Raw genomic sequence first — 55,688 nt, forward strand, 5'->3', positions numbered from 1 at the left:
GGGTCACCCTGTCGGAGGAGTTCCAGCTGCATCCCGAACAGGCCACCTCCGCCCTGATCGTCCACCACCCCGAAGCCAAATACTTCAACGTCTGACCGCCCCGAGGGCACGGAAGGGCCTCAGGTACGGTCGTCGTGTACGTGAGGGTCATCGGTGCGGGGGTAACAGTGGACGCGGTCTTCTTCGACATGGACGGGACGCTCGTCGACACCGAGAAGCTCTGGTTCCAGGCCGAGCGGTCGGTGATGCGGCGTCTCGGCGCGGGGTGGAGCGCCGCCGACCAGGAGAACCTGGTCGGCGGTTCCATGTCGGCGACCGTCGCCTACATGCTCGCCAGGAGCGGCTCCGGCCGCGACCCCGGCGAGGTGGCGGCGTGGATGATCGACACCGTCCTCGGCCTGATCGCCGAGGGCTTCGAGCTGATGCCCGGAGCGGCCGAGCTGCTGGCCGAGGTCCAGGCGGCGGGCCTGCCCACCGGCCTGGTCACCTCCTCCACCCGCCTGATGGCCGACGCGGTCCTCGGCGGCGTCCCCGGCGGCGACGCGTTCGACGTGGTGGTCACCGGCGACGACGTGGAGCGCTTCAAACCCGACCCCGAGCCCTATCTCATGGCCGCCTCCGCCCTCGGCGTGGACCCCGCGCGGTGCGCCGCCCTTGAGGACTCCCCGGCCGGCGTCGCCTCCGCCACGGCCGCCGGATGCGCGGTCGTGGCCGTCCCCAGCCTGCTCCCCATCCCGCCCGCCGCCCGCCGCCTGGTGGCGGAATCCCTCAAGCAGGTGGACCTCCCCACGCTCCGCCACCTCACCGCCTCCTCCTGAGCGCCCCTGCCGCGGACGGCCGCCCGAAGAGGCATCCCCGGCGGCGTCCCTTAGGGGACGGCATCCCCCGTGAGCCGGGGTGGAGCCATCCTCCAGGAGGAGGGGGTGGCGCCCGCTCGCGTGCCAGGATGGAGAGCGAGAGCCGTGACAAGGGGGGCGAGCCGTTATGTCCTATGACCAGATCGCCTGGTTGCCGCTGTGCGCGGGGGTGAGCGCGGCGGGGCTGGTGTTGAGCTTCCTGGCCCTGCGCAGGCGCGGGGCGGCCGCGGGCCTGCGCGGCGCCGCCTGGTCGCTGATCCCGATCGCCGCCTACCTCACCGGCGCGCTGCCCGCCCTGTGGCAGGCGGGCACGGCCGTCGCCGGGTTCCTCACCGGCCTGGTCCTGTCGCCGATGGTGTGGGCCGGGGTGATCGTGGCGGGGCTGTCGGCGCTGCTCTTCCTGGTCTCCGGCGTCATGCGCGGCAGGCGCCGCGCCGCCGCCCCCGCGGGCGAGCGTCCGGCCGGGCGAGCCGCCGCGACGGCGGGCCCGGCGCCCGGTGCCGCGGCACCCACCCAGCCGTTGCGCCGTCCGCTGCCCGGCAAACAGCCCGCCGCGCCGGCCGCCGACGACGACCTGTCCGATATCGAGGAGATCCTCAAGCGCCGCGGCATCAGCTAGCGCTCTTGGGCCGCCTCGATTCGTCCTGGCCCGGCGCGGGTCGCCCTGGGCTCGGGTGGCGCCGCGTCCCTCTGGCCCTGGCGCGGGTCTGTCGTGTCGTGAAGGAACGGCCCGGGCAAGGAGGCCGCCCGGGTGCCGCCGGATGGACGGAAGGTAACGTTCCGGTAACGTCGGTATCGAGCTCAAGATCGGTAAATCGGGGGCCGGGAGGCCCGCGATAAGATCACCAGCAGGGTCTTCCGGCCATGATTTCCGGCCTCGCGGGAGGGGCGCCGGAGGGTCTGTGGCGCCGCAGCCCCTACGCCCGCGAGGCTTCCGGCACAGTGTCACGGTTCCGCGACACAATCCCTACACCCCCAGGACATTCGCTTCAAGATCAACACGAATGAATTTCGCATGAATCACAGTTGAGCCACATAGCGTGCTCAGGTACTGGTCAGTGCAGCTCAGCACGTAGATTCTGCGTCCGGGGGTCGCACACCCGCGGCCTGCCCGAAGATGGGCGAAGCCTGTGGCCACCCGGCGGCGGGCGGCGCATCGGACAGCCACAGTCGTCTGGGATCCAGGGGGCCGACAACTATGACCTCACCGCTCGACGTCTCCGGCGCGGAGCTTCAGGCCATGCCGGAAGCCGTGCTCGAGGGGACGCAGAGCAAGGCGATCGAGGGCCGATCGCTCGGCCAGATCGCGTGGACGCGCCTCAAGCGGGACAAGGTGGCGCTCACCGGGGCCGGCGTGGTGATCTTCCTGATCCTCGTGGCGATCTTCGCCCCGCTGATCGTCTCCTGGCTGGGGCACCCCCCGAACGACTTCAACCAGGACCTCATCAGCTCCGAGACCCTCGCGCCCAAGGACGGCACCGGCATCAGCGGCGACCACCTGTTCGGCGTCGAGCCGGTCAACGGCCGCGACATCTTCAGCCGCGTCGTCTACGGCGCCCGCATCTCGCTGCTGATCGCCTTCCTGGCCACGCTGCTCTCGGTGTGCATCGGCACCGTTCTCGGCATCGTCGCCGGCTACTTCGGCGGCTGGGTCGACTCGGTGATCAGCAAGGCGATGGACATCTTCCTCGCCTTCCCGCTGCTGGTGTTCGCCATCGCGCTCGCCGGCGTCGTGCCCGACTCCGCCTTCGGCCTGTCCGGTGACGCCCTGCGCGTCTCGCTGCTGGTCTTCATCATCGGATTCTTCAACTGGCCCTACATCGGCCGCATCATGCGCGGTCAGACGCTGTCGCTGCGCGAGCGGGAGTTCATCGACGCCGCCCGCAGCCTCGGCGCCCGCGGGCCGTACATCATCTTCCGCGAGATGCTGCCGAACCTGGTGGCGCCCATCCTGATCTACGCCACCCTGCTGATCCCGACCAACATCCTGTTCGAGGCGGCGCTGTCGTTCCTCGGCGTGGGTGTGCGTCCGCCCACCGCCACCTGGGGCGGCATGCTGTCGGACGCGGTGCGGTTCTACACGATCCCGCACTTCATGTTCTTCCCCGGTATGGCGATCTTCATCACGGTGCTCGCCTTCAACCTGTTCGGCGACGGCCTCCGCGACGCCCTGGACCCGCGAGCCCGCTGAGCTCGACCCGATCTCCCCGCAAGTTCTCTGGCTCCCGACAACAAGGGGTTTTGTAGATGAAGAGAAAAACCACACTGGGGGTGACCGCCCTGGGTGCGGTTCTCGCCCTGGGGCTGTCCGCCTGTGGCGGCGGCACGGCGACGTCGCCGAGCCAGTCGGGCGCGGCGCCCGCCGGTGGTGGCGCGAAGGCGGAGTTCAACGCCGCCCTCACGCAGGTGTTCAACCCTTCCGACAAGAAGGGCGGCATCATCAAGCTGGCCAACGCCGGCGACTGGGACTCCCTGGACCCGGGTGACACCTACTACGGCTACTCCTGGGACTTCATCCGCCTGTACGGCCGCGCCCTGGTGATGTTCAAGCCGGCCCCCGGCAAGGAGAGCGCCGAGCTCGTCCCCGACCTCGCCGAGACCCTGGGCGTCCCGAGCGACGACGCCAAGACCTGGACCTACAAGCTCAAGCAGGGCGTGAAGTTCGAGGACGGCACGCCGATCACCTCCAAGGACGTCAAGTACGCCGTCGAGCGGTCTTTCGACAAGGAGGTGTTCCCCGACGGGTACACCTACTTCAACGACACGCTGAACTGGCCGAAGGGCTACAAGGGCGCCTACAAGTCCAAGGACGCCGACACCAACAGCGCGATCGAGACCCCCGACGACCAGACGGTCGTCTTCCACCTGAAGCAGTCCTACAGCGGCTTCGACTACTTCGCGCAGCTCGCGGCGACGATCCCGGTCCCCAAGGACAAGGACACCGGCGCCAAGTACAAGGAGCACGTGATCTCCTCCGGGCCGTACAAGTTCGACAAGAACGAGATCGGCAAGGGCTTCAACCTGGTCCGCAACGACCAGTGGGACCCCGCCACCGACCCCAACCGCAAGGCGCTGCCGGACGGCTACGAGGTCACCACCAACGTCAACGCCGACGACATCGACAACCGCCTGCTCTCGGGTGACCTGCACGTCGACATCGCCGGCACCGGCGCGCAGCCGGCCACCCTCGGCCGCGTGCTGACCGACCCGGCCCTCAAGGCCACCACCGACAACCCGACGATCACCCGTCTGTGGTACACCTCGGTCAACGGCAACGTGAAGCCGCTGGACAACCTCGACTGCCGCAAGGCCGTGCAGTACGCCGCGGACAAGGTCGCCTACCAGACCGCCTACGGAGGCGAGTTCTCCGGCGGTCAGATCGCCACCAGCCTGCTGCCCCCGGGCATCCCCGGCCACAAGGACATCAACCCCTACCCGGCCGGTGCCGACAACCACGGCGACGCCGCCAAGGCCAAGGAGGCCCTGACGGCCTGCGGCCAGCCGAACGGCTTCGAGACCAACATCGCCTACCGCGCCGAGCGCCCGAAGGAGAAGGCCGCCGCCGAGGCGCTGCAGCAGTCCCTGGGCAAGGTCGGCATCAAGCTCACGCTGAAGCCGTTCCCGCAGGCCGACTACTTCGCGCTGTACGCCGGCAAGCCCGGTTACGCCAAGGACAACAAGCTGGGCCTGGCCATCAACGGCTGGGGTGCCGACTGGCCCGACGGCTACGGCTTCCTGCAGCAGATCGTCGACAGCCGCGTGATCCGCGAGACCGGTGGTTCCTCCAACATCAGCGTCCGCGACCCTGAGGTGGACAAGCTGCTGGACCAGGCGAGCCTGGAGACCGACGTCGCCAAGCGTGAGCCGATCTGGGGCCAGATCGACCAGAAGGTCATGGACGACGCGTTCGTCCTTCCGGGCATCTGGGCCAAGAGCCTGCTGATCCGCGGCAAGGGCCTGACCAACGTGTACTACAGCGAGGCGTTCGGCATGTACGACTACCTCAACATGGGCCTGCAGTAGAAAGCCCGCATCATCCGTTAGATCCGACAGACACGTGAACGCGGCAGGGGGCCGGCCGACCGGCCGGCCCCCGGAGCCGGGGGGACTGTGGTCACATACATCATCCGGCGCCTGATCTGGGGTGTCGTCATGCTCGCCATCGTGAGCATGATCACATTCGCCATCTTCTTCCTGGTGCCGCGCCTGGCGGGCGCCACCTCCGAGAGCCTCGCCACCCGGTACGTCGGCCGTACCGCCACCGCGGAGCAGGTCAAGATCGCCGCTGAGAGGCTCGGCTTCAACGATCCGCTGATCGTCCAGTACGGCAGGTTCGCCAAGGGCATCGTCGCCGGCGCCGACTACAGCTACGGTCCCACCACCGAGCACTGCCCCGCGCCCTGCCTGGGTTACTCCTTCCTCAGCCGCCTGCCCGTGTGGCCCGACCTGCTCAGCCGGCTGCCGGTCACCATCTCGCTGGCCCTCGGCGCGGCCGTTTTGTGGCTGATCGCCGGCGTGGCGACCGGCGTGGTGTCGGCGCTGAGGCGCGGCAGCGTGTTCGACCGGGCCGCGATGGGCATCGCCCTGGCCGGGGTGTCGCTGCCCATCTTCTTCACCGGCATCGTCTCCCTCGTGCTTTTCAGCTACGGCCGTCCGCTCGCGATCACGGCGCCCGGCGGCAGTTTCACCCCGTTCTTCGTCAACCCCGCCCAGTGGGCCTACAGTCTGATCCTGCCGTGGATCACCCTGGCCTTCCTGTACGCCGCCGGATACGCGCGCCTCACGCGGTCGGGCATGCTGGAGACGATGAACGAGGACTACATCCGCACGGCCAGGGCCAAGGGGCTCACCGAGCGCGTGGTCGTCTTCAAGCACGGCCTGCGCGGGGCGCTCACCCCCATCCTGACCATCTTCGGCCTCGACCTCGGCCTGCTGATGGGCGGCGCGGTGCTCACCGAGAGCACCTTCTCCCTGCCCGGCATCGGCAAGTACGCCATCGACGCGATCACCAACCAGGACCTGCCGAAGGTCATGGGCGTGGTGCTGGTCGCCGCGTTCTTCGTCGTCCTGGCGAACCTGGTGGTCGACCTGCTCTACGCGGTGGTCGACCCGAGAGTGAGGCTCGCATGAGTTTTCTGGAGCTGAAGGACCTGCGGGTCCACTTCCCGACCGATGACGGCCTGGTGAAGTCGGTGGACGGGCTGTCGTTCTCCCTTGAGCGCGGCAGGACCCTCGGCATCGTGGGCGAGTCCGGTTCCGGCAAGAGCGTGACCAGCCTCGGCATTCTCGGCCTGCACAAGGGCGGCCGGGCCAAGATCTCCGGCGAGATCTGGCTGGACGGGGAGGAACTGGTCGCGAGCAGCGCCGAGCACGTCCGCACGCTGCGGGGCAAGAAGATGGCGATGATCTTCCAGGATCCGCTGTCGGCCATGCACCCCTACTACACCGTGGGCGCCCAGATCATCGAGGCGTACCGCATCCACAACCAGGTGAGCAAGGCGGTCGCCCGCAAGCACGCGATCGACATGCTCGGCCGGGTCGGCATCCCGCAGCCGGACCGCCGCGTCGACAGCTACCCGCACGAGTTCTCCGGCGGCATGCGTCAGCGCGCCATGATCGCCATGGCGCTGTCGTGCGACCCCGAGCTGCTGATCGCCGACGAGCCGACGACCGCGCTGGACGTGACCGTCCAGGCGCAGATCCTGGACCTGATGCGCGACCTGCAGCAGGAGTTCAACTCCGCGCTGATCATCATCACGCACGACCTCGGCGTGGTCGCCGAGCTGTCGGACGACATCCTGGTGATGTACGGCGGCAAGTGCATCGAGTACGGCTCGGCCGAGGGCATCTTCGAGCGCCCCGAGCACCCCTACACCTGGGGCCTGCTCGGCTCGATGCCTAGGCTCGACCGCGACCGCACCGAGCGTCTCATGCCCATCAAGGGCACCCCGCCGTCGCTGATCAACGTCCCGCCCGGCTGCGCGTTCCACCCGCGCTGCGCCTTCGAGGGGCGCACGGACGGCAGGGCGAAGACCGTGGTGCCCGAGCTCCTGGAGAGCGAGGGCGGGCACCTGGTGCGTTGCCACATGGTGCCCGAGGAACGGCGCGCCATCTGGGAGAACGAGATCAAGCCCAACCTGGAGTCGGTGTGAGCGAGACGCCCGAGGCCCTGCTGTCCGTCGACGGGCTGGAGAAGCACTTCCCGATCACCAAGGGCCTGATCAAGCGCCAGGTGGGGGCGGTCAAGGCCGTCGACGGCCTGTCGTTCGACGTGCGTAAGGGCGAGACCCTCGGCCTGGTGGGCGAGTCCGGCTGTGGCAAGACCACGACCGGGCGGCTGATCACCCGGCTGCTCGAGCCCACCGGCGGGAAGATCGTCTTCGAGGGCAAGGACATCAGCCACATGTCGCAGGGCGCGCTCCGGCCGCTCCGCCGCGACATGCAGATGATCTTCCAGGATCCCTACAGCTCGCTCAACCCGCGCCACACGGTCGGCGCGATCGTGGGCGCGCCGTTCCGCATCCAGGGCGTCAAGACCGAGCACGGCACACGGAAGGCCGTCCAGGAGATCCTGGAGCTGGTCGGGCTCAACCCCGAGCACTACAACCGCTACCCGCACGAGTTCTCCGGCGGCCAGCGGCAGCGCATCGGCATCGCCCGGACGCTCGCGCTCAAGCCCAAGCTCATCATCGCCGACGAGCCGGTGTCCGCTCTGGACGTGTCCATCCAGGCCCAGGTGGTCAACCTGCTGGAGGACCTGCAGAACGAGCTGGACCTCACCTACGTGGTCATCGCCCACGACCTGTCGGTGGTCCGGCACATCAGCGACCGGGTGGCGGTCATGTACCTCGGCAAGATCGTCGAGATCGCCGACCGCAAGGGCCTGTACGAGACGCCCATGCACCCCTACACCACGGCGCTGCTGTCGGCCGTGCCGGTGCCGGACGTCAAGGGGCGCGGCGGGCGCGACCGCATCCGCCTGCAGGGCGACGTGCCGAGCCCGATCAACCCGCCGCCGGCCTGCCGGTTCCACACGCGCTGCTGGAAGGCCCAGGAGATCTGCAAGACCGTGGAGCCGCCCCTCACGCTGCTGGCCCCCGGCCACCAGGCCGCCTGCCACTTCCCGGAGAACGTCCCCTCCCCGAACGACGCGCCCCCCGCGGACGCCGTCCCCGCCGCGCCCGGCCCGGCCGCGGAGTAACCCTGCCCGATCGCCGCGGCGGCGGGGGCTCATCTCCCAGATGAGATCCCCCGTTCGGCCGCACGCACCCTTGGCGACTTCTTAGAGTGTCCATGTCATCACGTGGAGTGGATGTGGACGTGGAGGGGCGAAGGGTGGTCGTTAAGGTATGGCCATGACGAGTCGCGTGCCCGGTGACTGGTACCGCTGGATTCCCGACCAGATCACGGCGGAGGACTACAAGGCGTTGCCTGAGGACTTCTGCCGCACGATCGAGGTGATCGACGGTCATATCGTCAAGTGCGAGAGTCCTTCACGCATGCACAACCGGGTGGGAAGACGGCTGGCCGCGACGCTGGAGCAGGCTCGCAAGCCGGAGCCCTGCCTGATGGTGGAGACCGACGTCGACGTCCGCATCAGCGACCTTCCCCTCAATCTCCGGCGCCCCGATGTCACGGTGTTCCGTTGCCTGCCGGGCGACCGGCGCCTGTACGCGACGGACGCCCTGCTCGTGGTGGAGATCGTCTCGCCGGAGAGTTCGTATCGCACCGACACCGTCGACAAGAAGGCCGCCTATGCCGCGGCCGGGATTCCGGTCTATCTCCTGGTCTTCCTCGACCAGGCGGGCGAGGAGGTGGAACTCATCGAGGAGCATCGGCTGTCCGAAGGGAGATACGAGCTGAGGTGCGGGCACACCCGGCGTCTGTCCTTCGACGATCCGGTCTCGGTGGAGGTGTCGTTCGAGGCGCTGACGTCACTATGACGCGGGGCAGGACCGGGTGAGGCGGAAGCCGGCGGTCACGTCGGTGATCAGGGGATGGCGCCGGGGGTGATCAGGCCGGTCTCGTAGGCCAGGACCACGGCCTGCACCCGGTCGCGGAGCGCCAGCTTGGTCAGCACGTTGCCCACATGGGTCTTGACGGTGGTCTCGCTGACCACGAGCTCGGCGGCGATCTCGGCGTTGGACATGCCCCGGGCGATCAGGCGCAGCACCTCCAGCTCGCGCTCGGTCAGCCGGTGCACGCGGGCGGGGGTGGCCTGCTGGTGGGCCGAGGGCAGCCGGGTGGCGAACTTGTCCAGCAGCCGCCGGGTCACGCTCGGCGCGACGATGGCGTCCCCGGCCGCCACCACCCGGATCGCCTGCACCAGCTCCTCGGGCGGCACGTCCTTCAGCAGGAAGCCGCTGGCGCCGGCGCGCAGGGCCTCGACGATGTACTCGTCCAGGTCGAAGGTCGTCAGCACCAGCACGCGGGGCACGTGGGCGCCCGGCGCGGCGTCCCGCACGATGCGCCGGGTGGCGTCGATGCCGTCGACTCCCGGCATGCGGATGTCCATGAGGACCACGTCGGGCAGCAGCGCCCGCGACTGGTCCTGGGCCGTCGACCCGTTGCCCGCCTCGCCGACGACCGTGATGTCGGGCTCGGCCTCGAGGATCAGCCGGAAGCCGGTGCGCAGCAGCGGTTGGTCGTCGACCAGCAGCACCCTGATTGTCATGTGTGTGAGTCCTTGAGGGGGAAACGGGCCCGTACCTCGAATCCGCCCCCCTGGCGCGGGCCGATTCGCAGGATTCCACCATAGAGTGAGACTCGTTCGCGTATGCCCACCAGACCGTGTCCCTGCCGGTCGTCCGGCCCCCGCGGGCTCGCCCCGTTGACGCCCGTCCCGTCGTCCTCCACCCGTACCAGCAGCTCGCCCGGGTCGTGGCGGACGGTCACCCATGCCCGCGCCGCCGGCCCGGCATGCCGCAGGCTGTTGGTGAGGGCCTCCTGGACCAGGCGGTAGGCGGCCAGGTCGATGCCCGGCGGCAGCGCTCGCCGCTCGCCCTCGACCCACAGCTGCGCCCGCAGCCCCGCCTCGCGCATCTGGTCGACCAGCCCGGGCAGGTCGCCCATGCCGGGCTGGGGCGCGCGCTCCCCGGCCTCGCCGTCGGTGCGCAGCACGCCCACGATGCCCCGCATCTCGCGCATGGCGGTCCTGCCCATCTCCTCGATGGCGACCAGGGCGTCCTTGGCGGCCTCCGGACGGGTGTCCAGCACCTTGCGGGCCGCCGCGGCCTGGACGGTCATCACGCTCACGTGGTGGGCCACCACGTCGTGCAGTTCGCGGGCGATGCGCGAGCGCTCCTCGGCGCGGGCGGCGCGGGTGTCGGCCTCCCGGGCCCGCTCCAGCCGCTCGGCCCGGTCGACGAGCTCGGCGAGGTAGGCCCGGCGCAGCCGGATCGAGCGGCCCACCACCCACACCGTCAGCGCCACGACCACGACGAACGTCTGCTGCCCCCAGCCGCCGGTGTCCGCGCCGAGGAGCATCGAGGTGAGATGGGAGAGGGAGACGACCGCGGCGGCCACCAGGCTCAGCGCCAGCCCCCGATAGGCGGCCACGGTGTAGAGCAGGATGAGCGACACCAGCCCGGTGAGCCCTGCGTCGTAGTCCAGCGCGGCCAGTGCCACCTGCGGCAGCTCGGCCAGGCACAGCAGCACGAGCGGCCAGCGCCTGCGCGGCGCCACGGCCGCGCAGGTGAGCGTGATCAGGACGAGGCTGAGCGCGTCCGGGGACCTGGTGGGGCCGACCCCGGCGGTGGGGGCGCCGGCGGCGTTGACCACGACCGTGGCGGCCGACAGCGCGGTGATGAGAAGAGCGAGGGCCGAGTCGCCGATCAGAGGATGGGCTCTGAGCCAGGCTCGCGGGCTGCCGGGGGTCGTGCGCACCCTCTCAATTTAGGACTTCCGTGCTGTTCGCCACCCTGCTGAGGATGGATATCGTCCTCATCCCGGGGAAGGACCACCGGCCGGGCGGCGGGCGGCGGCTCGGGTCCGGTGGGTCCGGGCAGGCCGCCGGCCGCCGATCGCGACGCCGGCGCGGGGGCCGGCCGGCCGGTCGGTTCAGGCGGCGCGAAAGGGGCGGGGGGCGCGCGCGACCCGCTCCAGGTCGGCGGTGTCCCCGTCGCCGGACGCGGCCACGGGCAGGCGCAGCACGAAGCTCCTCGCGCCCGACGGCCGCAGGTAGGCCCACAGCGTGCCGTGGTGGGCGTGGGCGATGCCCCGCGCGACCGCCAGGCTCAGGCAGGCCTGGTCGCCCCGGGGGAAGGTGTCCAGCCGCGTGAGGCGCTCCATCCGCTCGTGTTCCGCGGCCGCCCCGTCGCTGGTCACCGTGAGTTCGGCGCAGTCGCCGTCGCGGCGCACCCGCACGCGTACCACCGTGCCGTCGCCCTCGCCGCGCCGCGCCCGGCCGAGCAGGATGGCCAGAGCCTGCGCCAGGTCCGGCCGCACCGCCTCGACGGTGACCCCGTGGCCCGGGATGCAGACCACGTCGGCGCCTTCCGGCGCCGCCTCGGCGGCCAGTTCGCCGAGGTCGACCCGCTCGGACTCGCGCGGCTCCCCCTGCTCGGTGGTGGCGAGCAGGAGCAGGTCGCCGATGGCGGCCTGCAGGCGGCCGACGCCGGCCAGCGTCCGCTCCAGCAGCTCGCCCAGGTCGGTCTGGTCGGGGTGCATGCGCGCCTCCTCCAGTTCGGCGCGCAGGCCGGCCAGGCAGGTGCGGAGCTCGTGCGAGGCGTCGATGGCGAAGCGGCGCTGTTCCTCAAGCACGGCCGCGGTCTGGCGCATGGCCTGCTCGGCGCGGGCCGTGGCCCGATCGGCCTGCCTGCCTGCCCGGTCGAGCCGGTCGAGCGTCGCCTTGAGTATCGAATCGGTCATGTCGTCCTCCTTCCGGCCGTCTGGAGGTGAACGTCCGGCGTCACTGGTGGGCCTGTCAGGTGATGCTCTTCCAGCAAAGCACGTGGGAGGGCGGAGAACAGGGGTCTGAACTGGCACCCTTTAGACCGGGACCACCAGTACCAGGCTAGGCGCGACCCGGCATGGCGACATTCAACAAACCCGACATACTGGACATATGGCCCATGCTACGGAACTGGGGGAGTTCCTCCGATCACGCCGTGACCGGCTGAGTCCCGAGCAGCCGCAGGACGACCGTTCCGCCGGACGGCGGCGGGTCCCGGGGCTGCGGCGCGAAGAGCTGGCCCGCATGGCCGGGGTCAGCGTCGACTACTACACCCGCCTGGAACAGGGCCGCAGCCGCAACGCCTCGCGCGAGGTCCTCGCGGCCATCGCCCGCGCTCTGCGGCTGGACGAGACCGAGCGGACCCATCTGCTCGACCTGGCGGGGGCGGGCCCCGCGCGCGGACATCCTCCGCGCCGGCCCCAGCGGGTCGCCCGGGAGACCTACCAACTTCTGGAGAGCCTGGAACTGGGCGGCATCCCGGCGTTCGTGATCGGCCGCTGCTGCGACGTGCTGGCCGCCAACCGGCTGCTCAGGGCGCTGTGCTGCGACTTCTACGCCATGCCGGCCGCCGAGCGCAACATGGCGCGGTACATCTTCTGCGATCCGCGCGCCCGCAGGCTGCACGACGACTGGGAGGGGGTGGCCGCCAACGTCGCCGCCATGCTGAAGTTCGAGTTCGGCCGCCGCCCCGACGACCCCCGGCTGGCCGAGGTGATCCACGGCCTGACGAAGGACAGCGCCGACTTCCGGCGGCTGTGGGCGCGCTACGACGTCCACGAGAGGGTCAGGGGGATCAAGCGCTACGACAATCCCATCGTCGGGGATATCGTCATGACCTACCACACGCTGTCGCTGCCTGGAGACCCCGACCAGACGCTGTTCATCTACACCGTCGAGCCCGGCACGCCGTCGGCCGAGGCGATGCGACTGCTGGTCAAGTACGTCGAAGAGGGCAACATCCCGGCCGGTTCCGAAACCCGGAAGGATCGCCGGTCTCCTGGTGGCGCCGCCTGAGCGGCGGTGGACGGACGCGGGCGCCCGCCTTCCGGGCGGGCCGTCGTGAGGACGGGCCGCTTTCGGGGATCCGCACGGTCTCGCCGGCGACCGTACGGACCACGGGAGGGCTCAGGCGCCGAAGTGCCCCGCCTTCACGCCGTGACTGAACAAGGTCCACTCGCTGGCCGCGAAGACCAGCGGGGGACCGGCGGGGCGCTTGCTGTCGCGCACGCCGACGCGGCCGCCGGGCAGGCGGGCCACCTCGACGCAGTTGCCGCCGCTGCTGCCGGAGTAGGGGGATCTCGACCATGCCGCTTCGCGCAGCTCGTCCTTCAGGTGGTCCATCGCTGAATCGTCTCCCTGATCAACTCGAGTGACGCGCGCTGGGGAAGCGCCTCAGCGCGGATCACTTCGTACCGAACGGTGAGCTCTTCGACCTCCGCCGCCCGCTCGACGACCTGGCCGTGACCTGCGGACTCCAGGTAAACGGTATCGGGCAGGCCGCGCGTCTGGGCGATAATGAACCCCCCTTCAAGCCCTGTGGTGGAGTACGCGCTGAGGGGGACGACCTGGATCGTCACGCACGGCAGCGCTCCGGCCTCCAGCAGGCGGTGCAGCTGCGCGGTCATGACCTGCGCGCTGCCGATCGGCCGGTGCAGCACCGCCTCGTCGAGCACCGCCCACAGCATGGGCGGCTCGGGACGCTCGAAGATGCGCTGGCGCTCCATGCGGGCCGCCACCTGCTCCTCGACGTCCTCCGGAGTCACGCGGGGCTCACCCAGCAAGATCGCCCGCGCGTACTCCTCGGTCTGCAGCAGCCCCGGGACCACCAGCGGCTCCCAGGTGCGAAGGGTGGCCGCCTCGCGCTCGACCTCCAGCCACGGACGGAACCAGGACGGGGTCGAGGCGCGGTTGATGAACGGCCACAGCCGCAGCAGGGCGCCGTCCAGTTGCAACGCCTTGTCGCAGCGCTCGGCGAAGTCGCGTGATGGGGAGCGCCGGGCGTTCTCCACCATGCCCACCAGCGCGACGGAGAAGCAGATCTTCTGTGCGAGCTGCTCCATCGTCCAACCGGCCGCGGTGCGATGACGCCGCAGCTCGTAGCCGAACAGGGCCTGGGCGGAGGCGGCCGGGTCGAGCTCTCGGGGGGCGGGCATCTCGCTCCGTTCGTCGGTTCTTACTGGTCTCCTGACGCCTTCCACAAGTCTTTACACACAAAGTGTCGAATACGCAATGGATCTCAATGAGTACCGTACGTAGTCGACCGGCGGCATTCTGGGAACGGTGAGCGGTCGGTGGCGGCGTGAACGGCGGAGGCGATGACGAACATGCCACAGCTTCATCGTGAGCGTGCGGGGAGACCTCGTCCAGAGCGACGGCGGACGGAGGGGGTCCGGTGATGCACTTCGGCTACGGACGGCGCGACATCCCCGAGGCCCAGCGGCACGCCAACCTCGACACCGTCAGGCGCGTGCGCGAGACCGTCAGCGAGATGGTGGGCGCCGAGCGCCGCCGTCAGGCCGAGGGGTCGGACGTCTCCTGGCGCCCGGAACACCGCGGGCCGGACGAGGCCGCCCTGGGCATCCCGCCCCACCTCGACGAGGAGGGGGGCGCCGACGGCGCCTGAGCTTCAGAGTTCGTCGGTGGCCGCGCGGCGGGCGCCCCTGATGGTGTCGCCGGGGCGCCGGTCGGGCACCGGCGGGGGAGTGCCGCCGAACTCCGGGCACAGGGCCTGGTAGTCGCACCAGTCGCACAACCGCGAGCGGCGGGCCCGCCACTCGCGCGTGGTCAGCGAGCGCTCGATGGCCTCCCACAGCGCCTGCACCTTGCGCTCGGTCGCCAGCAGGTCGGCCTCGTCGGGGGCGTAGCGCACGATCTCGCCGTTGCCGAGGTACATCAGCTGCAGCAGCCGGGGCACCTCGCCGCGCAGCCGCCACAGCACCAGCGCGTAGAACTTCATCTGGAACAGCGCCTTGGCCTCGAAGTCGCGGCCCGGCGCGCTGCCGGTCTTGTAGTCGACCACCCGCACCTCGCCGGTGGGCGCCACGTCGACGCGGTCGATGTAGCCGCGCAGCATCAGCCCGCTGTCGAGCACCGCCTCGACGTACAGCTCGCGCTCGGCCGGCTCCAGGCGGCGCGGGTCCTCCAGGGCGAAATAGCGCTCGAGCATCTGGCGCGCCTGGCCGATCCAGCGCTCGTGCTCGGAGTCGTCCTCGAACAAGGCGGAGTACTCGGGCGACTGCTCCAGCAGGCGGGTCCACTGCGGGTCGAGCAGTGCCTGCGCCGCCGCGACGTCGCGTTCGGCGGCCGGCAGGTCGTACAGCCGCTCGAGCACCGCGTGGACCAGCGTGCCGCGCACGGCGGCCGGGGAGGGGCGCTCGGGAAGCCGGTCGATCACCCGGAAGCGGTAGAGCAGCGGACATGTCATGAAGTCACCCGCGCGGGAGGGGGAGAGACTGCCGATGATCGCGGGCGGCTCCGAAATGCTCATGCCGGAACTGTAGGTCAGCCGGGCGACACTTCAGGCCGGGGGCGCCCTTCGGGCAGGTCTTTCCGCGCCGCGAGGCGCGTAGCATCGAGGCACGAGGAGGGACGACGACAATCATGAGCACCCAGACCCCGCAACGGCCTGCGTCTCCGGGGCTGCGCATGGGAAGCCCGTTCGGCATTCCCATCTACGTGTCGCCGACGTGGCTGATCGTCGCGGCGTTCATCACCTACACCTTCCAGCCCGTGGTGGCCGACCACCTGCCGGGCAGGACCACCTTCACCACCTACCTGGTCGCCTTCGTCTTCGCCGTCTTCCTCTACATCTCGGTGCTGCTGCACGAGCTGGCCCACTGCGTGATGGCCCGCCATTTCGGGCTGCCGGTGCGGCGCATCACGCTCTACATGCTCGGCGGGGTCTCCGAGATCGAGCGCGAGCCCGAGACGCCGTCGCGGGAGTTCCTCGTCGCCTTCGTCGGCCCGCTGGTGTCGCTGGGCCTGGCCGCCGCCGGGTTCGCCGTCAGCCTGGTCGTGCCCGCCGAGACCATCCCGTACGTGCTGATCCTGCAGCTCTGGGTCTCCAACCTCATCGTCGGGGTGTTCAACCTGCTGCCCGGCCTGCCGCTCGACGGCGGCCGCATGCTGCGGGCCGGTGTGTGGAAGCTCACCCGCAACTCCGTCACCGGCACCAAGGCCGCCGCCTGGTTCGGGCGCGGGCTCGCCGTCGCCCTGGTGGTGCTGACCCTGGGCTCCTCCTGGGTGACCGAGCAGGAGCCCGACTGGGGCCAGGTGCTGTGGTCGGTGCTGCTGGCCTCCTTCATCTGGATGGGCGCGAGCCAGTCGCTGCAGGTGGCCAAGGTGCGCGCCCGCATGCCCCACCTCCAGGCCCGCACGCTGGCCAGGCGCGCCATCGCGGTCACCGCCGAGGTGCCGCTGGCCGAGGCCATGCGCCGCGCCCGCGAGGCGCAGGCGGGCGCCATGGTCGTCGTCGACCACGATGGGCACCCCACGGCCATCGTCAACGAGGCCGCCGTCGCCGCCACGCCCGAGCAGCGGCGGCCCTGGGTGAGCGTCGGCGCGCTGTCGCGCAGCCTGGAACCCTCGCTGGTCCTGCCGGCCGACCTGGCGGGCGAGTCGCTGATCGACGCCATGCGCGAGACCCCCTCGGGGGAGTACCTCCTGGTCGAGCGGGGCGGGGACGTCTACGGCGTGCTGGTCACCGCCGACGTCAACCGGGTCTTCAGCGGGGTCTGACCCGCCCGCCCGTCCGCGACCGGGACCGCGCCGCGACCGGGCCCGTCCCGGCACGGCGCTCCTCGGCCTTCTCCTCCGCCCGGTTCCGGCGTGGCATGAGGAGCCGATCCGCGGGGAGAAAGGCGGAGCTTGTTCGGTCTGCTCACCTTGGTCGCGGAGGGACTTCTGCTGTGGTTTTTGCTACGGTCCGGTGCCATCGGCAGCCTCATCGACCCGGTCCCGCCCGCCACCCTCCGGACACGGTTCGCCGTCGTCCGGATTAGTGTTTGGCTGGTGGTGGGCGACCCGATGCGGGTGCCGTCCATCCGGTGGCGTTTTCGGAGAGGGAGAGTTCTGTGACGGAGCAAGGCGTGGGGGTGGTGCGTCCGCTTCCCGGCGACGGGTTGATCGCCCATGTGGGCGGCCTGCTGCTGGTGTGCGACGCGGCCGACGCCGTCGCCGAGGAGCTGCTGTCCGCGGTGCGCGAGACCGCGGCCTCCGGCGGCGACGGCAGGGCCCTGGCCCGGCGCGCCGCCCAGGTCCTCGCGCGGTCGATGACGGCCGAGCCGATCGCCTGCGCCCTCGCCGGCCCGGTGGGCGGCGGCATCGCGGTGCTGGTCAGCGGGGACGCCCAGGCGTCCATCACCGGGCCGGGCACCGAGGTCCGCCTCGACGGCAAGGACGCCCTGACCTGGACCGACCGGCTGGTCGCCGGGCCGGTGTCGGCCGTCGAGCTGCGCCTGCCGGACGCCGGGCCGCCGATCAGGCGGGCCCGGCTGGACGCGGGCGTGATCCCCGGTGGCGGCGTCATCTGCTCCTTCACCGAGGGGCAGGACGCCGGCGGCCCGGCCGCCGAGGGGTCCGGGAATGTGCGCCAGGCGATGGCCGCCGATCCCTTCCCCGGGCCCGACCCGGTGACGGCGTCCGGCCCCTCCGGGCTGTCCGGTCCCTCCGGGGCGTCCGCGTCGCCCGGCCGGCCAGGGCCGTCCGGCGGGGCGAGCCTGGCCGAGCCCGAGCCGTCCCGTCCCGAGCCCGGCGCGGGCGCGCCGTACGGCATGGGCGCGGCGCCGATGTCCGTGCCCTCCGTGCCCTCCCTGCCCGAGCCGGCCCCTCTCGCCTCCGCGCCGCCCCCCGAGCGCGAGCACGAGGCGTCGCCGTCCCTGCTGACCGACCCCGAGATGGCCGCCGTGGACCCCGGCGCGGCGCCCGGCGGCCCCGGCGAGGGCGAGGCGTCCGGCTTCGAGTCCTACCTGCTGGAGGGCGGTGAGGACCGGCCTGACACCCCCGGCGCCCTCCTGGAGCCCACCGAGGCCGGCCCGGCGCCCGAGCCGCTCAGCCGGCCCATGGTCTACGGGGTCGACTGCAAGAACGACCACTTCAACGACCCGCGCGTGCCCTACTGCGCGGTCTGCGGCATCGCCCTGGTGCAGCGCACGCTGGTGCCCTACAAGGGGGAGCGCCCGCCTCTCGGGGTGTTGCTGCTGGACGACGGCCTGGCGCTGACCTTGGACGGCGACTACCTGCTCGGACGCGACCCCGAGCGGGCGCCGGAGGTCACCTCGGGCGAGGCGCGCCCGGCCAGGGTCACCAGCCCCGACGGCTCGGTCTCCCGCCGCCACCTGCGGGTGCGGCTGGACGGCTGGGACGTCAACCTGATCGACCTCGGCTCGGTCAACGGCACCCAGGTGCAGCCGCCCGGCGACCCGAACTTCTACGACATCCCGCCGAACGAGCCGGTGCCCATCCTGCCGGGCACCACCGTCCGCGTCGGCGTGTCGCGCACCATGCGCTACGAGTCCCACCGCACGGACTGACGCCCGCCCCGCTCCAGTCCGGGCGGCCGTCCCACCGGGACGGCCGCCCGGAGTCGTCGCCGGGGGGTCAGCCGCGGACGGCGCGCTCGACGACGGCGGCCAGTTCGGCCTCGGACAGGATGCGCGGCTCGCCGATCGTCCGGGCCTGGACGTAGACGGCGCACAGCCACTCCAGAAGGCGCGCGGCCTCAAGGGCCTGCTCCAGGTCGGCGCCGACGGCGACGGCCCCGTGGTTGGCCATCAGGGCCGCCAGGCGGCCCTCCAGGGCCGCGCGGACGTTGCCGGCGAGCTCGGGGGTGCCGTAGGTCGCGTACGGCGCCACGCGGACCGGGCCGCCGAGCAGCATCACGTTGTAGTGGATCGCCGGCAGCTCGCTCATCGTGGCCGACACCACGACGGCGTTCTGTGAGTGGGTGTGCACGATCGCCGCGGCGCCGGTGCTCTCGTAGAGCGCCAGATGCATCGGCACCTCCGAGGAGGGCTTGCGGCCGCCCTCCAGCACCTGGCCCGACATGTCCAGGACGGGGCAGCTTTCGGGGGTGAGCCGGTCCAGGGCGACCCCGCCGGGCGAGACCGCCACCAGGTCGCCGTCGCGGACGCTGATGTTGCCCGAGGTGCCGAGCACGAGCCCGGTCTCCACCATGCGGCGGCCGATGTCGCACAGCCGTTCCCGCTCGCGCGCAAGCCTCATCTCGCTCCGTTCTCCTCGTGGTCCCCGCCGCGTGCCGGCGTGCGGTCAAGATGCCGTGGCGCGGTCCCGCCCGCGCTCACGGGGTCAGGCGGTCCAGCTCGGCGCCCATGAGCCGGGTGAGGGAACCGGGCGGCAGGCGGTCGGGGTAGAGCAGCCGGTGCAGGCTCAGCCCGTCCACCAGGGCGAGCAGCCGCGCGGCGACGTCGTCGAGGTCCTCACCGGTGGTGATCTCGCCGGCCGCCGCGGCCGCGTCGAGCAGGGTGCGCACCAGATAGCGCAGCTCGCCGGCCTCCTCGCGCTGCACCTCCAGCAGCCGGCCGCCGGCCAGGCTGCGGCCCCAGAACCCGACCTCCAGGGCGGTCTCCTGCTCGCGGTCCTCGTCCAGGGGCAGGTTGTCCAGGAGCACCTCGCGCAGCGCCGCGAGGCCCGAGCGCCCGGTGAGCTTGTCCTTCAGGCGGCTCACGATGCGCCGATGGGAGGCCCTGAGCGCCGACAGCAGGATGTCGTCCTTGTCGGCGAAGTAGTGGGTGAGCACGCCGTTGGAGTAGCCGGCCTCCTTGGCGATGGCCCGGGTGGTCGCCGCGTCGATGCCCTCGCGCAGGATGACCCTGCGGGCGGCGTCCACGACCTCCTCGCGGCGTTCCCGGTGATTGACGATCTTCGGCATGCCCGTCCCTTCACGGCGGGTCCCGATGTGACCCGACCACGCCTTGACATTTTAGTCGGGCGCCCGTCTATTATCCGGCAATCCGCGTAATCCCCGTATCGGACGAAGGAAGCGCCATGACCGTCCTCACGCTGGGGGTGCACATCGTCGATGTGCTGGCCCGGCCCGTGGAGTCCATCCCCCAGGGCCAGGACACCCACCTGCTGGAGCAGATCAGGGTGACGGCCGCGGGCGCCGCTGCCGGCACCGCCGTCGACCTGGCCAAGCTCGGGGTGCCGGTCGCCTCGGCCGGCGCGGTCGGCCACGACGAGCTGGGCGACCTGCTGCTGATGCTCATGGAACGGCACGGCGTGGACGTGCGGGGCGTCGTGCGCAAGACCGGCGAGCAGACCGCCGCCTCCATCCTGCCCATCCGCCCCGACGGCGGGCGGCCCTCCTTCCACGTCCCCGGCGCCAACCTGACCCTGTCCGCCGCCGACCTCGACCCCGCCCAGGTGACCGGGGCGCGCGTGGTCCACCTCGGCGGCATGGACGTCACCTGGGGCCTGCACGACCCGGCCTTCTTCGAACTGCTCACCGCCGCCAGGCAGGGCGGGACGCTGGTCACGATGGACCTGCTGTCCAACATGCCCGACCTGATGCAGGGCGCCCGCGCCTTCCTGCCGCACGTCGACCACTTCCTGCCCAACGAGGAGCAGGCACTCATGATCACTGGCGCGTCGTCGGTGGAGGAGGCGGCGGCCATGCTGCTCGCAGAGGGCCCCGCGGGCGTGCTGATCACCCTCGGCGCCGAGGGCAGCCTGGTCGCCACGGCCGACGGGACGGTCCGCGTGCCCGCCCTGCGCACGCCCGTCGTGGACACCACCGGATGCGGCGACGCTTACTGCGCCGGGTTCATCGCCGGCCTGCTCGCCGGGCACGAGGTCACCGGCGCCGCCCGCCTGGGCACCGCCCTGGCCGCCCGGGTCGCCGGGGGCCTCGGCTCCGACGCCGGACTCGACGGCCTGACCGTCGACCACCTCCAGCGCCTCGCCGACGAGGGCGCCGGGGCGCTGCCCGCCACCGAAGGGATCTGAGCACATGTCCGACAGAGTGTCCGACGCCGAACTGCGCGACCGGGCCGCCAAGGTCGTCCCCGGCGGCATGTACGGCCACCTCAACGCCGCGATCTTCGCCCCCGGCTACCCCCAGTTCTTCGTCCGGGGCGAGGGCTGCCGCCAGTGGGACGCCGACGGGCGCGAGTACCTCGACCTGATGTGCAGCTGGGGGCCGGTCATCCTCGGCCACCGGCACCCGCGCGTCGAGCAGGCGGCGGCCGCCCAGCAGGCCGCGGGGGACTGCCTGAACGGGCCGGGCCCGGTCATGGTGGAGCTCGCCGAGCTGATGGTCGACCTGATCCCCTCGGCCGACTGGGTGATGTTCTCCAAGAACGGCACCGACGCCACCACCCAGGCGCTTATGGTGGCCCGCGCCGCGACCGGGCGCTCCAAGGTGCTGGTGGCCCACGGGGCCTACCACGGGGCCGACCCGTGGTGCACTCCCAGCCTGGCCGGCACGACCCCGAGCGAGCGCGCAGACCTGATCGAGTACCCCTACAACGACCTGGCCGGCGCCGAGGCCGCCGCCGCCCAGGCTGAGGGGGACGTGGCCGCGATCATCGTCACGCCGTTCAAGCACGACTCCTTCGAGGACCAGGAGCCGGTCGACCCCGCGTTCGCGCGGGGGGTGCGCGCCCTGGCCGACCGCATCGGCGCCGCCCTGGTGATCGACGACGTGCGCGCCGGCTTCCGGCTCGACCTGCGCGGCTCGTGGGAGCCGCTCGGCGTGCGCCCCGACCTGACCGCATGGAGCAAGGCGATGGCCAACGGCTACGCCATCGCGGCGGTCACCGGCACCGACGCGCTGCGCGGCCCGGCGCAGACGTTGTACTCCACCGGGTCGTTCTGGTTCTCCGCCGTCGCCATGGCCGCGGCCAAGGCCACCATCGAGACGCTGCGCGACATCGACGGCCCGGCGCTGATGGAGCGGGCCGGGACGCGGCTGCGTGAGGGGCTGGCGGCGCAGGCGGCCTCCCACGGGTTCGTGGTCAGGCAGACCGGCCCGGTGCAGATCCCGTGGCTCTCCTTCGAGGGCGACACGACCCTGGAGAAGGGCATGTACTGGTCCGGCGCGTGCCTGAAGGAGGGGGTCTACCTCCACCCGTGGCACAACTGGTTCCTGTCGGCGGCGCACACCGACGCCGACATCGACCGGGCGCTGGCCGGCACCGACGCCGCCTTCGCCGCGTTGCGCGCGAAGTTCGGCGCCGACTGAGCCGAAGCCCCCGCTCCGGAGCGCGCCTCCTGCCGCGAGGCGCGCTCCGGACCGCGCCTCGCTCTTCCCGGAGGGAGCCGCGCCTCACGGCGGGAGGGCGGCGTGGCCGGGGGAGGGGCGGCTCAGCCGCGCAGGCGCACCCACTGCAGGTCGTCGTGCCGGGTGCCGTCCGCGCCCGGCAGCAGCGCTCTGACCAGGGCCTCCCGCTCGAAGCCCGCGCGCTCCAGCACGCGGTGGGAGGGGGTGTTGTCGGTCGCGGTGCCGGCGACGATGCGGTGCAGGGAGGTCCTGGCGAAGGCCCACTCGCACAGCAGGTCCACGGCCCTGGTCATGAACCCGCGGCCGCGGAAGCGCCCGGCCAGGCTGTAGCCGATCATCGCCTGGTCGAGCGCCTGGTTGACGTTCATGAGCTGGATGTGGCCGGCGAACTCCCCGGTGGCGGCGTCGTGGACGCCGAGCTCGGCCCGCTCGCCCGCCAGCCACCACATGCCGGTGCACCGGGCGCGGTACACGCTCTCCTCGCGTAGCGGGGCGAGCGGCGGGACGCTGCGCACCAGCACGTCCGGCTCGCTCATCATGGCCTGGTAGGCGTCGACGTCGGGCAGGGTGAGCGGCGCGAGCCGCACCACGCCGTCCGAGAGCGACCCCCCGGGCAGGTCGGGCAGGTAGGACCGCTGGGGGGTGCCGGGGTCGGTGGCCAGGCGCCCGTACAGCACCAGGTCGGTGCGGCCGCCGCCGTCCTTGCGGGGGGCGGCCTCCCGCAGGACGCCTTCGCGGCGGTAGCCCGCGGCCATCGCGACGCGCTGGCTCGCGGTGTTCTCCAGATCGGTGAGCAGTTCGACCCGGTGCGTCCCGTGCTGGTAGGCCCATTCGCTGAGGGCCCGGGTCACGATGGTGGCCACTCCACGCCGGCGGGCCCAGGGCGCGACCATATAGCCGATCTCGGCGTTGCCCGCCGCGGACGGCGGCTTGAGCAGCGCGTTGCCGAGCCAGTCGCCGGTGGCCGGGTCGGCGATGGCGAAGTACGCCCCGCCCGCCTCCCACGTCCCGGGGGCGGTCTCGGTGACGAAGACGCGCGCGTCGTCGGCGGTGTAGGGGACCGGGACGCTCGGGACGTAGGCGGCGATCTCGGGATCCGCGCAGGCCCGCGTGATCGCGTCGATGTCGTCCTTGGCGGGCGGGCGCAGCAGGTACGGGCCCGCCTGGACCGTCTCGCGGGGGTACCGGGGAAGCCCGGGAAGCCGGGGAAGCATGGCAAAGAGCTACCAGGATCGGGCGCGGAGGGCCAATCCATTTCTGAGGGGGATGCGCCACCCCAGAGGTCGCGTTCCACCTGATACCGGTCACCCCAGTGGGCTCGCGCGCCCGCGCGAGCGGGCGGCGGGCGGATATAGCCTTGCGCGCATGGGTTTCCGCAGGCACGGGCCGTTCCGGCCCGGTGATCAGGTACAACTAACCGACCCCAAGGACAAGCGTCACACCGTGACGCTCAAAGAGGGCGGTGTCTTCCACACGCACAAAGGCTCCATCCCGCACGACGACCTGATCGGGTCCCCCGAGGGCTCGGTCGTGCGCTCCTCCGGCGGGACGCCGTATCTGGCCTTCCGCCACCTGCTGCAGGACTACGCGGTCTCCATGCCGCGCGGCGCGGCCGTCGTCTATCCCAAGGACGCCGCGCAGATCGTCGCCATGGCCGACGTCTTCCCCGGCGCGCGGGTCGTGGAGGCCGGCGTCGGCTCCGGGGCGCTCACGTGCTTCCTGCTGCGCGCGGTGGGCGAGAGCGGCACGGTCACCTCCTACGAGCGGCGCGAGGACTTCGCCGAGGTGGCGCGCAAGAACGTCGAGAAGTTCTACGGCGGCCCCATGCAGCAGTGGCGGCTGGTCGTGGGCGATCTGGTCGCCTCCCTCGACGAGAGCGACGTCGACCGGGTGATCCTCGACATGCTGGCGCCGTGGGAGTGCGTGGACGCGGCGGCCAAAGCCCTGACGCCTGGTGGTGTTATCTGCTGTTATGTAGCGACAACAACACAGTTGTCGCGTACGGTGGAAAGCCTCCGCGATCACGGAAGTTTCACTGAGCCGCATTCGTGGGAAACCTTGGTCCGCGACTGGCATGTGGAAGGTCTCGCCGTCCGCCCGGGTCACCGGATGGTCGGGCACACGGGCTTCCTCGTCATGGCCCGTCGCATGGCGGACGGCGTCACGCCCCCGCCCAGGCGCCGGCGCCCCGCCAAGGGCGCGTACGGGGAGGAGTCGGGCACATGAGCTCCCGAAGCCGACCATGAGGTTCGGCGGGCAATCATGCCGGCTCGCCAACCATGGGAACAGAAACCCGTGTGACGCTGCTTACTAGCAATAGCCGCCTATAAGGCATTTAACACTGAACACTGGATGTAATGACACGAACACTCCCTGGCCAGGTTACGGATGCCCCCGAGATAGGTAGGGTCTTGAGTAGTCGCCCTCGACTGGGAAGGAGGTGACTGTGGCAGCTCGCGATGACGCTGAGGCTCGAGCCGCCCAGCGCGAACGGGAGGTCGCTGACCTCACAACTCAGGTCTCCTTCCTCCAGGAGGAGATCACCGCGTTGCGCCGGAAGCTCGCCGAGTCTCCACGGCAAGCCAGGGTCCTCGAGGAACGTCTCCATGAGTTGCAGGCCAATCTGGCCGCGGTCACCGGGCAGAACGAACGGCTGGTGGCCACGCTCAAGGAGGCCCGGGACCAGATCGTGGCCCTCAAGGAGGAGGTCGACCGGCTGGCTCAGCCGCCGTCCGGCTTCGGCGTCTTCCTGGAGGCACGTGACGACGGCACCGTCGAGGTCTTCACCGGGGGGCGCAAGCTCCGGGTGAACGTCAGCCCCGCGGTCGACGTCGACACGCTCAAGCGCGGCCAGGAGGTCATGCTCAACGAGGCGCTCAACGTGGTCGAGGCGCTCGGCTACGAGAGCGTCGGCGAGATCGTGATGCTCAAGGAGCTCCTCGAGGACGGCCAGCGCGCGCTGGTCATCTCCCACGCCGACGAGGAGCGCGTGGTCCGCCTCGCCGAGTCGCTGTTCGACCAGCCCATCCGGGCCGGCGACTCGCTGCTGCTGGAACCCCGCTCCGGCTACGTCTACGAGCGCATCCCCAAGTCCGAGGTCGAGGAGCTCGTGCTCGAAGAGGTCCCCGACATCTCCTACGAGGAGATCGGCGGCCTGTCCCGGCAGATCGAGCAGATCAGGGACGCCATCGAACTGCCCTACCTGCACGCCGACCTGTTCCGCGAGCACAAGCTGCGTCCCCCCAAGGGCGTGCTGCTCTACGGTCCCCCCGGGTGCGGCAAGACGCTCATCGCCAAGGCCGTGGCCAACTCCCTGGCCAAGCAGGTCGCGGAGAAGACCGGCCAGTCCGGCAAGAGCTTCTTCCTCAACATCAAGGGCCCCGAGCTGCTGAACAAGTACGTCGGCGAGACCGAGCGGCACATCCGCCTGGTCTTCCAGCGGGCCCGTGAGAAGGCCTCCGAGGGCACCCCGGTGATCGTGTTCTTCGACGAGATGGACTCGATCTTCCGCACCCGCGGCTCGGGCGTCTCCTCCGACGTCGAGAACACCATCGTCCCCCAGCTGCTGTCGGAGATCGACGGCGTCGAGGGCCTGGAGAACGTCATCGTCATCGGCGCCTCCAACCGCGAGGACATGATCGACCCGGCGATCCTGCGGCCCGGCCGCCTGGACGTCAAGATCAAGATCGAGCGGCCGGACGCCGAGGCGGCCAAGGACATCTTCTCGAAGTACATCACCACCGAGCTGCCGCTCCACGAGGAGGATCTCGGCGAGCACACCGGCTCCCGTGAGGCGACCGTCGGCGGGATGATCCAGCGGGTCGTCGAGCGGATGTACACCGAGTCCGAGGAGAACCGCTTCCTCGAGGTGACCTACGCCAACGGCGACAAGGAGGTCCTGTACTTCAAGGACTTCAACTCCGGGGCCATGATCCAGAACATCGTGGACCGCGGCAAGAAGATGGCCATCAAGGCGTTCCTGGAGACCGGGCAGAAGGGCCTTCGCATCGCGCACCTGCTCGCGGCCTGCGTCGACGAGTTCAGCGAGAACGAAGACCTGCCCAACACCACGAACCCCGACGACTGGGCCCGCATCTCCGGCAAGAAGGGCGAGCGGATCGTCTACATCCGCACCCTGGTCTCCGGGAAGCAGGGCACGGAAGCCGGGCGGTCCATCGACACGGTCGCCAACACCGGCCAGTACCTCTGATTGACACCGGCATGCGACGGCGTGGTTCCTCCGGAGCCGCGCCGTCGCTGTTTCCGCCCCGGCGGAGCGGGCAGCCACCAGAGGGTCTGGATGCGCGGGCGACGGTCTAGGCTCGTGGTTACAGGCGGCGTGACGGTGATGGTCCGGGTGCGACAGAGCACAGATGAAGGGCTGAGAGCGTGACGGTACGGCGGGTGATGGGCATCGAGACCGAGTACGGCATTTCCGTACCCGGGCAGCCGGGCGCGAACGCGATGGTGACCTCCTCACAGGTGGTCAACGCCTACCTGGCGGCCTCGGCCGCCCGGGCGCGCAGGGCCCGATGGGACTTCGAGGAGGAGAATCCACTTCGCGACGCCCGCGGTTTCGACCTGGCCCGCGAGATCGCCGACCCCACCCAGCTCACCGACGAGGATCTCGGGCTGGCCAACGTCATCCTGACCAACGGGGCCAGGCTCTACGTCGACCACGCCCACCCCGAGTACTCCACTCCCGAGTGCACCAACCCCCGTGCGGCGGTGATCTGGGACAAGGCCGGCGAGCGGGTCATGCACGACGCCGCCGTCCGCGCCTCGGCCATGCCGGGGAACGCTCCTATCCAGCTGTACAAGAACAACACCGACAACAAGGGCGCCTCCTACGGCTGCCACGAGAACTACCTCATGCGGCGCGCCACGCCCTTCGCCGACATCGTGCGCCACCTCACGCCGTTCTTCGTCTCCCGCCAGGTCGTCTGCGGCGCCGGCCGCGTCGGCATCGGGCAGGACTCGCGCGGCGAGGGCTTCCAGATCAGCCAGCGGGCCGACTTCTTCGAGGTCGAGGTGGGCCTGGAGACCACGCTCAAGCGGCCCATCATCAACACCCGCGACGAGCCGCACGCCGACCCCGAGAAGTACCGCCGCCTGCACGTGATCATCGGCGACGCCAACATGTCCGAGATCTCGACCTACCTCAAGCTGGGGTCCACGGCCCTGGTGCTGGCGATGATCGAAGACGGGTTCCTCACCGGCGACCTGTCGGTCGAGAGCCCGGTGGCGGCGCTGCGGGCCGTCTCGCACGACCCGACCTGCAAGTACGAGATCACCCTGCGCGACGGGCGCAAGATGACCGCCGTCCAGCTCCAGATGGAGTACCTGGAGCAGGCGCGCAAGTACGTCGAGGACCGCTTCGGCGCGGCCGTCGACGATATGACCAAGGACGTGCTCAACCGCTGGGAGTCGGTGCTCACCCGCCTGGCCGAGGACCCGATGCAGCTGTCCAGGGAGCTCGACTGGGTGGCCAAGCTCGAGATCCTCGAGGGCTACCGCTCGCGCGACGGTCTGCCCTGGTCGCACCCTCGCCTGCAGTTGGTCGACCTGCAGTACACCGACATCCGCCCCGAGCGGGGCCTGTACAACCGCCTGGTGGCCCGCGACCGCATGCAGCGGCTGGTCACCGAGGACGACGTCCAGCGGGCCATCGAGCTGCCGCCCAACGACACCCGCGCCTACTTCCGCGGCCGGTGCCTGCGCCAGTACAGCGAGTCGGTGGCGGCGGCCTCGTGGGATTCGGTGATCTTCGACATCCCGGGCCGCGAGTCGCTCCAGCGCGTGCCCACCTTGGAGCCCCTGCGTGGCACCAAGGCCCACGTGGGCGAGCTGCTCGACCGCTGCCGCACCGCCGCCGACCTGGTCAGCGCCCTCACCGGCGAACGCTGACCCCGCCCGGGCCACCACGCCGGCCGCGGGCCCGCGACCCGTCCACCCGGCCCGGCCCCGCGCGCCAGCCCTGCCCGCGCCGGGGCGGCCCATGCCGGGGCGGGTCGTCTCGCGGCTCCGCTTCGCGACGGCCCCCGGCAGGCGGGCCAGATCTGATCTACATCGTAAAGGCGCCGGGCGGGAAGATGCCGCTGCCGGTCAGCCGCATGGGCGGCACCGCGATGCCCTCCTTGCGCAGGATCTCCGACAGCAGCAGGGCGGCCTGGTCGCTGGTGAGCCGCTCCGCCGGGTCGGGCCGCAGCAGCCCCTCCAGCAGCGTCCGGAGCGCGCCGGCCCGCCGGGGCATCCGCGCCTGCTCGGGCGGCGTGGTCGAAAGGACGTCCCCGCCGCCGGTCGCCGGCGGCCTGCCCTCGACCGAGAAGTACAGGGTGGCCCCGAAGGACCACAGGTCGGCCGCCTGCGTCGCCGGGTGGCCGTGCAGCCGCTCCGGCGCGATGTACCCGGGGGAGCCGACGATCGGCATGGTGTTGGTGTGGGAGGTCTCGTCCTGGAGCACCGCGATGCCGAAGTCGCTGAGCACGACCCGCTCGCCGGTGAGCAGCACGTTCCCGGGCTTGATGTCGCGGTGCAGGACGCCGGCCGCGTGGGCGTGCCGCAGGCCGCTGAGCAGGTGGAAGCCGATCCAGGCCGTCCAGTGCACCGGCAGGCGGCCAAGGTGCCAGGCGGTGGCCTGCAGGGTCAGCGCCTCGACCAGTTCCATGACGATCCAGAGCCGGCCGTCCTCCTCCAGCAGGTCGTGGACGGTGACGATGGCCGGATGGCTGAGCCGCGCGGCCGATCGCGCCTCGCGCAGCGCGTGGCGCCTGGCCGTGTGCACGTCGAACCGGTCCCCGTGCTGCGACGGGCGCAGTTCCTTGATCGCCACGTCGCGGGCGAGCCGTCTGTCGTGCGCGCGCCAGACGATGCCCATGCCACCTTGGCCCAGCGGCGAGATCAGCCGGTAGCGATCTCCGAGCAGCTGTGCGTGGTCCGCTTTCATTTCACCCGTTCATATCCGGCATCGTGACCCAGCCCCCACGGCCGCTCCTCGGGAGCGGGATGCCTATGGGCGGATCTTCACAGAATGCCATATGAGAAGGGGTGGCGATCAGATTTGCACCAGTCCGGCATGGGTGTGGCGGTCGTTCGCCCACCGCGGTGCGAACCCGGCAACGGGCCCCTCGAAGCTCCGATGCGGGCGCTATCGGGCGGATAAATGGTGGCAAGTCACCAGATTTGCGGCGGCCTGTTCCGGGGAGGTTGTCTGACGGGACGGTCCTCTTCCAGGCGTCTGGCGTAGATCACAGGACGATCCGCGCGAAATGTCGTCTGGTTCGGGGAAGATATGAATCAGATGCGTCCCCCAAGCGGAGGTACCACATGGCGACGAAGGACACCGGCGGCCAGAAGCAGACCGGCCGGCAGGAGACCGAGGTCGAGGAGACCGAGGCACAGGCGGCTCCGGACGTCCAGGAGCGTCAGGAAAAGCTCACTGACGACGTCGACGCGATCCTCGACGAGATCGACGAGGTCCTCGAGGAGAACGCCGAGGAGTTCGTCCGCAGCTACGTACAGAAGGGCGGCCAGTAGGGCCGGCCGATCTGATCTGATCCGGCCCCACCCGCCCGGCGACGAGCGCGGCGACCTCGCCCACCCCGGGTCGCGGAGACGACCCCCGCCCTCGGGCCGAGGCACGCCGAGCACGTCACCGCCGGCGGAAGGACGACCCCGCCTCACCCAGAGGCGAGGAGGTCGACTCCGCGCCACCCAGACAGGTGTACGCAGCCCCCGGAGGGTGCTCAGGCATCATGAGCCCCGCAGCGCCCCCCGGGGGGCGCCTCGGCCGATCACGGAGGGCCGCCGCGGCGCCGTACCTCCCGCCCAGTCCGCCCCCGGTCGAACGGCCTTGACTCCACCGCCCTCCCGCCCGCAGCGAGGCACGGCCCAGCCCGGCCGTACGTCGCACACCGGAGGCGCCCACTCCACTGTCGAACGGCCCTCTCTCCACCGCCCCGACCGCAGGACGGCCCGCCCCGCTACCAGGCGGTCGCACCGCCGTCGACGGGGATGTTGGCGCCCGTGATGTACGACGCCCGGTCGGAGGCGAGGAAGGCCGCCACCTCGACGACCTCCTCGGGGCGGGCGAAGCGCCTCAGAAGCGTCTTGCCGGTTATCGCGTCCCTGGCGGCCTGGTCGTCGCCGAGGTCGCGCTCGCTGGCCGGGCTCAGGACGGGCCCGGGGCTGATCGCCACCGCACGGATCCCATGGGGCGCGCCTTCGAGCGCGAACTGCCGCGTCATGCCGATGACACCGGCGTTCGCCGCGCCGTGCGCGACCATCGGGGGGACCCGGCCGGCGATCATGCCGGCCATGGACGCGACGTTGATGATGACGCCGCCGCCGCGCCGGACCAGATGGGGCCATGCGAACTTCGACACCAGGAAGGGGATGTCCAGTTCGCCGGCCATCGTCACCTTCCAGTCATCGACCGAGAAATCGGGCATCGGACCGAAGCGCATGTAGGCCGCGTTGTTGTAGACCACGTCGAGCCCGCCGTACGCGGCCGCGGCTTCCTCGACGACCTGCCGCGCCTGCCGCGGATCGCTGAGATCGCTCGGCGCGATGCCCGTCATCTCGCCGCCGGCGCGGCGCACCAGTTCCACCGTCTCCTCGTTGGGCTCGGCCTGGATGTCGCAGCCGACGACCTTGGCGCCCTCTCGCGCGAAGACCAGCGCCGCGACGCGGCCCATGCCTCCCGCGGTGCCGGTGATGAGCACTGTCTTCTCGTCAAGCGTTCCCATGGAGCGCTCCTCCCGCCGGGTGGTTCATGACATTTACTTGCTTCGTCAAGCAAGTAATAGCAGGTAATTCCTTCGCGAAGCAAGTAAAGTCCGGTCCATGACCACAGCCCAGCCGCCTCGGCCGCTCACTCCCGACGAGGAGACCCTGCTCCGGGCGCTGACCCGCGTGATGTACGCGCTGCCGCGCGCCATCGACGCCGACATGATGCGCGAGCAACGGATGCCGCTCGTCGAGTTCGTCACCCTGATGCGGCTGTCGGAGGCGCCGCGGCGGCGGATGCGGATGGGGGACCTCGCGGCCGCCTGCGAGCTCTCGCTGAGCGGGATGACCCGCATCGTCGCCCGCCTCGCGGATCAGGGCCTGGTGGAGCGGGTCAGGTGCGACGACGACGCCCGCGGGTGGAACGCCGTCCTCACCGACGCCGGCCTCACCCGCCTGGAGCAGGCGTGGCCGGCCAACCTGGCCAGCGTGCGCCGGCACTTCTTCGACCACCTCGAAGGCATCGACCTCGCCCGGCTCGCCAGTGCCATCCAGCGGGTCGCGAGCGACGACTGAGCCCGGCGCCTCTCAGACCAGGTGGACCGCGGCGGTCGTGGATCGCGGGCGACGGCCGCCCCTGGGTGTCCCTCAGGTCAGGTGGACCGTCGCGATCTCGAAGGGGCGCAGCGGGAGCCGCAGGAGGCCCTGAACGGGCCGCTGGGGGCCGATCGGGCGGCCGAGGGTGTCCACCAGGCACGCGGTGGTGAACGCGCCCCTGATCACCGCCTCGGTGGGCGCGGGATGCTCGGCGACCAGACGTACCTCCAGTGCGCCGTCCCGCTCGCGCAGCGCGCCCATCATCACGCCATCGCCGCCCACCTCCAGCCGCGACTCCGCCCCCGCACCGCTCGTGTCCGCCCAGGGCTCCGTCCGGGAACCGCGCGCCTCCTGCCACGGCTCCGGCGCGTCGCCGCTCGCCTCGGGCCGGGAGCGCGGTGCCGGGTCGCTCACCTCCGGCCCGGGCGTCCGTGCCTCCGGCGCGGTCTGGGCGGAGCCCGGGACCGCCAGCAGGTCCAGGTGGTACTCCTCGGCGAGGCGGGGCAGGGCGGCCCGGTCCCAGCCGCCCTCGTACAGGTGTACCGCGAACCGGGTCGTGATCGGCCCGGGGCACTGGGCGCCGGGCGTCGCGATCTGCGGCCCGGCGGGCTCGTCCCGGTAGGCGTTGTGGTTGCGCGAGAGGTACCCGACCGCCCGCAGCAACGTCACCGCCAGCTCACCCGCCCCTCCGGCCGGGCCGCCGGGGCCACTGGAAGTCCCAGGGCCAGGGCCGCCGGAGTCGGCGGAGTCACCGGAGTCGGCGGAGTCGCCGGGTGCGGCGGCGCGGGGGGCGTCCGGAGGCGGCGCGGCCTCATGGGGCAGCAGTTCGTACTCGGTGACGTGGCCGGGGAACACGGCCAGGCCGCCGGCGGCGACGAAGCCCGAGGCGGGGAAGGTGGGCAGCGGCTCCTCCCCGCAGCCGCCCTCGGCGCTCAGCCCGCGCCGGACGACCGCGTATTGGCCGCCGGCGAACGACTCGGCGGCCGGGCGGGGCAGGGGAGCGTGCCAGCGGACGCGGTGGTCGCGGCAGGCGTTGTCGAAGGTGACGGCCAGCCGGGCGTACGGCTCGCCCGCGCGCAACTCGACCCGGGTGGTCACGGTGACCTCGGCCTCCTCCGGCGACCGGGCGCCGCCGGTGAGCCGAACCGGCCAGCGGTAGCCGCGCGCCACCTCCATCACCGACACCAGCGGGCCCGAGCACACCGGCGTGACCGTGACCCACGCGGGCGTGCCGGTCAGGCGGTCGCCCGCGGGCGGGGCGTAGTTGTAGGTGTCGCCGGCGTCCCCGCCGTCGACGACGCGGCCGACGCCCCGCACGGTCAGGCCGGACGGCGTGGTGAGGGCGAGCGTGCCGTCGTCCTGCGCGGCCACCCGCAGCAGGCCGTTGTCCAGCACCCCGTGCCCGCCCGGCGCCCCGGGGGAGGAAGGGACGGGGGCGGACGGGGGAGGGGCGTGGCCCGAAGCCGGCTCCCGGGTCCCGGCGCGGGCGGGCAGGGGGTGGCCCGGTACCGGCTCCCGGACCTCGGCGGGCAAGGAGGCGGGCGCGGAGGTCAGCACGGTGCGTCCCAGGGCGGGGACCCGGACCTGGGCCGCGACGGTCACCACGGGCTCGGCGACCGTGCGGACCAGCCACGGGCCCGGGCGGGCGGCGACCGCCGCCTCGATGTCGGCCCTGAGGTCGGCGTGGCGGTAGGCGGTGGAGGCGTGGCGGCCGACGACGACCGTGAACACCCCGTCGCCCGCGGCCCAGGAGACGATCTCGTGGCCGAACAGCTCCCGCTCGTGGATCCGGCCGAGGAGCGCGCCCAGGTCGTCCATGGCCGACTCGTCGAGCAGCGTCGGGGACTGCGCCAGCCGCTGCGCCGGCACCGCCGAGCCGTCCTCGGCGGCCAGCCCGGAGCGCTCCGCCGGCAGGTCGGCCGTCACCAGGGCGGTGCGGGCGAAGGGGGAGGGGTTGACGACCACGACCTGGTCGCGCCGGGCGCCCGCGGCGAGCGAGGCGGAGACCAGGTCGACCACGGCCTGCCCGATCTGCTCGGCCTCGGCGACGCGCGCGCCGACCTGCTGGGCGGTCTCGTCCGCGCCGCACCCGGTGATGGAGTCGTGGCCGCTGCAGGCGACCAGCCCGCGCCAGGCCAGCTCGATCAGCCGCCGCGCCGCCGTCCGCTCGCCCTCGCCGCGCCGTCCGCCGTGGCCGTCCCGTCCGCTCTCGCTCCGTCGTCCACCGTGGCCGTCCCGTCCGCTCTCGCCTCGCTGTCCGCCTTCGCCGTCCCCTTCGTCCCGCGGTTCGCCGGGGCGGTGGCCGAGCCACAGGGCGGACAGGGGTTCGGCGTAGCGGGTGACGACGCGTTCGGCGCGGCCCATGGCCTGCTTGAGGTGGACGCGGGCGGAGATCACGCCGGGCAGGATGTTGGCCCGGGCGTGGGAGCGCAGCTCGCCGCGGACGACCGGCGCCGGCCCGCCGGCACCGTCCAGGGCACCAGGTGAGGACAGGTACTCGCCGAGGGTGGCCAGGCGCAGCCCGGCCGCGGTGATCCCGGCGGCGGGCGCGGAGTGGTCGGCGCCGTACATGGCCAGCAGCGGCCCCTCGGCGCGCCAGGGGCGCATGACGCCGGCGAAGGCCGCCAGCCGGTCGCCCATCCCTTCCTCCGGGCCGGTGAACAGCGCCACCGCGTTGCCGTAACCACCCGGCATGTACTGGGTGGGGATCACCGTGCCGTCGATGCCCTCCCAGGCGAACACGTCGCGCTCGACCGAGGCGGGCACCCCGCGCCACAGGCAGGCGACCGGCAGTCCGGCCAGGGCGAGCATCTGCGGCATCTGCGCGCAGTGCCCGAACTGGTCAGGGAGGTAGCCGACCTCCATGGCCCCGCCGAGCTCCCGGGCGCCGCGCAGCCCGTACTCCAGGTTGCGGATCAGGGTCTCTCCTGAGCACAGAAACTCGTCGGCCAGGATCGTCCATGGCCCGGCGGCGAAGCGGCCCTCCCGGACGAACCCGGCGAGCTCGTCCCTGCGCTCGGGGCGGATCTCCAGGTAGTCCTCGACCGCGGCGAGCTGCCCGTCCATGGTGAACCGGTAGGCGGGGTCGGCGGCCATGGTGTCGAGCACCTCGTCCAGCATCCGCACCAGGCCCATGCGGAAGCGCTGGAACGGCAGGTACCACTCCCGGTCCCAGTGGGTGTGCGGGACGACGACGATCTCGTTCACCAGGTGCCTCCGGCCGGGGGACGTCGGGCTCTCACAGGCGGGCGGGCGGTCAGGTGCACAGGGCCATGACCTCGTTGCGCGTGGTCTCCAGGCGGTGCGGCCCGGGACGGGCGGGCAGCGTGACCCGGTCGCCGCGGATGACCGAACGATGGTCGGGACCCCACAGGACCAGCCCGTCGGCGTCCAGGACCAGAAACTCCCCGCCGTGCCGCAGCAGCAGCGGCCCCTCGGGCCCGGCCGAGACGGCCGTTCGGCCGGCGCGGACGCCCTCCACGATGGCCGCGCCTCCCGCGCCGTCGCCGACCGGCTCGGCCAGCACCCAGGTGGCCGGCGCGCCGGGCGGGTGGTTCTCCTCCGGACGGTGGAAGTCGCCGCCCCCGACGTAGACCAGGTCGTCGTGCCACGCCTGCGCCCAGGACAGCGGAGCGCCCCACGTGCGGTCCCACCACCCCGAGTGCCAGACCTCGGCCGTGCGGGGCCGCTCGGTGAACGGGTGGCGCCACGCGCAGTCGGCGCCCAGCGGGTGGTTGACCGACAGCAGCCCGCCCCGGTCGTGCACCTCCCGCACCCAGGCGTCGGCGGGACGCCGGAAGTCGATCCACCCGATGTCGCCGAAGGCGTTGGCGTGACCGAGGTCGGTGGTGACCTCCTGGCCGGGCACCAGCGTGATCCCCGCGCGCGCCGCCGCGGCGGGCAGCTCGGCGTGGTGGCTGACGGTGTTGTGGTCGGTGACCGCCAGGAAGTCCAGCCCCTGCGACCGGGCGAGCGCGGCCAGCTCGTCGATGGTGAGGACGCCGTCGGAGTGCACGGTGTGGGCGTGCAGCTCGCCGGCGTGCCAGCGCAGCCCGTCCAGCACGGGCAGTCCCCGGCGCGCCGAGGCGGGCGCCACCAGGGCCGGAGGGGGAGCGGCCGGCGGGCCGGGCGGCGCGGGCGGGACGGCGTGCGGGGTCACGGTGACCTGGTAGGCCACGCCGTCCAGCGGGACGCGGTACAGCCCGATCAGCACCTGCCAGGCGCCCGGCTCCGGCTCGCCGGGCAGGTAGCCGGGCGTGGCCCACGAGGGGGCGATCGTGTACCGGGAGCGGGCGCCCCCCGACCAGCCGCGGAAGCGCGCGGGCCCCTCGCAGCCGAGGTCGAGGACGCCGGCCGAGCGGTCGTAGGACAGTTCCACGGTGAACGCGCGGGCCGCCGCGGGCAGCTCGAACGGCACCCCCCACACCTGCTTGACCAGGCGGTCCTCCAGCGTCCAGCGGCCGACCAGCCGGATCGGCGCGAGCCCGGTCACGCGGCCACCAGCCCGCCGTCGCGGTACACCAGGGCGCGCGGATGGCGCGGGACCGCCCACGCGGCGGCGCCCGGGGCGGGTTCGGCGTCCTCGGGGACCACCGCCTGCACCAGGTGCTCGCCAGTGCCGGTGCGGGTGCCGGAGCCCACCTCGAGCGTCACGAGGAAGGACGTGCCCAGATTCTCCACGACCGAGACCCGGCCGGCGAAGGCGTCCTCGCGGGCCGAGCAGGACAGGTCCATGTACTCCGGCCGCAGCCCGTAGACGATCTCCTCGCCTTCGGCGAGCCCTTCAGGCAGGGGCAGGACGGCCCCGGCCACCCGCAGCGCGCCGTCCTCGACCACGCCCGGCAGCAGGTTCATCGGCGTGGAGCCGATGAAGGAGGCCACGAACGTGCTGGAGGGCCGCTGGAACACCTCCGAGGGCGTGCCGACCTGCATGATGCGCCCAGCGGACATGACGGCGATGCGGTCGGCCATGGCCAGCGCCTCACTCTGGTCGTGGGTGACGAACACCGTGGTGACCGCCAGCTCGCGCTGGAGGCGTTTGAGGAACGTCCGGGCCTCCAGGCGCATGCGTGCGTCCAGGTTGGACAGCGGCTCGTCGAACAGGAACACCGTGGGATGGCAGGCGATGGCGCGGGCCAGCGCCACCCGCTGCTGCTGACCGCCCGACAGCTGGCCCGGCCGGCGGGCGAGCAGCTCCGACAGGCTCAGCCGCGCCGCCGTCGCCGCCGCCTTGTCCTCCCGCTCGGCGCGGGGCACCTTCTTGATCCGCAGCGGGTAGGCGATGTTGGCGGTGACATCCATGTGCGGGAACAGGGCGTAGTCCTGGAACACCATGGCCACGTCCCGCCGGCCGGGCGGCAGGGCCGTCACGTCCGCCGAGCCGATCGTGACGCTGCCCGAGGTGGGGGTCTCCAGGCCGGCGATCGTGCGCAGCAGCGTCGTCTTGCCGCACCCGGAGGGGCCGAGCAGCGCGAAGAACTCCCCGTCGGCGATCTCCAGGTCCAGGGCGTCGACCGCCCGGACCCCGCCGGGGAACTCCTTGGTCAGGCCGTGCAGCGAGATCACCGTTTGATCCCTCCGTGGAAGCGGAAGCCGTACTTGCGGCTGACGAACACGTACATGAGGACGACAGGGAGGGAGTAGAGCAGCGAGAACGTCGAGATGAGGTCAAGGCGGGGAGAGCCGCCCTCGGTGTACAGGGTGTAGAGGATCACCGCGCCCGGAGACTTCTCCGGGTCGCGCAACAGGATGAACGGCGTGAGGAAACTGCCCCACACCGAGGCCACCGCCCACACCGCGATCGTCGCCAGCCCCGGCCTGACGACCGGCACCACGATGTGCCACAGGATCTGCAGCGGGCTCGCCCCGAACACCCGGGCCGACTCCTCGTAGGAGGTCGGCGTGGCGTCCATGAAGTCCTTCAGAATGAAGATCGCGGCCGGGAGCAGGCCGCCCGACAGCGTCAGCACGACGCCGAGATGGGTGTCGACCAGGTTGAGCCGGGTGGCCAGCTCGAAGATCGGCACCATGGCCGCGGTGCCGGTGACCACCGACGACAGCAGGAGCAGCACGTACAGCAAGGCGTCCCTGCCGGGGATGCGCACCCGCGACAGCGCGTACGCCGCGAGCGCCGCCAGCACCACCACCAGCACCGCGCTGCCCGCCGCCTGGAGCACCGAGTTGCCGAGCGAGGACAGCACGTACGGGTTGTCGAGCAGCGCCCGGAAGTTGCCGAGCGTGAACTCCGGCACCGAGGCGGTGATCGTCGGATGGGCGTCGAACGGGGCGGTGGCCAGCCACAGCAGCGGCAGCGCGAAGAACCCGGCGACGGCCGCCAGGAACGTCGCCCGCCCGATCGACGCCACCGCGTGGCGCGCCCGGGCGGCGCCCGCTCCCGCCGGGCGGGCGGCGACCGCGTTCTCGGGGCCCTCTCGCACAGTCACGCCGCCACCCCCCTCCGGCCGCGCAGCAGCCGCAGGTACACCAGCGCCAGCACCAGGTTGATGATCAGCACCAGGAACGACACCGCCGCGCCGAACCCGAGCCGCCCGCCGCTGATGGCCACGTTGTAGATGTAGACCGGCAGGATCTCCGACCGGCCCTCGGGGCCGCCCGCCGTGATCTGGAAGCTCGTGAAGTCGTTGAACGTCCACAGGCTGATCAGCAGCAGGTTGGTCAGCATGTGGCCCCTGATGCGGGGGAACACCACGTCGCGCAACTGCTGCGCCGTCGAGGCCCCGGCCAGCCGGGCCGTCTCCAGGTGCGAGGGCGGCACGTTCTCCAGCGCCGCCCCGTACAGCATCATCGAGAACGCCGTGCCCCGCCAGACGTTGAACACGATGATCGACGGCATCGGGTGGTCCAGCAGCCAGGCGAACCCGGGCGTGTGCAGCACCGCGTTCAGCGTGCCCTGGTCCCGGTCGAGCAGGGCGATCCACAGGAACGCCACCACCGAGGAGGGCAGGATCCACGCCAGCAGCACCAGCCCCTCGACCACCCGCTTGACCGGGCCGGTGCGGTTGCGCAGCGCCCAGGCGATCGAGAACCCCAGGCCCGCCTGGCCGATGATCGCCGAGCCGATCACGAACTGCACCGTCAGCCACAGCGAGGTGCCGAACCGCTCGTCCCCGAGCGCCTCGGCGTAGTTGTCCACGCCCACCAGCCGGGGGTCGGCGGCCGCGAGCCCGGTCAGCCGGAAGTCGGTGAGCCCGAGATAGATGGTCCAGAGTGCCGGGAAGATCAGGAACACCCCGATGAGCACCACGGCCGGCAACACGAACCCGACCGCCCTCCCCCTCCCCAACCCCGCCGCATCTGTGCTCATGGCGCTGTTCATGGCGCTCGCTTCGCTCGCGCGGGGTTCGGGCGCGCCGGTGTTCTTCCTCGTCGTTCACGAGCGCTCGTTCCTCGCACTCGCTCTCTCCTCGTCAGAACACCGGCGCGCCCGAACCCGGGGGCGGGCGGGATGGAGATCGTGTTCATGGTGCGCTGTTTCTCGTCGTGCTGATCGGGATGGGGGTCACTGGGAGACGTTGGCGGGGCCGCCGACGAGGGATTCGACTTTTCGCTGGTAGGCGGTGGCGGCCTCGTCGACGGTCTTGCCGGAGACGATGGCGGCGGTGGCCTCCTGGAGGGCGACCGAGACCTCCGGGTAGACGGCGAGGCCCGGGCGGTAGCTCGTGATCGGCAGGACCTTCTGGGCGACGAAGCCGAGCATCGGGTCAGGGGTCAGCACCTCGTCGTTGACGTCGGTGCGCGAGGTGATGCGCGCCTCCCCGGCCAGGCCGGCTTTGGTGGCCTCGGCCGAGTGCATGAACGACAGCAGCTCCCAGGCGAGCTTGATGTTCTTGGACCTGGGGTTGAGCGCCCGCACCGCGCCGCCGGACATGCTGACGAAGTCCTGGCCGCGCACCCCGGCGCCGGGCCGCTCGGCGGGGATCAGCGCGTACCCGACGACCTTGTCGCGGTCCTGCATGGGAGCGACGCCGGCCTTGGGCTCGACGACCGAGCGCCAGAAGTAGTCGCCCTCCGCCAGGACGCCGATCTTGCCCTCGGCGAACATCTGGAAGGACTTGTCGCGGCCCTTGGCCTCCTGCTGCAGGCGGGGGTCGCCGAGACCGGCGGTGTAGACCTGCCGGTAGAAGCCCAGGACGTCCTTGAGACCCTGCGAGGCGCCCGTCCACTTGCCGCCGGAGAAGATCTCGGTGCCGGTGCCCGCCAGCAGCGGCAGCGCGCCCTGCATGCTGGTGGCCTCGCCCATCGCGGTGCCCGCGTTGATCTGCAGGGGCACCGGGACGCCGGCCCTCTTCAGCGCCGTGCCGGCGTCGATGATCTCCTGCCAGCTCTTGGGCTGCCAGTCGGCCGCAAGCCCCGCCTTGGCGAACAGGGTCTTGTTGTAGAACAGGACGCGCCCGTCGGTGCCCTGCGGCAAACCGTACTTCTTGCCGTCGAAGATGCCGAGGTCCTGGACGGCCTTCGGGATCTGGCTCCACCCCTCCCACTGCTCCACCTCGGGCCCGGCGGTCTCGGCCAGCGGCTTGATGTACCCGGCCTGCGCGAACTCGCCCACCCAGATGCCGTCGAGGTCGATCACGTCGGCCCCGGCCCCGGACTTCAGATCCAGGGCGATCTTCGTCTTGTACTGCTCGTCGTCCACGCCGTTCGGCTGGAACAGCACGTGGACGGTCTTGCCCTTGGCCTTCTGGGCCTCCTCGAACTTGGGGATCAGCCAGTTCTTGGTCCAGTCGGCGGTGGCGGCGTTCTTGCCGCCGGAGATGGCGTTGGCCGTGATCGTCACGGTGGCGCCGCCGCCTCCGGAGGATCCTCCGGAGGCGCAGGCGGTGAGGGAGAGCGCGGTGGCGGCCACGAGAACGAGAGGTCGTGCGAGTCTCAACGGAGGGACCTCCCCTTGGGGACGGGGGGCGAGTGGGGGGCTGCCTGTTTTCATGTCACGACAACTCGACAATTTCATGCCCGGTCTCGTCCGTAAAGATTATTTTCGTGGAAGATGAGGCTGGATGGGCGGAAGCGGTTCGCCGTGAGCTGATCGTGGGAAGTGCAACCACCACAGCACCACGAGTAGGGTCGGCGTAGGAGTTGTAAGGCGCTCTGGAGGGAGTCGCGTGGCAGCACAGCGGGGCTGGATGAACAATCCTCTGTTCCTGGACACGGGGTCGACGTCGTTCACCGAGTTCGTCGGGTCCTACGCTCCGGGGCTCCTCCCGGGGAGATTCGAGTCCCTGGCGGCCTCCGTCGGCGACCAGATCCCGCACGCCACGACCATCGTCGCGGCGACGTTCGCGGGAGGCGTCGTCATGGCGGGCGACCGCCGGGCCACCTCCGGCAACTACATCTCCCAGAAGGACATGCAGAAGGTCTTCCGCACCGATGACTACTCGTGCGTGGGCATCGCCGGCACGGCCAGCACGGGCATCGAGCTCGCCCGGCTCTACCTGGTGGAGCTGGAGCACTACGAGAAGCGCGAAGGCCGCATGCTGTCGGTCGACGGCAAGGCCAACCGGCTCGGCGCGATGATCCGCGCCAACCTGCCGATGGCCATGCAGGGCATGGTCGTGGTGCCGCTGTTCGCGGCCTACGACGAGGATTCCGACACCGGCCGCATCTTCTCCTACGACGTGGGCGGCGGCCCGTACGAGCAGACGAACTACGCCTCCATCGGCTCGGGCTCGCTGTTCGCGCGCGGCGCGCTGAAGAAGCTCTACCGCGAGAACGCCGCGGTCGAGGACACCGTCCTGGCCTGCGTCGAGTCGCTCTACGACGCCGCGGACGACGACTCGGCGACCGGTGGTCCCGACGTCACCCGCAGGATCTGGCCGCTGGTCGCGGTGATCACCGAGGACGGCTACCGCCGTCTGTCCGACGAGGAGGTCGAGGGGTATGTCCGGCAGGTGCTGGACCGCCGCATGAGCGACCCCGACGGCCCCACGGCCCCGCTGCGCTAGTCACCACCCACGGCCACGAGAGGATCACCACCGGTGTCCATGCCCTTTGGATATGTGTCCCCCGAACAGGAGATGCGGGACAAGGCCGATTTCGCGCGGAAGGGCATCGCGCGCGGCCGCAGCGTCGTGGTGCTGCAGTACGAGAACGGCATTCTGTTCGTCGCCCCGAACGCCTCCCGGGCACTGCACAAGATCAGTGAGATCTACGACCGCATCGGCTTCGCCGCGGTCGGCAAGTACAACGAGTTCGAGGCCCTGCGCCTGGGCGGCATCCGCTACGCCGACATCAACGGCTACACCTACGACCGCAGCGACGTCACCGCCCGCGGCCTGGCCAACCTCTACGCCCAGTCGCTCGGCATGGTGTTCACCGAGTCGCGCAAGCCGTACGAGGTCGAACTGGTCGTCGCCGAGATCGGCGACGCCCCCGAGGACGACCAGATCTACCGCCTCACCTTCGACGGCTCGGTCACCGACGAGCACGGGTTCGTGGTGATGGGCGGCGTGGCCGACACCGTGGCCGGCCGCCTGAAGGAGCGCTTCCGCCAGGGCATGCCGCTGACGGAGGCCCTGGGCGCCGGTCTGGCCGCACTGACCGAGCCCGGCGGCGAGCGCCCGCCGGTGTCCCAGCTCGAGGTGGCGGTCCTCGACCGCACCCGCGAGCACCGCAAGTTCCAGCGCCTGACCGGCGGCCGCCTCGAACGTCTCCTCGCGGCCACCGCGCCCTCCGCCCCCTCCGCGGCGCCCTCCACCGAGCCCAAGGCGGGAGCCGGCGAGGCCGCCACGCCCGAGGGAGACTCCCCGGCCACCGCCCCCGAGGGCGAGATCGACACCGGCTCCGGCGCCTGACCCGTCCTGCCTGCGGCTTCACGTCCCGGTCCCCGAACGCGGGGGGCCGGGACGTCGTGCTCGCGGGGCTGCGAGATCGTCAAGCTTGCGGAGATCGCCGCGCCGCGGATCCCGCCGGGACGGCCGAACGGGGCCATCCGCCACACCACGACCGGAAACAGGGGAGAAGATCTCTCCCCTCCGGCGGCTCGGGGACATAGTGTGATGTGATGGATCGTCGCATCTTCGGCTTGGAGAACGAGTACGGCGTCACCTGCACGTTCAGGGGCCAGCGCAGGCTGTCCCCGGACGAGGTGGCGCGCTACCTCTTCCGCAGAGTCGTGTCCTGGGGCCGATCGAGCAATGTCTTCCTCCGCAACGGCGCCCGCCTCTACCTCGACGTGGGCAGCCACCCCGAGTACGCAACCCCTGAGTGTGACAACGTCGTGGAGCTGGTCACCCACGACAAGGCGGGCGAGCGCATCCTCGAAGGACTGCTCGTCGACGCCGAGAAGCGGCTGCGCGAGGAGGGCATCGCCGGTGACATCTACCTGTTCAAGAACAACACCGACTCGGCCGGCAACTCCTACGGCTGCCACGAGAACTACCTCGTCGGCAGGCACGGCGAGTTCGGCCGGCTCGCCGACGTCCTGATCCCGTTCCTGGTCACCCGGCAGATCATCTGCGGGGCGGGCAAGGTGCTGCAGACGCCCCGCGGCGCGGTCTACTGCGTCTCCCAGCGCGCCGAGCACATCTGGGAGGGGGTGTCGAGCGCCACCACCCGGTCGCGCCCGATCATCAACACCCGCGACGAGCCGCACGCCGACGCCGAGCGGTTCCGCCGCCTGCACGTCATCGTCGGCGACTCCAACATGAGCGAGGCGACGATGCTGCTCAAGGTCGGGGCGACCGACCTGGTGCTGCGCATGGTGGAGGCCGGCACGGTGATGCGCGACCTCAGCCTGGAGAACCCGATAAGGGCGATCCGCGAGGTGTCGCATGACATGACCGGACGCCGCCGCGTGCGCCTGGCCAACGGCCGCGAGGCGTCCTCGCTGGAGATCCAGCAGGAGTACCTGTCCAAGGCCCGCGACTTCGTCGACCGCCGCGGCGGCGACGCGATCACCCGCAGGGTGCTGGAGCTGTGGGAGCGCACGCTGAGGGCCGTGGAGACCGGCGACCTGGACCTGGTGTCGCGCGAGATCGACTGGGTGACCAAGTACCAGCTCATCGAGCGCTACCGCACCAAGTACGACCTGCCGCTGTCCTCGCCGAGGGTGGCCCAGCTCGACCTGGCCTACCACGACGTCCACCGCAAGCGGGGGCTGTTCTACCTGCTGCAGCGGCGCGGCGCCGTCGAACGCGTGGCGTCCGACCTGAAGATCTTCGAGGCCAAGTCGGTGCCGCCGCAGACCACGCGCGCCCGGTTGCGCGGCGAGTTCATCCGCAAGGCGCAGGAGAAGCGCCGCGACTTCACCGTCGACTGGGTGCACCTGAAGCTCAACGACCAGGCCCAGCGCACGGTCCTGTGCAAGGACCCGTTCCGCAGCGTGGACGAGCGGGTGGACAAGCTGATCGCGGGCATGTGACCCGGCGGGCTCCGGCGGTCCGGTTTCCGCCGGCGGTCCCCTCCGGCGGTCCTGGACGGTCGGCAGCTCCTCCGTCCGGCGGTCCTGGACGGCCGGTGGCCCTTTCGGTCGGCGGTCTGGTCGGTGGGCGGTTCTGACCGGCCCGCGCCGCCGGCCGGACGCGTCGGCCGCGCCGCGACGGCGCGGCCGGTGAAAGTTTCGGGCCCGTGCGCCGGGCACGGCTCCGGCGTCGTCCGAACGCGGCCCGCGCGAGGTTCGCGCGGGGGGCGGAGACCGGCGCCGGGCGAGCGTCGTGCCAGGTGAGCGGCGCACCGACGGAATGGCGAATCCGAACGCGCGGTCATGCTTCGGCAAGATCGAGCGGTGCCGACTCGGGCGGTCATGGGGGTCGGGTAGTGTTACGCGAACGTGACGTCTCTCCGAGGGATACCCATGCGCCGACTGGCCCTTCTCGCCGCCGTGCCGTTGCTGTTCGCCGCCGCCTGCGGCAGTGGTGGCGGCGAGGTCACCGCCAAGACCGGCACCTCCACCGGCGGCGTACAGGTGGCGGGTGACTTCGGCAAGAAGCCGCAGGTCACCTTCCCCAAGGGCAAGCCGCCCACGACGTCGTCCTCCCAGACGATCAAGCCAGGCCAGGGCACGCAGGTCAAGGACGGCGACTCGGTGGTCGCCAACCTCACCGCCTACAGCTGGGACGGCAAGGCCAACGCCGCGTCGGGCTCCACCTACGACGACGGCGCGCCCCAGCTCATCAAGGTCGATCCCAAACTCCCCTCGGTGGTCTACAAGGCGTTCCAGGACGCCAAGCCCGGCGGGCGGTTCCTCGCCGTCGTCGCCAAGGACAGCCTGACCCCCGACCAGGTCGAGCAGGCCAAGTCGCAGGGTGCCGACACCTCCATCGCCAGCGTCTACGTCGTGGACGTGATGGGCGTGCCCACCGTCAAGGCCGCCCACGGCACCGCCACGGACCCGGGGATGTCGGGCGTCAAGCTGGAGAACCCGGGCGGCGACCAGGCGCCCAAGCTGACCACCAAGACCGACGCCGCCGCGCCGAAGGGCCTGGTCGCCAAGACCGTCATCAAGGGCGCCGGCCCGGTGGTCAAGTCCGGTCAGACGATCCTGGTCCACTACACCGGCAAGATCTGGGGCAGCGACACCGAGTTCGACAGCAGCTGGGGCCGCGGCGAGCCGGTGATGTTCCCGATCGGCGTCGGCAAGGTCATCAAGGGCTGGGACCAGAGCCTGGTCGGCGTCCCGGTGGGCAGCCGCGTGCTGGTCTCCATCCCGCCGGCCCTGGGCTACGGCAAGGCCGGCTCCGGCGACAAGATCAAGGGCACCGACACCCTGGTCTTCGTCGTCGACGTCCTCGGCGCCTACTGACCCAGGCCGCCTCACCGGCCGAGCCGGGCCACGCACCGCCTCACCTCGGCGCGCCCGCTTCGTATCGGCTTCCGCATCGCCGCATCGCCGCATCGCCGCCACGGCCGCACCTGTGCCCTCTCTCGGGCGCGACGGTGCGGCCGTACGGTGTTTCCGGAGCCGGGCCGTGCAGTGTTTCCGACGCCGGGCTGTGCGGCGTTTCCGGCGCCAGGGGATACGGCGCATCTGCAGCGAATCTACATTGTAAAGGCACGGGCGTGGTCCAGCCCGGACCAGCGCTCGCTCACGGTGTGCCCGACCGCGATCCGGTGTGCCCGACCGCGATCCGGTGGACCCGCCGGTGCGGGCCCTGTCCCGCTAGGAGTGGAGTGCGTCGGCCGCCGGTCCGGGTGCCCGGCCATGCCGTCCTAAACTCGGCCTGTGAGCGGTGACGATCCAGGTCTTCCCGATGCCCTCGGCGTGCTCGGCGCCCTTCGCGACCCCGTGCGGCGGGCGCTGTACGACTACGTGTCCGCGCAGGGGCACGAGGTGGGCAGGGACGAGGCCGCGCGGGCGGCGGAGGTGGGCCGCACCCTGGCCGCCTTCCACCTGGACAAGCTCGTCGAGGCCGGCCTGCTGGAGTCGGGTTTCCGCCGGCTGAGCGGACGTGCCGGCCCCGGCGGAGGGCGTCCCGCCAAGGTCTACCGTCGTTCCCCGGTGGAGCACCAGGTCAGCCTCCCCCCGCGCGACTACCGGACGCTGGCGCTCGTGCTCGCCGAGGCCGTGGACGCGCTCGGCGGGGAGGGGGCCGCCGAGGCGGCCGCCCGCCGGGTGGGGGAGCGGGCCGAGGCGTCCGGGCTGCGGGCGGCCCTCACGGAGCGCGGCTACGAGCCCTACCATGACGGCGAGGTCATCCGCCTGCGCAACTGCCCCTTCCACGTGATCGCGGAGGAGCGTCCGGTCCTGGTCTGCTCGCTCAACCTGGCCCTGTGCGAAGGTCTGCTGTCGGCTCTGGGCGACGACCACGTGACAGCGCGGCTGGACCCCCGGGAGGGGGAGTGCTGCGTCGCGTTCTCTAAAAACAATGGAGATTGACTTAGAAGGATCCGGCGTGGTGTCCTAGGCGCATGCATCTGGCCCAGCTGAACGTCGCGCACATGCTCGCTCCCAAGGACTCCCCCGAACTCGCCGACTTCATCGCCGCCCTGGAACCCATCAACGCCATCTCCGACACCGCGCCCGGCTTCGTCTGGCGGCTCAAGGGCGGCGAGGACCCCACCGACACCGTGCAGCACGACTTCGGTGACATGCTGCTGGTGAACTTCTCGGTCTGGGAGTCGCGCGAGACGCTGTGGAACTTCGTCTACCGCACCGCCCACCTCGAGTACCTGCGCCGCCGCCGCGAATGGTTCGCCCGCCTGGCCGAGCCGTACAGCGTGATGTGGTGGATCCCCGAGGGGTACACCCCGACCTTGGAGGAGGGCATGACGAAGCTGCACCTGCTGCGCGCCCAAGGCCCCGGCCCCGAGGCGTTCACCTTCACCGACTTCCACGAGCCGCCGCCGCCGGCCGGCGGCGGTCAGGACGTCCGCCTCGACGAGCACGGTCTGATCCGGTAGGCCGGCGAGGACGGTCGTATGACGCGATGGGTGGTGCGATGGGCATCGACGAGGAGAAGGTCCGCGCGCTGCGCGACGAGCCCCTCGACTGGCGGTACAAGGCGCTGCCCGCCGGCGCCGGCGGCACGGTGGCGCAGTTCCTGGCCGGTGGGCCGTCCCTCCAGGACTTCGGGACGCCGCTGCTGACGCTCGACGCCGCCGCGCTGGAGCACAACATCGCGGTCATGGCCTGCTGGGCGGCCGGGGCGGGGGTCACCCTGATGCCGCACGGCAAGAGCACGATGGCCCCCGAGCTGTGGCGGCGGCAGCTCGCGGCGGGCGCCTGGGGCCTCACCCTGGCCAACTTCCCGCAAATGCGCGTCGCCCGCGCCTTCGGGGTGGCACGGCTCATGCTCGCCGCCGCCCCGGTGGACCCGGCCGGGCTCGCCTGGATCGGGCGCGAACTCGACCGCGACCCGGCCTTCCGCTTCATCTGCTGGGCCGACTCCGTCGAGGCGGTCCAGATCATGGACGCGGCCCTGCGCGGGACGAGGCGGCCGGTGGAGGTGTGCGTGGAGCTGGGCGGCCCGGGCGGGCGCACCGGCGCCCGCGGCCTCGGCGCCGCCCGGCGGGTCGCCGAGGCCGTGCGCGCCGCCCCGGCGCTGCGCCTGGCCGGCGTCGCCGGCTACGAGGGCTCCTTCGCCCACGACGCCTCCCCCGAGGGCCTCGCGGCCGTGCGGGGCTACCTACAGGGCCTGGCCGAGCTGTTCGGCGGCCTGGCCTTCGAGACCGGCGAGCCCATCGTCACCGCGGGCGGCAGCGCGTACTTCGACCAGGTGGCCGACGTGCTCGGCGGGCTGGAGGCGCGCCTGGTGCTGCGCTCGGGCGCCTACGTGATCCACGACGACGGCTTCTACCGGGCGATCTCCCCCTTCCGGCTCCGTGACGCCTCCACGACGAGTGGTCCCGCCGGGAACGGCGATCATCCCGGTGCGGGGCCGGGACGTACCTGCGCGGCGGAACCCCCCGGATCAGGACCGGGACGTGCCTGCGCGGCAGAACCTTCCGAAGCAGGGCCGGGACGTGCCTGTGGGGCGGATCCTCCCGGAACCGGGGAGCAGGCCCCGGCCGGCGAGCCGTTCCGCGCCGCCATGCACGGGTGGGCGCGGGTCATCTCCCGGCCCGAGCCCGGCCTGGCCCTGCTCGACGCCGGCAAGCGCGACCTGCCCTTCGACGAAGGACTGCCCGAGCCGCAGCACGTGCGCGGCAAGGGCCCGCTCCACGGGGCCCGTGTCACCGCGCTCAACGACCAGCACACCCATCTCGCCGTCGATCCCGCCTGCGACCTGGCCTGCGGCGACGTCGTCCGGTTCGGCCTGTCGCATCCCTGCACGGCGATGGACAAGTGGACGCTCATCCCCGTCATCGACGGCGAGGCCGTCGTCGGCCTGCTGAGGACCTTCTTCTGATGCTCTTCAAGAACGTCACCGTCGTCGACGGCACCGGCGACGACCCCTACGTCGCCCACGTGGCCGTCCGCGACGGCATGATCGCCGCCATCGGCCCCGACGCCTCCGGCGGGCCGGCGATCGACGGCGCCGGGCTGGTGCTCGCTCCCGGCTTCATCGACATGCACGCCCACTCCGACCTGCGGCTGCTGGCCGAGCCCGGCCACCTGGCCAAGGTGAGCCAAGGAGTGACCTGCGAGGTGCTCGGCCAGGACGGCCTGTCCTACGCCCCGGTCGACGACGCCACGCTGGAGCAGGTGCGACGGCAGATCGCCGGATGGAACGGCGACCCCGAGGGCTTCGACTGGAACTGGCGGACGGTGGGGGAGTACCTCGACCGCCTCGACCAGGGCATCGCGGTCAACGCCTGCTACCTGGTCCCGCAGGGGTCGGTGCGGATGCTCGTCACCGGCTGGGAGGACCGCCCCGCCACCGAGGCCGAGACCGCCGAGCAGCGGCGCCTGGTCGCCGAGGCCATGGAGCAGGGCGCGGTCGGCATGTCCTCCGGACTCACCTACGCCCCCGGCATGTACGCGGGCACCGGCGAACTGGTCGCGCTGTGCGAGGTCGTCGCCGCGCTCGGCGGGTTCTACGCCCCGCACCACCGCTCCTACGGCGCGGGCGCCCTGGCCGCCTACGCCGAGATGGTCGAGGTCTCCCGCCGTTCGGGCTGCCCGCTGCACCTGGCACACGCGACCATGAACTTCGCGGTCAACAAGGGCCGGGCAGGGGAGCTGCTCGCCCTGCTGGACGAGGCGATCGCCGGCGGCTGCGACCTCACCTTGGACACCTATCCTTACCTGCCGGGCTCCACCACGCTGGTCTCCCTGCTGCCGGGCTGGGCCTCCGAGGGCGGGCCGGTCCGGGCGCTCGCCCGCCTGCGCGACCCCGCGACCGCTGCGCGGATCAGGCACGCCATGGAGGTCGAGGGCTGCGACGGCTGCCACGGGGTGCCGATCGACTGGGACGTCATCCAGATCTCCGGCACCGGGACGGCCGCGCTCGCCGGCCGGGCCGGCACCCGGGTGCGCGACTTCGAGGACTTCCGCCGGCTGCTCATCGACGACGACCTCGCCACCACGATCCTGCTCCACGCGGGCGACGAGGCCAACGTCCAGGCGATCATGCGGCACCCGGCGCACACCGGGGGCAGCGACGGCCTGCTCGCCGGCGCCCGCCCGCACCCCCGCGCGTGGGGCACCTTCCCCCGTTACCTCGCCCGCTACGTCCGCGAACTGGGCGTGCTGTCGCTGCAGGAGTGCGTCGCCCACCTCACCGGCCGCCCGGCCCGGCGGCTCAAGCTGGACCGCCGCGGACTGGTCCGCCCCGGCTACCACGCCGACCTGGTGCTGTTCGACCCCGAGGCCGTCCACGACACCGCGACCTTCGACGACCCTCGCCGCCCGGCGGAGGGCATCTCCCACGTGCTGGTCTCCGGCACCCCCGTCATCGAGCACGGCCACCCCACCGGCGCCCTCCCCGGCAGGGCTCTCCGCCGCACCCCCCAGGGGACCACCGGCCGCGGACGATGATGGCCGCGGCGTTCGCACGGCAACTTAATCGGATGTCGAAGACCGGGAAGAAGGAGCAGCGCGATATTAGGCTCGATCGGGATCCCAATGACAAAGGAGACCGAGCATGGCATTGCCGGATTCAGACGGCTCGACCGGTCACTCCTTCGGCCTGGAGGTGGACGGCATCGTCGTCAAGCGCATCGACGAGATCTCCGGGCTCAAGATGGAGCAGGACGTCATCGAGGTGAAGGAGAACACCCCCGACGGCAAGGTGGTCGTCAGGAAGCTCCCCGGACGCCCGAAGCCCGGCGAGATGACGCTCACCCGAGCCCTCACCTCGGACGACGGCTTCGACACCTGGATGAAGGAGGCCCGCTCCGTCCGGGCCGGCGACGCCCGGAAGAACGGGGCGATCATCGTCTTCGATGTCGAGGGCGCGCCGATCAAGCGGTACAACCTGGCCGGTGTCTGGCCGAAGAGCCTGGAGATCACCTCCTTGAGGTCCGGTGACACGAGCGTGCTCACCGAGAAGCTCGTCGTCACCTACGAGCAGATGGAAGTGGAGTGAACCGCGGCCAGACCCTGGTCAGCCGGCGGCGGCCGGAGTGACTCGCCGGGTGCGCCGGTAGTAGGACCAACCGGCCACCGGTAACGCGATCATCCATGCGAGGAAGAGGGGCAGGCCGATGAAGGCGCCGGTCAGGGTGAACGGATCGTCCGTACTCGCCTCGGCGATGGCACGAGGGATTCGCACGGGCAGGGTGAGCGAGTAGCCCACCAGCAGGACGGAGCCCAGAATGGTCGGGGTGAGCGGAAACCACTGCCAAATTCACCCTTAAGGACGCGGGGGATTACATCCAACGTGATCAGTCGTCACTCAGCCGCATGGAGCAGGGGATCACTCCCATGCGCGTCCCAGATGTGCTCACGCTGCTCAACCTCTACGGCGTGAGCGACGCCCGCGTCCGCGACGGCCTGGAACGCCTCAGCCGCGATATCTGGCAGAAGAGCTGGTGGGACGGGTACGCGGGCGCGTTCACGGGCCGCATCATCGACCACGCCTGGCTGGAGTCCCGCGCCACGGAACTACGTTCCTATGACGCGATGGTCGTCCCAGGACTCCTGCAGACCCGTCAGTACGCTGAGGCGGTCATCCGTGCGGCCGATCCGACCAAGCCGCGAGAACGCATACGGCTCTGGGCGGAGTTCCGGATGAACCGGCAGCGGGTTCTCGGCCGGGACGGGCCTCTGCGACTCTCGGTCGTCCTTGATGAGGCGGTGTTGCGCAGAAGCGTCGGTGGCGGCGAGGTGCTCCGCGGTCAGCTGCGCCACCTCATCGAGATGGCGGAGAGCCCGAACATCGGGATCCGTGTCCTTCCCTTCGGCGCCGCCGCCGGCGCCAGTCCTGAGGGACCATTCACGGTCTTCGATATGCCCGAGCCCTATCCGGATGTCGCGTATATCGAAACGCGAGTGGGTGCCATATATGTCGAAGGGGACGATGTGGAAGGCTTCGTGCAGGCGTACGATCGCCTTCACGAAGCCGCGCTCGCGCCCGGCGATTCCCTGGCGCTGATCATGACCGCGGCAGAACGCGCAGCCTGATCAAACGGAGGCATCAAGCATGGCCACCCCCGAGGAGCTGGCCGACGTCGCCTGGCACAGGCGGGAGGCCGGTCCAGGTCATCATCGGGGACATGAGGGCCGGCGGGCGCGGGGCGGCATGGGCGTGGGGGCGGCCGAGCTGGTGGCGGCGGGCGCGGCCGGGCCGGCGCCGGCGGTCAGGCGAGCAGCGTGGCGGCGTGGCGGCCGGCGGCGGCGGAGGCGAGGAAGCCGGCCAGGTCGCGGTCCAGGCCGCGGCCCATGGTGGACAGCTTGACCGGGCTGTCCTCGAGCAGCTTCGCCAGGCCGTCCACCGGCACGTTCACCAGCTGGTGCCGCGCGCCCAGCGCGGCGGCCTGCTCACGCACCCGCTCGCCGAACGCGCCGGGCAGTTCGGGCACCACCACCTGGGCGGGGGCCAGCGCCACCCGGCCGTAGGCGGTGAGCGAGTGATGGGAGACCCCGATGTGGCGCTCGCGCAGGTCGCCTTCGCTCACGCGCAGCGCCCCCACAGGACGCCCGCCCAGCACGGCCGCCGCGTTGACCGCCTCGCCCGCCGACACCCCCGAGAACCCCCACCGGGTGCCGGTGCCCAGGTTGCCGGGTCCCTGAGTCACGATCGCGACGTCGGCCGACAGCACGTGCCTGGCGGCGAGCAGCCCGGTGTGGACGGTGACCGCCTCCACGTCGCCGCCGAAGGCCTGGCCGGTGGTGACCACCCCGCACAGCCAGCCGAGCTCGCGCAGCCGCGCGGCCGACATGGAGAACCACGCCGGCAGTGCGCCGCCGTCCAGCATCACGTAGGCGACCCGGAGCGGCCGCCCGACGCTCGCGGGCGCGGTACTTTCGCGCGGGCCGTCCACTCCTTGGGCGGCCTGCGGGCGCGGGCCCTCCGACTCCCGGACCACCTCAGGACGTGGGCCGTCCGCCTCCCCGGCAGCCCGCGGGCGTGGGCCGTCCACCTGCCGGGACGCGGCCGGCATCTCGGGGGCCCGCTCAGGGTGGGAGCCGTACAGGCCGCACAGGATGGCAGGGAGGGCGGAGTGCAGGTCGGCGACCACCACGGGCATGCCGTCCACGGAGTCGGCCTCGCGCAGCGTCTCGTGGTGGGGGGAGTCCTGCTCGTCGGCGCCGAGCACCGTGGCCTGCAGGGGCGTGTATCGTGCCTTGACCAGGTGGCCGGGACCTTGCGGATCTTCCGGCAATCGGTCCGGCACGGCCACTACCATGGCGTAACCTCCCGTACCGAGGCCCATGGCGAGCGCTGTGGTGTTCAGCAGCACCGTGTCACCCGGTTCGGGGCGGCCCACCAGCGGGGGGTAGGCCAGGGCCCGGCAGCTCCCTTCGGGGAGGGTCACGTCCAGCTCCATCGCGCCCGGCCACTCGCGCCGGACCGCGACCACCTCGCCCTTGCGCCATCTGATCACGGGGCAAGGGTAGCGTCACCTGAGAAGGGAGGCCCGATGTCTCGGCGGAAGACCGAGCGGCTGCTGAACCTGGTCATCTGCCTGCTGGCCACGCGCCGCCCGCTCAGTGCGGAGCAGATCCGTCACGCCGTGCCCGGCTACGACGCCGGCAACGACGAGGCCTTCCAGCGCATGTTCGAGCGCGACAAGAACGAGCTGCGCGAGATCGGCATCCCGGTGGAGGTCCACCGCGACCCCTGGGAGGACGAGCCCGGCTACCGCATCATGCGCCAGGCCTACGAGCTGCCCGAGATCACGCTGGAGGCCGACGAGGCCGCCGTGCTCGGCCTGGCCGCCCAGGTGTGGCAGCGGGCCAACCTGGCCGAGGCGGCCGGCGGCGCCCTGCTCAAGCTGCGCGCCGCCGGCGTCCAGACCGACGAGTCCGCCGCCGGGCCGCTGGAGCTGCGGGTCGACACCCGCGACCCCGCCTTCCCCGCCCTCTGGGAGGCCGTGCGCGACCGCAGGGTCGTCCGCTTCGACTACCGCGCCGCCGGCAGCGAGGTCATGCTCACCCGCACGGTGGAGCCGTGGGGCGTGGTGAGCCGGCGCGGCCGCTGGTACGTCGTCGGCCACGACCGCGAGCGCGGCGCCCCCCGCGTGTTCCGTCTCAGCCGCATCAGCGGCCCGGTCGCGCCGGTCGGCCGCTCCGGCGCGGTGGTGGTGCCCGAGGGGGTCGACATCCGCTCGATGGTCGGCCACCGCGACAGCCTGCTGCCCGAGCGCACCGCGACCGTCCGCGTCCGCCGCGACACCTGCCAGTGGCTGCGGCAGGTCGGCGCCGTGCGGCCCGGCGAGGACGGCTGGGACGAGGTCACCGTGGAGTTCGCCGATCCGGAGTGGGTGGCCGGCTCGGTCGTGGCGTTCGGGGCCGACGCCGAGGTGCTCGACCCGCCGGACGTCCGCGACGCGGTGATCCGCCGCCTGAAGGGAGCCATCGCGTGAACGCGGCCGGACGAACGGTCCACCCCGGTGCCGAGGACGCCCGCGCGGCCGTCGCGCCCCGCCTGAAGGGAACGCTCGCGTGAGCACGGCTGACCGGCTGCCCAGGCTGCTCGCCCTGGTGCCCTACCTCATGTCCCACCCCGGTGCCCAGGTGCCCGAGGTCGCCCGGCTGTTCGGGCTGACCGAGAAGCAGCTCGTCGACGACCTGCAGCTCGTGTGGATGTGCGGCCTGCCCGGGCACACCCCCGGCGACCTCATCGACGTCTCCTGGGACGGCGGCGAGATCCTCATCGACAACGCCGACACCATCGCACGGCCCCTGCGGCTCGGCATCGACGAGGCCAGCGCGCTGCTCGTCGCGCTGCGCATGCTGGCCGAGCTGCCCGAGTTCGCCGAGGGCGACGCCCTGGCCCGGGTGATCGCCAAGCTCGAGCGCGCGGCCGGCGAGGGCGCCGCCGCCGTCAGCACCCAGGTGGCCTTCGAGCTGGACGCCGCCCCCGACGCCACGACGACGGTCCGGCAGGCCCTGCGGGAGGGCCGGCGCCTGTCCCTGCGCTACTACGTGCCCGGCCGTGACGAGATCACCCCGCGCGAGGTCGACCCCACGCGCCTGGTCATGGTGGACGGCCGCTCCTATCTGGAGGGCTGGTGCTACCGCGCGGACGGCATGCGGCTGTTCCGGCTCGACCGCATCATCGGGGTCGAGATGCTGGAGGTCACCGCCTCCCCGCCCGCCGAGGCCGAGCCGATCGACGTCACCGACGGGGTGTTCCGGCCCTCGCCCTCCGACGAGCTGGTGGAGCTGGAGCTGACCCCCGTGGGCCGCTGGGTCGCCGAGTACTACCCGTGCGAGGAGGTCACCGAGCTGGGGGAGGGCCGCCTGCGGGTCACCCTGCGCGCCCGCGACCAGGGCTGGCTGGTGCGGCTGGCGCTGCGGCTGGGCGACAGCGGGCGGGTCGTCTCCCCGGTGTCGCTGGCCGACCGGGTGCGCGAGGCGGCCTCGGCCGCGCTGGCCCGTTACGAGTCCTGCGCCTGAGTCCGCGCCCGTCCGGTTCGCGGGGACGCCGCGCGCGTCACGGCGGGCTTGGGTAGAGTGCCCGGTCATGACCTGGATCTTCGTCGCGGTGGGCCTCGCCGTCGTCGGCCTGGTCCCGCTGGCCGTGCTCTCGGCGCGCGTAGTGGTGGCCGCACGGGGGCTGTCGCGTGAAATCGAGCGGGCCAACGGCCGTCTTGCGCCCGTCCAAGGACGGCTCAAGGCCGCCATCGGCGCATCCGTGCGCACTGAGGGGTGAATCAAGTAGTGGTGGCAGCGTACGATCGAGGCTGAGAACGCACGTCGCTCGGCGTAAGGGTGTGACATGTCCAACTTCGGTGTACCCGAACTGCTCATCATCGGGCTGGTCCTGGTGCTGCTCTTCGGCGCCAAGAAGCTCCCCGACACGGCCAAGGCGCTGGGCCAGTCGCTTCGGCTGTTCAAGAAGGAGACCACCAAGCTGCACGAGGAGGACGACGCCAGGGCCGCCGCGCAGGCCACCGCCCAGCCGGTCGTCGCCACTCCGCAGCCGCTGCCGCCCGCGACCCCCTCGGTCGAGGACCGCCTGCGCCTGCTGGAAGAGGAGAACTCCCGCCTGCGCACCTCCCAGGCACGTCCGGCCGACGCACGTCCGGCCGATGCTCGTCCGGCCGACGCCGTGAACGGGGCTCCGCTCTCGCAGGCGCAGAAGGACCAGGGCTCCGCCTGACACGCCCCCTTGCCCTGACCGACCGCAGAGACCAGGACGCCCGATGGCATTGCTGAAACGGTCAAGCCCGGCCGATGACGGCCCGCAGGTCCCCGATCTCGAGGGCCGCATGTCGCTCATGGATCACCTCCGTGAGCTTCGCAACCGCCTGGTGAAGGCCATCCTGGGCCTCACCCTGGGCACCGTGGTCGGCTTCGTCTTCT

53 protein-coding genes and 1 pseudogene (1 of these 54 running past the window's edge) are annotated in these 55,688 nt (G+C 71.7%); 35 read left to right on the forward strand and 19 right to left on the reverse strand.

The window, feature by feature from the left end:
• Positions 1-140 precede the first annotated feature (140 nt).
• The 8 genes from ABZT47_RS37115 to ABZT47_RS37150 all read left to right on the forward strand — a co-directional run bounded on the left by ABZT47_RS37115 (position 141) and on the right by ABZT47_RS37150 (position 8,800).
• Positions 141-818 (forward strand): HAD family phosphatase, encoded by a 678-nt coding sequence (locus ABZT47_RS37115; RefSeq protein ID WP_354852720.1) that lies wholly within the window; start codon positions 141-143, stop codon positions 816-818.
• Positions 819-984: 166 nt separating this feature from the next.
• A complete protein-coding gene (locus ABZT47_RS37120; protein ID WP_354852722.1) occupies positions 985-1,476 on the forward strand; it encodes a cellulose synthase in 492 nt (163 codons plus the stop codon).
• Positions 1,477-2,055: 579 nt separating this feature from the next.
• Positions 2,056-3,048: an ABC transporter permease gene (locus ABZT47_RS37125; RefSeq protein ID WP_354852723.1), complete on the forward strand. Its 993-nt coding sequence runs from the start codon at positions 2,056-2,058 to the stop codon at positions 3,046-3,048.
• Positions 3,049-3,104: 56 nt separating this feature from the next.
• Positions 3,105-4,880: an ABC transporter substrate-binding protein gene (locus ABZT47_RS37130; protein WP_354852725.1), complete on the forward strand. Its 1,776-nt coding sequence runs from the start codon at positions 3,105-3,107 to the stop codon at positions 4,878-4,880.
• A gap of 87 nt (positions 4,881-4,967) precedes the next feature.
• The gene (locus tag ABZT47_RS37135) at positions 4,968-5,987 is read left to right on the forward strand and encodes an ABC transporter permease (RefSeq protein WP_354852727.1); all 1,020 of its coding nucleotides are present in this window, start codon (positions 4,968-4,970) and stop codon (positions 5,985-5,987) included.
• Positions 5,984-7,009, forward strand: a complete 1,026-nt coding sequence (locus tag ABZT47_RS37140; RefSeq protein ID WP_354852729.1) for an ABC transporter ATP-binding protein — start codon at positions 5,984-5,986, stop codon at positions 7,007-7,009. The genes ABZT47_RS37135 and ABZT47_RS37140 overlap by 4 nt, the downstream gene beginning before the upstream one ends.
• Positions 7,006-8,058 (forward strand): dipeptide ABC transporter ATP-binding protein, encoded by a 1,053-nt coding sequence (locus ABZT47_RS37145; RefSeq protein ID WP_354852731.1) that lies wholly within the window; start codon positions 7,006-7,008, stop codon positions 8,056-8,058. Before ABZT47_RS37140 ends, ABZT47_RS37145 begins: the two co-directional genes overlap by 4 nt.
• A gap of 154 nt (positions 8,059-8,212) precedes the next feature.
• Entirely contained in the window at positions 8,213-8,800 is a 588-nt protein-coding gene (locus ABZT47_RS37150) for a Uma2 family endonuclease (protein ID WP_354852733.1), read from the forward strand.
• 47 nt (positions 8,801-8,847) lie between these two features.
• On the opposite strand, the gene ABZT47_RS37155 is transcribed toward ABZT47_RS37150, so the two are convergent.
• From ABZT47_RS37155 to ABZT47_RS37165, 3 genes are all read right to left on the reverse strand, one after another.
• The gene (locus ABZT47_RS37155; protein ID WP_354852735.1) at positions 8,848-9,531 is read right to left on the reverse strand and encodes a response regulator transcription factor; all 684 of its coding nucleotides are present in this window, start codon (positions 9,529-9,531) and stop codon (positions 8,848-8,850) included.
• A complete protein-coding gene (locus ABZT47_RS37160; RefSeq protein ID WP_354852737.1) occupies positions 9,528-10,742 on the reverse strand; it encodes a sensor histidine kinase in 1,215 nt (404 codons plus the stop codon). The genes ABZT47_RS37155 and ABZT47_RS37160 overlap by 4 nt, the downstream gene beginning before the upstream one ends.
• A 174-nt stretch (positions 10,743-10,916) precedes the next feature.
• Positions 10,917-11,726, reverse strand: a complete 810-nt coding sequence (locus tag ABZT47_RS37165; protein ID WP_354852739.1) for a HAMP domain-containing sensor histidine kinase — start codon at positions 11,724-11,726, stop codon at positions 10,917-10,919.
• 196 nt (positions 11,727-11,922) lie between these two features.
• On the opposite strand from ABZT47_RS37165, the gene ABZT47_RS37170 reads away from it, so the two are divergent.
• Positions 11,923-12,825 carry a helix-turn-helix transcriptional regulator gene (locus ABZT47_RS37170; RefSeq protein ID WP_354852741.1) on the forward strand — a complete coding sequence of 301 codons (903 nt, stop codon included), beginning with the start codon at positions 11,923-11,925 and terminating at the stop codon, positions 12,823-12,825.
• 111 nt (positions 12,826-12,936) lie between these two features.
• Here ABZT47_RS37170 and ABZT47_RS37175 read toward each other — a convergent pair whose 3' ends face one another.
• Together ABZT47_RS37175 and ABZT47_RS37180 are read right to left on the reverse strand one after the other, a co-directional pair.
• A complete protein-coding gene (locus ABZT47_RS37175) occupies positions 12,937-13,152 on the reverse strand; it encodes a DUF397 domain-containing protein (protein WP_354852742.1) in 216 nt (71 codons plus the stop codon).
• Positions 13,140-13,964: a helix-turn-helix transcriptional regulator gene (locus ABZT47_RS37180; RefSeq protein ID WP_354852744.1), complete on the reverse strand. Its 825-nt coding sequence runs from the start codon at positions 13,962-13,964 to the stop codon at positions 13,140-13,142. Before ABZT47_RS37180 ends, ABZT47_RS37175 begins: the two co-directional genes overlap by 13 nt.
• A gap of 239 nt (positions 13,965-14,203) precedes the next feature.
• On the opposite strand from ABZT47_RS37180, the gene ABZT47_RS37185 reads away from it, so the two are divergent.
• A complete protein-coding gene (locus ABZT47_RS37185) occupies positions 14,204-14,434 on the forward strand; it encodes a hypothetical protein (RefSeq protein WP_354852746.1) in 231 nt (76 codons plus the stop codon).
• Between the two features lie 3 nt (positions 14,435-14,437).
• Here ABZT47_RS37185 and ABZT47_RS37190 read toward each other — a convergent pair whose 3' ends face one another.
• A complete protein-coding gene (locus ABZT47_RS37190; protein WP_354852748.1) occupies positions 14,438-15,298 on the reverse strand; it encodes a RecB family exonuclease in 861 nt (286 codons plus the stop codon).
• A gap of 113 nt (positions 15,299-15,411) precedes the next feature.
• On the opposite strand from ABZT47_RS37190, the gene ABZT47_RS37195 reads away from it, so the two are divergent.
• A complete protein-coding gene (locus ABZT47_RS37195) occupies positions 15,412-16,548 on the forward strand; it encodes a site-2 protease family protein (RefSeq protein ID WP_354852750.1) in 1,137 nt (378 codons plus the stop codon).
• 335 nt (positions 16,549-16,883) lie between these two features.
• Complete coding sequence (locus tag ABZT47_RS37200) at positions 16,884-18,341, forward strand: FHA domain-containing protein (RefSeq protein WP_354852751.1); 1,458 nt, start codon at positions 16,884-16,886, stop codon at positions 18,339-18,341.
• Between the two features lie 67 nt (positions 18,342-18,408).
• On the opposite strand, the gene ABZT47_RS37205 is transcribed toward ABZT47_RS37200, so the two are convergent.
• Together ABZT47_RS37205 and ABZT47_RS37210 are read right to left on the reverse strand one after the other, a co-directional pair.
• Positions 18,409-19,032, reverse strand: coding sequence for a class II aldolase/adducin family protein (locus ABZT47_RS37205; protein WP_354852753.1), 624 nt, complete (start codon positions 19,030-19,032; stop codon positions 18,409-18,411).
• Positions 19,033-19,108: 76 nt separating this feature from the next.
• The gene (locus ABZT47_RS37210) at positions 19,109-19,699 is read right to left on the reverse strand and encodes a TetR/AcrR family transcriptional regulator (RefSeq protein WP_354852754.1); all 591 of its coding nucleotides are present in this window, start codon (positions 19,697-19,699) and stop codon (positions 19,109-19,111) included.
• 116 nt (positions 19,700-19,815) lie between these two features.
• On the opposite strand from ABZT47_RS37210, the gene ABZT47_RS37215 reads away from it, so the two are divergent.
• On the forward strand, positions 19,816-20,775 hold the full coding sequence (locus tag ABZT47_RS37215) for a sugar kinase (protein WP_354852756.1): 960 nt from the start codon (positions 19,816-19,818) through the stop codon (positions 20,773-20,775).
• Positions 20,776-20,779: 4 nt separating this feature from the next.
• Positions 20,780-22,012: an aminotransferase class III-fold pyridoxal phosphate-dependent enzyme gene (locus ABZT47_RS37220; RefSeq protein ID WP_354852758.1), complete on the forward strand. Its 1,233-nt coding sequence runs from the start codon at positions 20,780-20,782 to the stop codon at positions 22,010-22,012.
• A 122-nt stretch (positions 22,013-22,134) separates the two neighbouring features.
• On the opposite strand, the gene ABZT47_RS37225 is transcribed toward ABZT47_RS37220, so the two are convergent.
• Entirely contained in the window at positions 22,135-23,265 is a 1,131-nt protein-coding gene (locus ABZT47_RS37225) for a GNAT family N-acetyltransferase (protein ID WP_354852759.1), read from the reverse strand.
• A 151-nt stretch (positions 23,266-23,416) separates the two neighbouring features.
• Between ABZT47_RS37225 and ABZT47_RS37230 the strand changes: the two genes are divergently transcribed.
• The 3 genes from ABZT47_RS37230 to dop all read left to right on the forward strand — a co-directional run bounded on the left by ABZT47_RS37230 (position 23,417) and on the right by dop (position 27,958).
• Positions 23,417-24,277 (forward strand): tRNA (adenine-N1)-methyltransferase, encoded by an 861-nt coding sequence (locus tag ABZT47_RS37230; RefSeq protein WP_354852760.1) that lies wholly within the window; start codon positions 23,417-23,419, stop codon positions 24,275-24,277.
• 220 nt (positions 24,278-24,497) lie between these two features.
• The gene (gene arc, locus ABZT47_RS37235; RefSeq protein WP_354852762.1) at positions 24,498-26,261 is read left to right on the forward strand and encodes a proteasome ATPase; all 1,764 of its coding nucleotides are present in this window, start codon (positions 24,498-24,500) and stop codon (positions 26,259-26,261) included.
• A gap of 179 nt (positions 26,262-26,440) precedes the next feature.
• Positions 26,441-27,958, forward strand: coding sequence for a depupylase/deamidase Dop (dop, locus tag ABZT47_RS37240; protein WP_354852763.1), 1,518 nt, complete (start codon positions 26,441-26,443; stop codon positions 27,956-27,958).
• Between the two features lie 157 nt (positions 27,959-28,115).
• Here dop and ABZT47_RS37245 read toward each other — a convergent pair whose 3' ends face one another.
• A complete protein-coding gene (locus tag ABZT47_RS37245) occupies positions 28,116-28,997 on the reverse strand; it encodes a serine/threonine-protein kinase (RefSeq protein ID WP_354852765.1) in 882 nt (293 codons plus the stop codon).
• A 380-nt stretch (positions 28,998-29,377) separates the two neighbouring features.
• Here ABZT47_RS37245 and ABZT47_RS37250 point away from each other — a divergent pair, with 380 nt between their 5' ends.
• Positions 29,378-29,587, forward strand: a complete 210-nt coding sequence (locus ABZT47_RS37250) for a ubiquitin-like protein Pup (RefSeq protein WP_279787070.1) — start codon at positions 29,378-29,380, stop codon at positions 29,585-29,587.
• Between the two features lie 446 nt (positions 29,588-30,033).
• Here ABZT47_RS37250 and ABZT47_RS37255 read toward each other — a convergent pair whose 3' ends face one another.
• On the reverse strand, positions 30,034-30,798 hold the full coding sequence (locus ABZT47_RS37255) for an SDR family NAD(P)-dependent oxidoreductase (RefSeq protein ID WP_354852767.1): 765 nt from the start codon (positions 30,796-30,798) through the stop codon (positions 30,034-30,036).
• A 97-nt stretch (positions 30,799-30,895) separates the two neighbouring features.
• Here ABZT47_RS37255 and ABZT47_RS37260 point away from each other — a divergent pair, with 97 nt between their 5' ends.
• A complete protein-coding gene (locus tag ABZT47_RS37260; RefSeq protein ID WP_354852769.1) occupies positions 30,896-31,354 on the forward strand; it encodes a MarR family winged helix-turn-helix transcriptional regulator in 459 nt (152 codons plus the stop codon).
• A gap of 72 nt (positions 31,355-31,426) precedes the next feature.
• Here the strand turns inward: ABZT47_RS37260 and ABZT47_RS37265 are convergent, their stop codons facing one another.
• The 6 genes from ABZT47_RS37265 to ABZT47_RS37290 form a co-directional block, all read right to left on the reverse strand.
• Positions 31,427-34,582 (reverse strand): alpha-mannosidase, encoded by a 3,156-nt coding sequence (locus tag ABZT47_RS37265; protein ID WP_354852771.1) that lies wholly within the window; start codon positions 34,580-34,582, stop codon positions 31,427-31,429.
• A 49-nt stretch (positions 34,583-34,631) separates the two neighbouring features.
• Positions 34,632-35,867 carry a CehA/McbA family metallohydrolase gene (locus ABZT47_RS37270; protein ID WP_354852773.1) on the reverse strand — a complete coding sequence of 412 codons (1,236 nt, stop codon included), beginning with the start codon at positions 35,865-35,867 and terminating at the stop codon, positions 34,632-34,634.
• Positions 35,864-36,940, reverse strand: coding sequence for an ABC transporter ATP-binding protein (locus ABZT47_RS37275; RefSeq protein WP_354852775.1), 1,077 nt, complete (start codon positions 36,938-36,940; stop codon positions 35,864-35,866). The genes ABZT47_RS37270 and ABZT47_RS37275 overlap by 4 nt, the downstream gene beginning before the upstream one ends.
• Positions 36,937-37,818, reverse strand: a complete 882-nt coding sequence (locus tag ABZT47_RS37280) for a carbohydrate ABC transporter permease (RefSeq protein ID WP_354852776.1) — start codon at positions 37,816-37,818, stop codon at positions 36,937-36,939. The genes ABZT47_RS37275 and ABZT47_RS37280 overlap by 4 nt, the downstream gene beginning before the upstream one ends.
• Positions 37,815-38,699, reverse strand: coding sequence for a sugar ABC transporter permease (locus tag ABZT47_RS37285; RefSeq protein ID WP_354852778.1), 885 nt, complete (start codon positions 38,697-38,699; stop codon positions 37,815-37,817). Before ABZT47_RS37285 ends, ABZT47_RS37280 begins: the two co-directional genes overlap by 4 nt.
• A gap of 195 nt (positions 38,700-38,894) precedes the next feature.
• On the reverse strand, positions 38,895-40,268 hold the full coding sequence (locus ABZT47_RS37290) for an extracellular solute-binding protein (protein WP_354852780.1): 1,374 nt from the start codon (positions 40,266-40,268) through the stop codon (positions 38,895-38,897).
• Positions 40,269-40,518: 250 nt separating this feature from the next.
• Here ABZT47_RS37290 and prcB point away from each other — a divergent pair, with 250 nt between their 5' ends.
• From prcB to ABZT47_RS37335, 9 genes are all read left to right on the forward strand, one after another.
• Positions 40,519-41,337, forward strand: coding sequence for a proteasome subunit beta (gene prcB, locus ABZT47_RS37295; protein ID WP_354852866.1), 819 nt, complete (start codon positions 40,519-40,521; stop codon positions 41,335-41,337).
• A 39-nt stretch (positions 41,338-41,376) separates the two neighbouring features.
• Positions 41,377-42,186, forward strand: coding sequence for a proteasome subunit alpha (gene prcA / locus ABZT47_RS37300; protein ID WP_354852868.1), 810 nt, complete (start codon positions 41,377-41,379; stop codon positions 42,184-42,186).
• Between the two features lie 209 nt (positions 42,187-42,395).
• Complete coding sequence (pafA, locus tag ABZT47_RS37305) at positions 42,396-43,754, forward strand: Pup--protein ligase (protein WP_354852782.1); 1,359 nt, start codon at positions 42,396-42,398, stop codon at positions 43,752-43,754.
• Positions 43,755-44,186: 432 nt separating this feature from the next.
• A complete protein-coding gene (locus tag ABZT47_RS37310; protein ID WP_354852784.1) occupies positions 44,187-45,134 on the forward strand; it encodes an FKBP-type peptidyl-prolyl cis-trans isomerase in 948 nt (315 codons plus the stop codon).
• A gap of 420 nt (positions 45,135-45,554) precedes the next feature.
• A complete protein-coding gene (locus ABZT47_RS37315; protein WP_354852786.1) occupies positions 45,555-46,208 on the forward strand; it encodes a transcriptional regulator in 654 nt (217 codons plus the stop codon).
• Between the two features lie 32 nt (positions 46,209-46,240).
• Positions 46,241-46,732, forward strand: a complete 492-nt coding sequence (locus ABZT47_RS37320) for a DUF3291 domain-containing protein (RefSeq protein WP_354852788.1) — start codon at positions 46,241-46,243, stop codon at positions 46,730-46,732.
• 38 nt (positions 46,733-46,770) lie between these two features.
• Positions 46,771-48,180, forward strand: a complete 1,410-nt coding sequence (locus ABZT47_RS37325; protein WP_354852790.1) for an alanine racemase — start codon at positions 46,771-46,773, stop codon at positions 48,178-48,180.
• A complete protein-coding gene (locus tag ABZT47_RS37330; protein WP_354852791.1) occupies positions 48,180-49,751 on the forward strand; it encodes a D-aminoacylase in 1,572 nt (523 codons plus the stop codon). The genes ABZT47_RS37325 and ABZT47_RS37330 overlap by 1 nt, the downstream gene beginning before the upstream one ends.
• 106 nt (positions 49,752-49,857) lie before the next feature.
• Positions 49,858-50,301 (forward strand): phage tail protein, encoded by a 444-nt coding sequence (locus ABZT47_RS37335; RefSeq protein WP_354852793.1) that lies wholly within the window; start codon positions 49,858-49,860, stop codon positions 50,299-50,301.
• Between the two features lie 18 nt (positions 50,302-50,319).
• Here ABZT47_RS37335 and ABZT47_RS37340 read toward each other — a convergent pair whose 3' ends face one another.
• Entirely contained in the window at positions 50,320-50,511 is a 192-nt protein-coding gene (locus tag ABZT47_RS37340) for a hypothetical protein (RefSeq protein ID WP_354852794.1), read from the reverse strand.
• Between the two features lie 56 nt (positions 50,512-50,567).
• On the opposite strand from ABZT47_RS37340, the pseudogene ABZT47_RS37345 reads away from it, so the two are divergent.
• Positions 50,568-50,690 (forward strand): annotated as a pseudogene (locus ABZT47_RS37345) (helix-turn-helix domain-containing protein); the annotation flags it as partial.
• A complete protein-coding gene (locus tag ABZT47_RS37350) occupies positions 50,682-51,338 on the forward strand; it encodes a DUF5753 domain-containing protein (RefSeq protein ID WP_354852870.1) in 657 nt (218 codons plus the stop codon). The pseudogene ABZT47_RS37345 and the gene ABZT47_RS37350, both read left to right, overlap by 9 nt.
• A gap of 176 nt (positions 51,339-51,514) precedes the next feature.
• Here the strand turns inward: ABZT47_RS37350 and ABZT47_RS37355 are convergent, their stop codons facing one another.
• A complete protein-coding gene (locus ABZT47_RS37355; RefSeq protein ID WP_354852872.1) occupies positions 51,515-52,705 on the reverse strand; it encodes a DUF3866 family protein in 1,191 nt (396 codons plus the stop codon).
• A 93-nt stretch (positions 52,706-52,798) separates the two neighbouring features.
• On the opposite strand from ABZT47_RS37355, the gene ABZT47_RS37360 reads away from it, so the two are divergent.
• From ABZT47_RS37360 to tatC, 5 genes are all read left to right on the forward strand, one after another.
• Positions 52,799-53,743, forward strand: a complete 945-nt coding sequence (locus ABZT47_RS37360) for a WYL domain-containing protein (RefSeq protein WP_354852796.1) — start codon at positions 52,799-52,801, stop codon at positions 53,741-53,743.
• Between the two features lie 79 nt (positions 53,744-53,822).
• On the forward strand, positions 53,823-54,779 hold the full coding sequence (locus ABZT47_RS37365; protein WP_354852798.1) for a WYL domain-containing protein: 957 nt from the start codon (positions 53,823-53,825) through the stop codon (positions 54,777-54,779).
• 67 nt (positions 54,780-54,846) lie between these two features.
• On the forward strand, positions 54,847-55,035 hold the full coding sequence (locus ABZT47_RS37370; RefSeq protein WP_354852800.1) for a hypothetical protein: 189 nt from the start codon (positions 54,847-54,849) through the stop codon (positions 55,033-55,035).
• Between the two features lie 66 nt (positions 55,036-55,101).
• Positions 55,102-55,485, forward strand: coding sequence for a Sec-independent protein translocase subunit TatA (tatA, locus tag ABZT47_RS37375; RefSeq protein WP_354852802.1), 384 nt, complete (start codon positions 55,102-55,104; stop codon positions 55,483-55,485).
• A 43-nt stretch (positions 55,486-55,528) separates the two neighbouring features.
• A protein-coding gene (gene tatC / locus ABZT47_RS37380; RefSeq protein ID WP_354852803.1) for a twin-arginine translocase subunit TatC crosses the window boundary here: on the forward strand, positions 55,529-55,688 show its start. 701 nt of this gene lie beyond the right edge of the window; the window shows 160 of its 861 coding nt (coding positions 1-160); its start codon is at positions 55,529-55,531; its stop codon lies beyond the right edge, outside the window.

It is taken from the genome of Sphaerisporangium sp. NPDC005289, from assembly GCF_040607455.1.
GTDB lineage: Bacteria > Actinomycetota > Actinomycetes > Streptosporangiales > Streptosporangiaceae > Sphaerisporangium > Sphaerisporangium rhizosphaerae.

Excerpts from the sequence above, each read along its gene's own strand:
- ABZT47_RS37360 (WP_354852796.1), top strand. The coding sequence starts at position 52,799 with ATGTCTCGGCGGAAGACCGAGCGGCTGCTGAACCTGGTCATCTGCCTG.
- ABZT47_RS37325 (WP_354852790.1), top strand. The coding sequence starts at position 46,771 with ATGGGCATCGACGAGGAGAAGGTCCGCGCGCTGCGCGACGAGCCCCTC.
- ABZT47_RS37320 (WP_354852788.1), top strand. The coding sequence starts at position 46,241 with ATGCATCTGGCCCAGCTGAACGTCGCGCACATGCTCGCTCCCAAGGAC.
- ABZT47_RS37245 (WP_354852765.1), bottom strand. The coding sequence starts at position 28,997 with ATGAAAGCGGACCACGCACAGCTGCTCGGAGATCGCTACCGGCTGATC.
- ABZT47_RS37170 (WP_354852741.1), top strand. The coding sequence starts at position 11,923 with ATGGCCCATGCTACGGAACTGGGGGAGTTCCTCCGATCACGCCGTGAC.
- ABZT47_RS37285 (WP_354852778.1), bottom strand. The coding sequence starts at position 38,699 with ATGAGCACAGATGCGGCGGGGTTGGGGAGGGGGAGGGCGGTCGGGTTC.
- ABZT47_RS37220 (WP_354852758.1), top strand. The coding sequence starts at position 20,780 with ATGTCCGACAGAGTGTCCGACGCCGAACTGCGCGACCGGGCCGCCAAG.
- ABZT47_RS37205 (WP_354852753.1), bottom strand. The coding sequence starts at position 19,032 with ATGAGGCTTGCGCGCGAGCGGGAACGGCTGTGCGACATCGGCCGCCGC.
- ABZT47_RS37230 (WP_354852760.1), top strand. The coding sequence starts at position 23,417 with ATGGGTTTCCGCAGGCACGGGCCGTTCCGGCCCGGTGATCAGGTACAA.
- prcB (WP_354852866.1), top strand. The coding sequence starts at position 40,519 with ATGAACAATCCTCTGTTCCTGGACACGGGGTCGACGTCGTTCACCGAG.
- ABZT47_RS37130 (WP_354852725.1), top strand. The coding sequence starts at position 3,105 with ATGAAGAGAAAAACCACACTGGGGGTGACCGCCCTGGGTGCGGTTCTC.
- ABZT47_RS37140 (WP_354852729.1), top strand. The coding sequence starts at position 5,984 with ATGAGTTTTCTGGAGCTGAAGGACCTGCGGGTCCACTTCCCGACCGAT.
- ABZT47_RS37175 (WP_354852742.1), bottom strand. The coding sequence starts at position 13,152 with ATGGACCACCTGAAGGACGAGCTGCGCGAAGCGGCATGGTCGAGATCC.
- ABZT47_RS37165 (WP_354852739.1), bottom strand. The coding sequence starts at position 11,726 with ATGACCGATTCGATACTCAAGGCGACGCTCGACCGGCTCGACCGGGCA.
- ABZT47_RS37120 (WP_354852722.1), top strand. The coding sequence starts at position 985 with ATGTCCTATGACCAGATCGCCTGGTTGCCGCTGTGCGCGGGGGTGAGC.
- ABZT47_RS37180 (WP_354852744.1), bottom strand. The coding sequence starts at position 13,964 with ATGCCCGCCCCCCGAGAGCTCGACCCGGCCGCCTCCGCCCAGGCCCTG.
- ABZT47_RS37250 (WP_279787070.1), top strand. The coding sequence starts at position 29,378 with ATGGCGACGAAGGACACCGGCGGCCAGAAGCAGACCGGCCGGCAGGAG.
- ABZT47_RS37215 (WP_354852756.1), top strand. The coding sequence starts at position 19,816 with ATGACCGTCCTCACGCTGGGGGTGCACATCGTCGATGTGCTGGCCCGG.
- ABZT47_RS37310 (WP_354852784.1), top strand. The coding sequence starts at position 44,187 with ATGCGCCGACTGGCCCTTCTCGCCGCCGTGCCGTTGCTGTTCGCCGCC.
- ABZT47_RS37155 (WP_354852735.1), bottom strand. The coding sequence starts at position 9,531 with ATGACAATCAGGGTGCTGCTGGTCGACGACCAACCGCTGCTGCGCACC.
- ABZT47_RS37225 (WP_354852759.1), bottom strand. The coding sequence starts at position 23,265 with ATGCTTCCCCGGCTTCCCGGGCTTCCCCGGTACCCCCGCGAGACGGTC.
- tatA (WP_354852802.1), top strand. The coding sequence starts at position 55,102 with ATGTCCAACTTCGGTGTACCCGAACTGCTCATCATCGGGCTGGTCCTG.
- pafA (WP_354852782.1), top strand. The coding sequence starts at position 42,396 with ATGGATCGTCGCATCTTCGGCTTGGAGAACGAGTACGGCGTCACCTGC.
- ABZT47_RS37255 (WP_354852767.1), bottom strand. The coding sequence starts at position 30,798 with ATGGGAACGCTTGACGAGAAGACAGTGCTCATCACCGGCACCGCGGGA.
- ABZT47_RS37335 (WP_354852793.1), top strand. The coding sequence starts at position 49,858 with ATGGCATTGCCGGATTCAGACGGCTCGACCGGTCACTCCTTCGGCCTG.
- ABZT47_RS37125 (WP_354852723.1), top strand. The coding sequence starts at position 2,056 with ATGACCTCACCGCTCGACGTCTCCGGCGCGGAGCTTCAGGCCATGCCG.
- ABZT47_RS37195 (WP_354852750.1), top strand. The coding sequence starts at position 15,412 with ATGAGCACCCAGACCCCGCAACGGCCTGCGTCTCCGGGGCTGCGCATG.
- ABZT47_RS37370 (WP_354852800.1), top strand. The coding sequence starts at position 54,847 with ATGACCTGGATCTTCGTCGCGGTGGGCCTCGCCGTCGTCGGCCTGGTC.
- prcA (WP_354852868.1), top strand. The coding sequence starts at position 41,377 with ATGCCCTTTGGATATGTGTCCCCCGAACAGGAGATGCGGGACAAGGCC.
- ABZT47_RS37210 (WP_354852754.1), bottom strand. The coding sequence starts at position 19,699 with ATGCCGAAGATCGTCAATCACCGGGAACGCCGCGAGGAGGTCGTGGAC.
- ABZT47_RS37190 (WP_354852748.1), bottom strand. The coding sequence starts at position 15,298 with ATGAGCATTTCGGAGCCGCCCGCGATCATCGGCAGTCTCTCCCCCTCC.
- ABZT47_RS37330 (WP_354852791.1), top strand. The coding sequence starts at position 48,180 with ATGCTCTTCAAGAACGTCACCGTCGTCGACGGCACCGGCGACGACCCC.
- ABZT47_RS37150 (WP_354852733.1), top strand. The coding sequence starts at position 8,213 with ATGACGAGTCGCGTGCCCGGTGACTGGTACCGCTGGATTCCCGACCAG.
- ABZT47_RS37260 (WP_354852769.1), top strand. The coding sequence starts at position 30,896 with ATGACCACAGCCCAGCCGCCTCGGCCGCTCACTCCCGACGAGGAGACC.
- ABZT47_RS37355 (WP_354852872.1), bottom strand. The coding sequence starts at position 52,705 with ATGGAGCTGGACGTGACCCTCCCCGAAGGGAGCTGCCGGGCCCTGGCC.